Annotated in this window: 52 protein-coding genes and 3 tRNA genes (1 of these 55 running past the window's edge); 26 read left to right on the top strand and 29 right to left on the bottom strand. The window is 37.9% G+C overall.

The features are described 5' to 3' along the window. From dnaB to tgt, 4 genes are all read right to left on the bottom strand, one after another. Positions 1 to 986 carry the 5' portion of a replicative DNA helicase gene (gene dnaB, locus RM541_RS12310; RefSeq protein WP_311500442.1) on the bottom strand. The gene continues 574 nt to the left of window position 1, outside the view, so only the first 986 of its 1560 coding nucleotides appear in the window; it begins with the start codon at positions 984 to 986; the stop codon falls past the left edge of the window. Between the two features lie 167 nt (positions 987 to 1153). After that, complete coding sequence (locus RM541_RS12305) at positions 1154 to 2107, bottom strand: acetyl-CoA carboxylase carboxyltransferase subunit alpha (RefSeq protein ID WP_311500441.1); 954 nt, start codon at positions 2105 to 2107, stop codon at positions 1154 to 1156. 98 nt (positions 2108 to 2205) lie between these two features. Continuing rightward, positions 2206 to 3282 (bottom strand): LptF/LptG family permease, encoded by a 1077-nt coding sequence (locus tag RM541_RS12300; RefSeq protein WP_311500440.1) that lies wholly within the window; start codon positions 3280 to 3282, stop codon positions 2206 to 2208. Position 3283: 1 nt separating this feature from the next. Then, positions 3284 to 4414: a tRNA guanosine(34) transglycosylase Tgt gene (gene tgt / locus RM541_RS12295; protein WP_311500439.1), complete on the bottom strand. Its 1131-nt coding sequence runs from the start codon at positions 4412 to 4414 to the stop codon at positions 3284 to 3286. Between the two features lie 173 nt (positions 4415 to 4587). Here tgt and RM541_RS12290 point away from each other — a divergent pair, with 173 nt between their 5' ends. The 3 genes from RM541_RS12290 (at position 4588) to RM541_RS12280 (ending at position 7145) form a co-directional block, all read left to right on the top strand. Beyond that, positions 4588 to 5433, top strand: a complete 846-nt coding sequence (locus RM541_RS12290) for a transketolase (protein ID WP_311500438.1) — start codon at positions 4588 to 4590, stop codon at positions 5431 to 5433. 40 nt (positions 5434 to 5473) lie between these two features. Further along, positions 5474 to 6427: a transketolase family protein gene (locus RM541_RS12285; RefSeq protein ID WP_311500437.1), complete on the top strand. Its 954-nt coding sequence runs from the start codon at positions 5474 to 5476 to the stop codon at positions 6425 to 6427. A gap of 115 nt (positions 6428 to 6542) precedes the next feature. After that, the gene (locus RM541_RS12280; protein ID WP_311500436.1) at positions 6543 to 7145 is read left to right on the top strand and encodes an outer membrane beta-barrel protein; all 603 of its coding nucleotides are present in this window, start codon (positions 6543 to 6545) and stop codon (positions 7143 to 7145) included. 84 nt (positions 7146 to 7229) lie between these two features. Here the strand turns inward: RM541_RS12280 and RM541_RS12275 are convergent, their stop codons facing one another. Further along, positions 7230 to 8189 carry an FKBP-type peptidyl-prolyl cis-trans isomerase gene (locus RM541_RS12275; protein WP_311500435.1) on the bottom strand — a complete coding sequence of 320 codons (960 nt, stop codon included), beginning with the start codon at positions 8187 to 8189 and terminating at the stop codon, positions 7230 to 7232. A gap of 78 nt (positions 8190 to 8267) precedes the next feature. On the opposite strand from RM541_RS12275, the gene RM541_RS12270 reads away from it, so the two are divergent. From RM541_RS12270 to RM541_RS12260, 3 genes are read left to right on the top strand one after another with little or no spacing between them, the layout of a single operon-like run. After that, on the top strand, positions 8268 to 8666 hold the full coding sequence (locus RM541_RS12270; protein WP_311500434.1) for an RNA-binding S4 domain-containing protein: 399 nt from the start codon (positions 8268 to 8270) through the stop codon (positions 8664 to 8666). Next, on the top strand, positions 8650 to 9243 hold the full coding sequence (locus RM541_RS12265) for a class I SAM-dependent methyltransferase (protein ID WP_311500433.1): 594 nt from the start codon (positions 8650 to 8652) through the stop codon (positions 9241 to 9243). Before RM541_RS12270 ends, RM541_RS12265 begins: the two co-directional genes overlap by 17 nt. After that, positions 9243 to 9743, top strand: coding sequence for a phosphoribosyltransferase family protein (locus RM541_RS12260; RefSeq protein WP_311500432.1), 501 nt, complete (start codon positions 9243 to 9245; stop codon positions 9741 to 9743). Before RM541_RS12265 ends, RM541_RS12260 begins: the two co-directional genes overlap by 1 nt. Here RM541_RS12260 and RM541_RS12255 read toward each other — a convergent pair. Then, positions 9738 to 10256: a shikimate kinase gene (locus tag RM541_RS12255; protein WP_311500431.1), complete on the bottom strand. Its 519-nt coding sequence runs from the start codon at positions 10254 to 10256 to the stop codon at positions 9738 to 9740. The two genes, RM541_RS12260 and RM541_RS12255, sit on opposite strands and share 6 nt — an antisense overlap. Before the next feature lie 125 nt (positions 10257 to 10381). On the opposite strand from RM541_RS12255, the gene RM541_RS12250 reads away from it, so the two are divergent. The 8 genes from RM541_RS12250 to RM541_RS12215 all read left to right on the top strand — a co-directional run bounded on the left by RM541_RS12250 (position 10382) and on the right by RM541_RS12215 (position 16786). Further along, positions 10382 to 10454, top strand: a tRNA-Lys gene (locus RM541_RS12250). A gap of 117 nt (positions 10455 to 10571) precedes the next feature. After that, a tRNA-Lys gene (locus RM541_RS12245) sits at positions 10572 to 10644 on the top strand. A 246-nt stretch (positions 10645 to 10890) separates the two neighbouring features. Further along, a tRNA-Leu gene (locus RM541_RS12240) sits at positions 10891 to 10973 on the top strand. Positions 10974 to 11962: 989 nt separating this feature from the next. Beyond that, entirely contained in the window at positions 11963 to 12862 is a 900-nt protein-coding gene (locus RM541_RS12235) for a MerR family transcriptional regulator (RefSeq protein WP_311500430.1), read from the top strand. 8 nt (positions 12863 to 12870) lie between these two features. Further along, positions 12871 to 14334: a phytoene desaturase family protein gene (locus RM541_RS12230; RefSeq protein ID WP_311500429.1), complete on the top strand. Its 1464-nt coding sequence runs from the start codon at positions 12871 to 12873 to the stop codon at positions 14332 to 14334. Positions 14335 to 14338: 4 nt separating this feature from the next. Next, entirely contained in the window at positions 14339 to 15178 is an 840-nt protein-coding gene (locus RM541_RS12225; protein WP_311500428.1) for a phytoene/squalene synthase family protein, read from the top strand. 6 nt (positions 15179 to 15184) lie between these two features. Beyond that, the gene (locus RM541_RS12220; protein ID WP_311494564.1) at positions 15185 to 15634 is read left to right on the top strand and encodes a sterol desaturase family protein; all 450 of its coding nucleotides are present in this window, start codon (positions 15185 to 15187) and stop codon (positions 15632 to 15634) included. Positions 15635 to 15652: 18 nt separating this feature from the next. Then, positions 15653 to 16786 carry a lycopene cyclase family protein gene (locus RM541_RS12215; protein WP_311500427.1) on the top strand — a complete coding sequence of 378 codons (1134 nt, stop codon included), beginning with the start codon at positions 15653 to 15655 and terminating at the stop codon, positions 16784 to 16786. A 5-nt stretch (positions 16787 to 16791) separates the two neighbouring features. Here the strand turns inward: RM541_RS12215 and RM541_RS12210 are convergent, their stop codons facing one another. Together RM541_RS12210 and RM541_RS12205 are read right to left on the bottom strand one after the other, a co-directional pair. Continuing rightward, positions 16792 to 17352, bottom strand: coding sequence for a TlpA family protein disulfide reductase (locus RM541_RS12210; protein WP_311500426.1), 561 nt, complete (start codon positions 17350 to 17352; stop codon positions 16792 to 16794). A 159-nt stretch (positions 17353 to 17511) separates the two neighbouring features. Next, positions 17512 to 18276, bottom strand: a complete 765-nt coding sequence (locus tag RM541_RS12205; protein WP_311500425.1) for an XRE family transcriptional regulator — start codon at positions 18274 to 18276, stop codon at positions 17512 to 17514. Positions 18277 to 18561: 285 nt separating this feature from the next. Here RM541_RS12205 and RM541_RS12200 point away from each other — a divergent pair, with 285 nt between their 5' ends. Further along, entirely contained in the window at positions 18562 to 18918 is a 357-nt protein-coding gene (locus tag RM541_RS12200) for a hypothetical protein (protein WP_311500424.1), read from the top strand. A gap of 130 nt (positions 18919 to 19048) precedes the next feature. Here RM541_RS12200 and RM541_RS12195 read toward each other — a convergent pair whose 3' ends face one another. The 4 genes from RM541_RS12195 to RM541_RS12180 all read right to left on the bottom strand — a co-directional run bounded on the left by RM541_RS12195 (position 19049) and on the right by RM541_RS12180 (position 24844). Next, a complete protein-coding gene (locus RM541_RS12195; RefSeq protein WP_311500423.1) occupies positions 19049 to 21316 on the bottom strand; it encodes an aconitate hydratase in 2268 nt (755 codons plus the stop codon). A 296-nt stretch (positions 21317 to 21612) separates the two neighbouring features. After that, a complete protein-coding gene (locus tag RM541_RS12190; protein WP_311500422.1) occupies positions 21613 to 22566 on the bottom strand; it encodes an AAA family ATPase in 954 nt (317 codons plus the stop codon). 9 nt (positions 22567 to 22575) lie between these two features. Next, positions 22576 to 24006 (bottom strand): peptidylprolyl isomerase, encoded by a 1431-nt coding sequence (locus RM541_RS12185; RefSeq protein WP_311500421.1) that lies wholly within the window; start codon positions 24004 to 24006, stop codon positions 22576 to 22578. Then, on the bottom strand, positions 23984 to 24844 hold the full coding sequence (locus RM541_RS12180) for a peptidyl-prolyl cis-trans isomerase (protein ID WP_311500420.1): 861 nt from the start codon (positions 24842 to 24844) through the stop codon (positions 23984 to 23986). The genes RM541_RS12185 and RM541_RS12180 overlap by 23 nt, the downstream gene beginning before the upstream one ends. Before the next feature lie 321 nt (positions 24845 to 25165). Between RM541_RS12180 and RM541_RS12175 the strand changes: the two genes are divergently transcribed. After that, positions 25166 to 25687 (top strand): OmpH/Skp family outer membrane protein, encoded by a 522-nt coding sequence (locus RM541_RS12175; RefSeq protein WP_311500419.1) that lies wholly within the window; start codon positions 25166 to 25168, stop codon positions 25685 to 25687. Positions 25688 to 25760: 73 nt separating this feature from the next. Here the strand turns inward: RM541_RS12175 and guaB are convergent, their stop codons facing one another. The 9 genes from guaB to ggt form a co-directional block, all read right to left on the bottom strand. Next, entirely contained in the window at positions 25761 to 27233 is a 1473-nt protein-coding gene (guaB, locus tag RM541_RS12170) for an IMP dehydrogenase (protein ID WP_311500418.1), read from the bottom strand. Between the two features lie 126 nt (positions 27234 to 27359). Continuing rightward, positions 27360 to 29792 carry a TonB-dependent receptor domain-containing protein gene (locus RM541_RS12165; protein ID WP_311500453.1) on the bottom strand — a complete coding sequence of 811 codons (2433 nt, stop codon included), beginning with the start codon at positions 29790 to 29792 and terminating at the stop codon, positions 27360 to 27362. Continuing rightward, positions 29773 to 31137, bottom strand: a complete 1365-nt coding sequence (locus RM541_RS12160) for an HTTM domain-containing protein (protein ID WP_311500417.1) — start codon at positions 31135 to 31137, stop codon at positions 29773 to 29775. Before RM541_RS12160 ends, RM541_RS12165 begins: the two co-directional genes overlap by 20 nt. 6 nt (positions 31138 to 31143) lie before the next feature. After that, positions 31144 to 32250 (bottom strand): imelysin family protein, encoded by a 1107-nt coding sequence (locus tag RM541_RS12155; RefSeq protein WP_311500416.1) that lies wholly within the window; start codon positions 32248 to 32250, stop codon positions 31144 to 31146. A gap of 50 nt (positions 32251 to 32300) precedes the next feature. Beyond that, complete coding sequence (locus RM541_RS12150) at positions 32301 to 33515, bottom strand: DUF4856 domain-containing protein (RefSeq protein WP_311500415.1); 1215 nt, start codon at positions 33513 to 33515, stop codon at positions 32301 to 32303. A gap of 126 nt (positions 33516 to 33641) precedes the next feature. Next, positions 33642 to 34505: a hydroxymethylglutaryl-CoA lyase gene (locus RM541_RS12145; protein ID WP_311500414.1), complete on the bottom strand. Its 864-nt coding sequence runs from the start codon at positions 34503 to 34505 to the stop codon at positions 33642 to 33644. A gap of 116 nt (positions 34506 to 34621) precedes the next feature. Beyond that, positions 34622 to 35647 (bottom strand): quinone-dependent dihydroorotate dehydrogenase, encoded by a 1026-nt coding sequence (locus tag RM541_RS12140; RefSeq protein WP_311500413.1) that lies wholly within the window; start codon positions 35645 to 35647, stop codon positions 34622 to 34624. A gap of 238 nt (positions 35648 to 35885) precedes the next feature. After that, complete coding sequence (locus RM541_RS12135) at positions 35886 to 38759, bottom strand: TonB-dependent receptor (RefSeq protein WP_311500412.1); 2874 nt, start codon at positions 38757 to 38759, stop codon at positions 35886 to 35888. Positions 38760 to 38855: 96 nt separating this feature from the next. Next, positions 38856 to 40556, bottom strand: a complete 1701-nt coding sequence (gene ggt / locus RM541_RS12130; protein WP_311500411.1) for a gamma-glutamyltransferase — start codon at positions 40554 to 40556, stop codon at positions 38856 to 38858. A gap of 93 nt (positions 40557 to 40649) precedes the next feature. On the opposite strand from ggt, the gene pepT reads away from it, so the two are divergent. The 3 genes from pepT to RM541_RS12115 all read left to right on the top strand — a co-directional run bounded on the left by pepT (position 40650) and on the right by RM541_RS12115 (position 42506). Beyond that, positions 40650 to 41894, top strand: a complete 1245-nt coding sequence (gene pepT, locus RM541_RS12125) for a peptidase T (protein ID WP_311500410.1) — start codon at positions 40650 to 40652, stop codon at positions 41892 to 41894. Between the two features lie 124 nt (positions 41895 to 42018). Continuing rightward, on the top strand, positions 42019 to 42186 hold the full coding sequence (locus RM541_RS12120; protein WP_311500452.1) for a DUF1801 domain-containing protein: 168 nt from the start codon (positions 42019 to 42021) through the stop codon (positions 42184 to 42186). Between the two features lie 35 nt (positions 42187 to 42221). After that, positions 42222 to 42506: a YdeI/OmpD-associated family protein gene (locus tag RM541_RS12115; RefSeq protein ID WP_311500409.1), complete on the top strand. Its 285-nt coding sequence runs from the start codon at positions 42222 to 42224 to the stop codon at positions 42504 to 42506. Between the two features lie 118 nt (positions 42507 to 42624). On the opposite strand, the gene yajC is transcribed toward RM541_RS12115, so the two are convergent. The 3 genes from yajC to nusB are packed head-to-tail and all read right to left on the bottom strand — an operon-like array spanning position 42625 to position 44398. Continuing rightward, positions 42625 to 42933: a preprotein translocase subunit YajC gene (yajC, locus tag RM541_RS12110; protein WP_311494544.1), complete on the bottom strand. Its 309-nt coding sequence runs from the start codon at positions 42931 to 42933 to the stop codon at positions 42625 to 42627. Between the two features lie 11 nt (positions 42934 to 42944). Beyond that, on the bottom strand, positions 42945 to 43403 hold the full coding sequence (locus tag RM541_RS12105; protein WP_311494543.1) for a DUF1573 domain-containing protein: 459 nt from the start codon (positions 43401 to 43403) through the stop codon (positions 42945 to 42947). A 50-nt stretch (positions 43404 to 43453) separates the two neighbouring features. Further along, positions 43454 to 44398, bottom strand: coding sequence for a transcription antitermination factor NusB (gene nusB / locus RM541_RS12100; protein WP_311500408.1), 945 nt, complete (start codon positions 44396 to 44398; stop codon positions 43454 to 43456). Between the two features lie 398 nt (positions 44399 to 44796). Here nusB and RM541_RS12095 point away from each other — a divergent pair, with 398 nt between their 5' ends. Both RM541_RS12095 and RM541_RS12090 read left to right on the top strand, forming a co-directional pair. After that, positions 44797 to 46554 carry an ABC transporter ATP-binding protein gene (locus RM541_RS12095; RefSeq protein ID WP_311500407.1) on the top strand — a complete coding sequence of 586 codons (1758 nt, stop codon included), beginning with the start codon at positions 44797 to 44799 and terminating at the stop codon, positions 46552 to 46554. Positions 46555 to 46626: 72 nt separating this feature from the next. Next, positions 46627 to 47022, top strand: coding sequence for a PUR family DNA/RNA-binding protein (locus tag RM541_RS12090; protein WP_311500406.1), 396 nt, complete (start codon positions 46627 to 46629; stop codon positions 47020 to 47022). A gap of 90 nt (positions 47023 to 47112) precedes the next feature. Here the strand turns inward: RM541_RS12090 and RM541_RS12085 are convergent, their stop codons facing one another. Then, positions 47113 to 47448 carry a tRNA-binding protein gene (locus tag RM541_RS12085; protein WP_311500405.1) on the bottom strand — a complete coding sequence of 112 codons (336 nt, stop codon included), beginning with the start codon at positions 47446 to 47448 and terminating at the stop codon, positions 47113 to 47115. Between the two features lie 476 nt (positions 47449 to 47924). Here RM541_RS12085 and pheT point away from each other — a divergent pair, with 476 nt between their 5' ends. Further along, entirely contained in the window at positions 47925 to 50351 is a 2427-nt protein-coding gene (gene pheT, locus RM541_RS12080; protein ID WP_311500404.1) for a phenylalanine--tRNA ligase subunit beta, read from the top strand. A gap of 76 nt (positions 50352 to 50427) precedes the next feature. On the opposite strand, the gene RM541_RS12075 is transcribed toward pheT, so the two are convergent. After that, positions 50428 to 51009: a DUF4136 domain-containing protein gene (locus tag RM541_RS12075; RefSeq protein ID WP_311500403.1), complete on the bottom strand. Its 582-nt coding sequence runs from the start codon at positions 51007 to 51009 to the stop codon at positions 50428 to 50430. Positions 51010 to 51348: 339 nt separating this feature from the next. Between RM541_RS12075 and RM541_RS12070 the strand changes: the two genes are divergently transcribed. Next, positions 51349 to 52074, top strand: a complete 726-nt coding sequence (locus RM541_RS12070) for a hypothetical protein (RefSeq protein ID WP_311500402.1) — start codon at positions 51349 to 51351, stop codon at positions 52072 to 52074. 75 nt (positions 52075 to 52149) lie between these two features. Continuing rightward, positions 52150 to 52395, top strand: a complete 246-nt coding sequence (locus RM541_RS12065) for a putative signal transducing protein (RefSeq protein ID WP_311500401.1) — start codon at positions 52150 to 52152, stop codon at positions 52393 to 52395. 54 nt (positions 52396 to 52449) lie between these two features. Here the strand turns inward: RM541_RS12065 and RM541_RS12060 are convergent, their stop codons facing one another. Continuing rightward, on the bottom strand, positions 52450 to 53199 hold the full coding sequence (locus RM541_RS12060) for a DUF6503 family protein (protein ID WP_311500400.1): 750 nt from the start codon (positions 53197 to 53199) through the stop codon (positions 52450 to 52452). Positions 53200 to 53340: 141 nt separating this feature from the next. Here RM541_RS12060 and smpB point away from each other — a divergent pair, with 141 nt between their 5' ends. Together smpB and RM541_RS12050 are read left to right on the top strand one after the other, a co-directional pair. Further along, positions 53341 to 53805, top strand: a complete 465-nt coding sequence (gene smpB / locus RM541_RS12055) for an SsrA-binding protein SmpB (RefSeq protein ID WP_311500399.1) — start codon at positions 53341 to 53343, stop codon at positions 53803 to 53805. Between the two features lie 94 nt (positions 53806 to 53899). Continuing rightward, on the top strand, positions 53900 to 56365 hold the full coding sequence (locus RM541_RS12050; protein ID WP_311500398.1) for a DUF5686 and carboxypeptidase regulatory-like domain-containing protein: 2466 nt from the start codon (positions 53900 to 53902) through the stop codon (positions 56363 to 56365). Between the two features lie 114 nt (positions 56366 to 56479). Here RM541_RS12050 and RM541_RS12045 read toward each other — a convergent pair whose 3' ends face one another. Together RM541_RS12045 and def are read right to left on the bottom strand one after the other, a co-directional pair. Continuing rightward, positions 56480 to 56908, bottom strand: a complete 429-nt coding sequence (locus RM541_RS12045; RefSeq protein WP_311500397.1) for a DUF5606 family protein — start codon at positions 56906 to 56908, stop codon at positions 56480 to 56482. 57 nt (positions 56909 to 56965) lie between these two features. Then, positions 56966 to 57556: a peptide deformylase gene (gene def, locus RM541_RS12040; RefSeq protein WP_311500396.1), complete on the bottom strand. Its 591-nt coding sequence runs from the start codon at positions 57554 to 57556 to the stop codon at positions 56966 to 56968. Positions 57557 to 57671 lie beyond the last annotated feature (115 nt).

Raw genomic sequence — 57671 nt, 5'->3', positions numbered from 1 at the left:
ATACCGTGTTGTGAAGCGAGACGTCTCGCTTTGGCCCTGAGGTCGAAAATTGACAAAGAGGGGGTGTCATCTATAAATAGAGGTGCTTTTTCAAGATCCTTCACTTTTACGTTTAGCTGCTCCCACTCGTGTTTTTCCAGGTTTCCGGTTCTTAATTTTTCTGAAGATAAACCTGTTTCAGAAGAAATTAAACGGGTGATAAGCTGTACTGAAGACATCTCCAGGGAGAAGAAAGCAACGGGCATATTTTGTCCCACTGCAATATTTCTCGCCATCGATAAAGTCAGCGCGGTTTTACCCATACCAGGACGTGCTGCCACGATAATTAAATCACTGGGCTGCCAACCGGAAGTTAACCTGTCCAATCTTTCGAATCCTGAAGGAACACCACTAAGTCCTTCTTTGTTGGAAATCTCCTGAATCCTGTTCTTCGCCTGGATCACCAAACTTTGCGCAGTTTCTGTAGATTTTTTTATGTTACCCTGTGTGACTTCGTATAATTTAGCTTCAGCCTGGTCCAGCAAATCGAAAACATCTGTAGATTCGTCGTAAGAATCTTCAATAATTTCGTTTGAAATTTTTATCAGGCTTCGCTGTATATATTTCTGAAGAATAATACGCGCGTGAAATTCAATATGCGCTGAAGATGATACTCTTTGAGTCAACTGAATGAGATAATAATCGCCTCCAGCCTTGTCAAAATTGCCGTCTTTCTTAAGTTGGTTAGAAACGGTTAATAAGTCAATCGCCTCTGTATTTTCAAACAGCTTATGTATAGCCTCAAATATGAGCTTATGAGAGCTTTTGTAGAAGGCCTCTGCGGTTAAGATGTCGATAATTTCATCTACTCCCTTTTTATCAATCATCATCGCCCCAAGCACAACTTCTTCTAAATCAACAGCTTGAGGAGGTAATTTTCCTTTTTCTAAATTAACGACATTACTTTGTTTGTAACCAAAACTTTGCGGCGCAGTGATATTTTCCATATAACGAAAGTAAAAAAAATGTTAAGACAACCTTAAGAATTAACGGTCAACTTAATTAACCGGTAATAAACAATTGCCCTGTTGAAAACTTAATTATTTTGTTGAAAAGGACAAAAAAATCCGAAACTTTAGCTCCGGATTAAATTCGTGATGCGGTATAGAATGTATTAGCCTTTAAAAACACCCATCGCTAAATACTTGTCCATTCTTTTTTCAACCAAATCTGCTGGTGATAAGTTTTTAAACTCATCATAAGAGTCCGATATGGATTTTTTTACAGTTGCAAAAATTTCCTCCCGGTCACTATGTGCGCCACCAATTGGTTCTTTCACTATTTCATCGATAAGTTTCTGTTTCTTCATGTCTTTAGCAGTAAGTTTTAAAGCTTCTGCCGCAACTTCTTTGTATTCCCAGCTCCTCCAGAGAATGGACGAACAGGATTCCGGAGAGATTACAGAGTACCATGTGTTTTCCAACATCATAACCTTATCTCCTACTCCTATACCTAAAGCCCCACCGCTAGCTCCTTCTCCAATTATTACAACGATAATAGGAACTTTTAAACGCGTCATCTCCAGGATATTTCTTGCTATCGCTTCTCCCTGTCCTCTTTCTTCGGCTTCAAGCCCCGGATAAGCACCCGGTGTATCTACTAAACATACAACAGGAATACCAAATTTTTCAGCAGATTTCATAAGGCGAAGCGCCTTACGATAACCTTCCGGATTTGCCATTCCAAAATTACGATACTGCCTTGTTTTGGTATTATATCCTTTTTGCTGACCAATAAACATGTAGCTCTGATCATCAATTTTTCCAAAGCCCCCAATCATTGCTTTATCGTCCTTTACACTACGATCCCCATGAAGTTCAAGAAAAGTATCACCGCAAATGGCTTTTATATAATCTAACGTATACGGCCGGCTTGGATGTCGTGATAACTGGACACGTTGCCATGCAGTTAAATTCTTATATATGTCTTTTCTGGTTTCCCTGAGCTTCTTCTCAATTTGTTTACAGGTAGCAGTTACATCAACATTACTCTCCTCTCCTATATTACAGGCCTTCGCGTATTGTTCTTCTAACTCTTTAATGGGTAATTCAAAATCCAAATATTCCATAAGAATTATGGTGTTTTTTAATTAGCCCACAAATATAACAAACTTTAAAAGGAAGATTTCTATAGTTTCCGTTTAAATTTCAAGTGTACGATACGCCCTTATCTCTTAGACGTAAAAAGTAGGTAAATAGCCAAAACCCCAAAAACTATATTCGGAAACCACACTGCAAGTAGTGGTGAAAAGGTAGATTGCTCTGCCATTGTACCAAAAACTTTATCGAAAAAGATGAAAATAAAAGCCAGGGTTATCCCTACCGCAAGATTTACGCCCATTCCTCCCCTCCTTTTTTTAGAGGAAACTGCAACCGCAATCACAGTAAGGATAAAAGCTGACACCGGAAGACTCCATCTTTTATAAGCAACAACAAGATACCTGTTAATGTTACCGGCACCACGACGACGTTCTGTCTCAATAAAATCGTTTAATTCAGTATAATTTAGAGTCTCTGCGATATAGGATTCCGGAGTAAGTTCACCAAATTCAAATGGAAGAATAGTATCGACTTTTCTCTCGTGGATAATCTCATCTCCATTTTCCCCTACAATCCTTTTATCGAAGTTAGTAAGGCTATAAGTTGAATCTGCTTCATTAAATTCCAGATAAGAAGCACTTATTTTGAATTCCAGTTTATTACCATTAAAATGTTCTAGCGTAAAGTTTCTTGCAGTCTTTGTTTTTGGTTGAAAATTACTTGCGTAAATGTATTCATCATCATTGATCTGCCGGTAAACATCCCGTGTTTCCTGAACCTGGGCTCCCCTTTTGAGGTATTCATACTTAAATTCGTTAAAACCTTTACTTGCTCTTGGCGCAAGATACATCCCTAATACCAGCGCACCGACACATACTATGGAAGCTCCAATAAGATATGGACGCAAGAACCTCCAGAAGGAAACACCACTACTTAAAAAAGCAATAATTTCTGTATTATTTGCGAGTTTAGAAGTAAACCAGATTACCGATAAAAACAGGAAAAGCGGAAAAAGAAGATTGGCAAAATAAATTGTAAAATCCAGATAATACTTTGCCACCTCAATGAAGGGCACCTCATTTTCAAGTATCTTATCGATTTTTTCAGCCAGGTTTACTGTAATTCCAATAGGAATAAAAAGCAAGAGCATCAGAATAAAAGTGCCCAGATATCTCTTCAGTATGTACCAGTCTAATATTTTCAACTTATAAGCGTTTATCCATTTGCTTCACCATTTGATTCTTCCAGGTGGCAAAATCTCCGGCAATAATATGTTTCCTGGCTTCCCGCACCAACCACAGGTAGAAGCCCAGGTTATGTATGGTAGCAATTTGCTTGCCAAGCATTTCGTTTACGGTAAACAAATGGCGTAAATAGGCTTTTGAATATTCGGTATCAACATAGGTCATGGCCGTATCATCAATAGGAGAGAAATCTTCCTGCCACTTCTTATTCTTAATATTTATAGTTCCATGAGCCGTAAAAAGCATTCCGTTCCTTGCGTTTCGGGTCGGCATTACACAATCAAACATATCCACACCCAGCGCGATATTTTCAAGAATGTTTATCGGGGTACCTACACCCATTAAATATCTTGGTTTTTCTTTTGGAAGGATATCTGTTACAACTTCTGTCATTGCATACATTTCTTCTGCTGGTTCTCCAACAGAAAGCCCTCCAATAGCGTTACCTTCAGCTCCTACAGATGCAATGTATTCTGCAGATTGTTTTCTAAGGTCTTTATAAGTACTTCCCTGAACTATTGGAAAAAGCGTTTGATTAAAACCATACAGTGGCGGAGTTTTTTCAAAATGGGTGATACATCTGTCCAGCCACCGATGCGTCATATGCATAGAACGCTTGGCATATTTATAATCACAGGGATAAGGGGTACACTCATCGAAAGCCATTATAATATCGGCACCAATTACACGCTGGATTTCCATCACATTTTCCGGGGTAAAGGTATGGTAAGAGCCATCTATATGAGATTTGAATTTTACACCATCTTCCTTAATTTTTCTACGTGCAGAAAGCGAATATACCTGGTACCCTCCACTGTCCGTAAGAATATTTCGGTCCCAATTCATAAATTTATGAAGACCTCCGGCTTTTCTAAGCACTTCAGTCTGAGGTCTTAAATAGAGATGGTAGGTATTCCCAAGAATAATGTCAGGATTAATATCTTCTTTCAATTCCCTTTGGTGCACTCCTTTAACAGAAGCAACGGTGCCAACGGGCATAAAAATAGGTGTTTCAATTTTACCATGATCTGTTGTAATAGTACCAGCTCGGGCATTACTGCCGGGATCGACAGATAATAATTCAAAATCCATATATACATTTAAGTGCCGCAAAGATACTCAACATTTGTTGGAAAGAAAGAATTGTGACAATTGATAATTTATGTGTGCTTTTAACACTTAAGGTTATAACTCCTTCAATTAAACTTTGAAAAAGGGATATAATAACCTATTTTTGTTTCAATATCATAACAACAACAACCATAATGTCAGACTTTAAGAAATTAGAAGATTTTGCTACACAAGTGCGCAGGGATATTTTAAGGCAGGTTCATAAGGTGAATTCGGGACATCCCGGGGGCTCTTTAGGCTGTACTGAATTCTTTACAGCACTTTATCAGGAAATAATGGAGCACAATACAGATTTTGATATGGATGGAAAAAATGAAGATTTATTCTTTCTTTCCAACGGTCATATCTCTCCTGTATTCTACAGTGTACTTGCCAGGAGCGGGTATTTTCCGGTTGAAGAACTTGATACCTTCAGGCTTATCGATTCAAGACTGCAGGGACATCCAACTACACACGAGGGGTTGCCGGGGATACGTATTGCCTCAGGCTCACTGGGACAGGGAATGTCTGTAGCACTTGGTGCTGCACAGGCTAAAAAATTAAACGGGGATAAGCACCTAGTTTACACCCTCCATGGAGATGGCGAACTACAGGAAGGTCAGAACTGGGAAGCCATTATGTACGCTGCAGGAAATAAAGTGGACAATATTATTTCTACCGTAGATTTAAATGGACAACAGATAGACGGTAGTACCGAAACAGTGTTACCAATGGGAAATCTTAAAGCCAAGTTTGAAGCTTTTGGATGGGATGTTTTGGAAATAGAAAATGGAAATGATCTTAAACAGGTTATTGATGGCTTAAAAGAAGCTAAACAACGGACAGGAAAAGGAAAGCCAGTTTGTATCCTTATGACCACCGTAATGGGGCATGGTGTCGATTTTATGATGCACACTCACGCATGGCACGGAAAAGCTCCTAATGATGAGCAGCTGGAAAAAGCACTTTCTCAAAACCCTGCAACCCTGGGAGATTATTAAACCAAAGATTTCCTTATAAGGAAATGACAAAAAGCTAAAAATGAAGAAATATACAGATACAGGAAAAAAAGATACACGCTCAGGTTTTGGAGACGGACTTACAGAACTTGGACGCAGCAATCCTAACGTAGTTGCCCTATGTGCCGACTTGGTAGGATCTTTAAAAATGCAGGATTTTATAGATGAAAATCCGGAGCGCTTCTTCCAGGTAGGGATTGCCGAAGCCAATATGATTGGGATGTCTGCAGGACTTACAATAGGAGGTAAAATACCTTTTGCCGGAACTTTTGCAAACTTTGCTACGGGTAGAGTTTACGACCAGATTCGCCAGAGTGTGGCTTATTCAGATAAAAATGTGAAAATTTGTGCTTCACATTCCGGAGTTACACTTGGAGAAGATGGTGCAACACACCAGATCCTTGAGGATATCGGTCTTATGAAGATGTTACCTGGTATGACTGTAATTTGCACCTGCGATTACAATCAGACCAAAGCAGCTACAATTGCAGTAGCAGAACATAAGGGACCTGTTTACCTAAGATTCGGACGTCCAAAAGTGGCAAATTTCACTCCGGAAGATCAAAAATTCGAGATTGGAAAAGCAGTTCAACTATATGAAGGTAGCGATGTTACTATTATCGCTACAGGACATTTGGTATGGGAAGCTGTACAGGCTGCAGAACAACTTGCAGAAAAAGGAATTAGTGCTGAGGTTATAAACATACATACTATTAAGCCTCTTGATGCTGAAGCTATACTTAAGTCTGTAAAGAAGACAGGATGTGTAGTTACTGCTGAAGAGCACAACTTCCTTGGTGGATTAGGTGAAAGTGTCGCAAGAACATTATCTGAAAATCATCCGGCTCCCCAGGAATTTGTGGCCACACAAGACACTTTTGGTGAGAGTGGTACACCAGAGCAATTAATGGACAAGTACGGCCTGAATGCTGAAGCAATCATTAAAGCTACAGAGAAAGTCATCAAAAGAAAATAAATCTTTTTGATAATAATTATTAAGAAAAAGCCTTTCAAAAAAATTGAAAGGCTTTTTCTTTAAAAATAAAACCGAGTATTTCTTCGTTATCTTATCACAACCTAAAAATATTATTATGAAAAAACTAATGTTACTCGCCATTTTTATTTGCGGATCCACACTTATGGCACAAGAAGCGTCTTTTGGGATTAAAGGAGGTTTAAATTACGGAGCTACCGGAGAATACAACGGACCTCAGGATGCAGCAGATGACCTCTCTTCAAATTTCTCTGAAGACGGAGAGAACCGAAGAGGTTTCCACGTGGGCCTCTTTAGCAAATTCGAAATCCTGGGCATTTTCATTCAGCCGGAACTTTTATATACAAGGTTAAATACTGAGTATAGTGACTTCGATTATAAATTAGACAAAATAGATCTTCCGGTTCTGGCGGGAATAAATGTTCTGGGACCGTTAAACATCAAGGCTGGTCCTTCTTTTCAATATGTATTGAGCAATGAACTTGAAAATACCAGCCTTCAGATTGGCGATGTTGAGAATGAAATTAGTGTTGGTTATCAATTAGGAGCCGGATTGGAGCTGGGTCGCCTTGGAATTGACGTGCGCTACGAAGGAGCTTTTCAGGAAAATAATACTTTTGGAGAAATGGCTACAGAAAATAATTTCACCATCGATTCCCGCGCTTCACAATGGATTCTTAGCGCTTCCTATGCCTTCTAAAAATTATTAATCCCACATAACATCCTAAAAAAAAGAGCCCGAAATAGGGCTCTTTTTTGTTTATTTTCTTTTCTAGAATTAGAATTACTTAAAGAAATCCGGATCCAGGTAATCTGGAGTTCCGTCGTTGTTCGTATCTGTAAGTTCTAAAGTACCATCTTCCTGAATTACAATTTCATTGCGAGTAGGAGTACCATCTCCGTCATCATCTGCGTCAGAATGATTAGGGAAATTATCACCGTCAGTATTATCATTAAAAAGATTTCCATCGTTATCCAGGTCTTCCATCCAGGAAGGGACTCCATCTTTATCGTGATCTGCTTCTGCAGTTCGATAGAGGTTTATTTTAAAGATAAGCGGAGCATAACCAGGTATCCCAGATCCGGAAGGAGGAGAAGAGAAATAAGCAAGACCTGAAGGCACAAAAACAGCTCCTATTCCGTAGTCATTTTCCCACTCGATTGTATTATCTGGACTCACATCATACCCTGTAGAAGATTTAAACTCCACAAGACTTTCAGAAAAGCCGGGGAGAACTCCTCCCGCACGTCCAGGCCTCCCATTAGCATCCAAAATAATGTATCCCGGTAAATCAAACCACACCGGCGACACCATATTGTCGTTAAAGACAGTTTGGTTCATCAACTGTCCAGTATACGCAACAAGAGTAGAATCTGCCATAGTTGGACGGTCTCCCTCTCCTTCCCGTACTTTCAGAATATATAAATTGTACTCAACATCATCGCGGGTCACAGATTTTACCATTAAATCTTCAGATTCAAGCAGGGATGTTTTTTCAGAATTCTCTCCCGAGATAGTGTCAAATTCAATTTCGTAATCAAAACCTTCAGAAGGATTCTGAAACTCTTCATAATTATAAAAATGTGTAGACAGGAACTCCACTAATCTTTCATCATCTTCTATTGCCTGCTCTCCCCTATCCCTTTCTTCAAATGTAGGCGTCTCATCATCATCATCTTTGTTACAGGAGATAAATCCAATACTCATTGTTGCACAAATAAGAAATAACTTCTTTAACCGCATCGTCTATAATTTTAGGGCGCAAGATACAATATTCTTGTATTTTTGCTTAAGGAATAAGATGACATTTAAAGCTGATTTATGAGAGTTGATAAATATTTATGGTGCGTCCGGTATTTCAAAACCAGAAGCATTGCTACCAATGCATGTAAGCAGGGAAAGGTGAAGATGAATGGGGCCAATGTTAAGCCTTCTAAAGAAGTCTTTCCCGCAGATAAAATCCAGGTGAGGAAAAACCAGGTAAATTACGAAGTAGAAGTTCTCGATCTTCCTCCCAGCCGGATAGGCGCAAAGCTTGTAAATTTATATCTTCACGATATTACTCCAAAAGAGGAATTTGAAAAAAAAGATCTCCTGAAATATTCTCAGGACTATTATCGTAAAAAAGGAGCCGGCAGACCAACTAAGAAAGATCGCCGGGATATAGACGACTGGTTCGAAACTGCTCCTGAAGATAAAAAAGATGAAAAAGAAACTTAATCAAAGCTACTGGAGTGAAAGGTATTCATCAAATGATACCGGTTGGGATATAGGTGAAGTTTCAACTCCTCTTAAAGAATATATAGATCAGCTTCGGGACAGGGAGCTAAAAATCTTAATTCCCGGGGCTGGAAATTCTTATGAAGCTGAATATTTGTATAAAAACGGTTTCAAAAATGTTTGGGTGGCAGATATTGCAGAAATGCCTCTTCATAATTTAAAAAACAGATTACCGGATTTCCCTGAAAATCAGTTATTACATACCGACTTCTTCACGCTTGAGGGCACCTTCGATCTCATCCTAGAACAAACTTTTTTTTGCGCGCTGCCCGTAGTCCAAAGAAAAAATTATGCTGAAAAGGCTGCTCATCTCTTAGCCGAAAATGGTCAAATTTCAGGTCTCTTCTTCAACTTTGAATTAACAGAAAACGGCCCGCCGTTTGGTGGAAGCAAGAAGGAGTATCTCACGTATTTTAATCCTTATTTTGAAGTAGAAGTACTGGAAAAGTGCTATAATTCTATTCCGCCAAGACGGGGGAACGAGTTATTCTTTATATTTAGAAAAAAACAGAAGTAATGAAAGACAAGGTTCTTATTTTAAACAAAGCAGAAATAAAACACAAGATTAAAAGAATTGCCTATCAAATCCTGGAGAACAACATCGACGAAAATGATATTATTCTGGCGGGAATTGCCAAAAACGGATTTGAACTTGCAAAACGTTTAAAAGCCGAATTGGAAATAATCTCATCTATTAGACCACGGCTTTGCGAAGTGAAAATTGACAAAAAGAATCCCCTGGCTGAAATTACTACTTCCCTCACACCTGAAGAATACAGAGATCAATCGGTAATCCTGGTGGACGATGTACTAAATTCCGGAACAACCCTCATCTATGGTGTCCGGCATTTCCTTAATGTCCCTCTAAAGCAGTTTAAAACAGCTGTACTTGTAGACCGGAACCACAAGAAGTATCCTGTAAAGGCAGATTTTAAAGGTATTTCCCTTTCCACCTCCCTGAATGAAACTGTAAAATTAAGATTTGAAAAAGGAAATGACCGGGTAGAACTTTTATAACTTTTCTACGATATCCCTTGCAATTTGTTCCGGATCCCGATTATCTACATTTACAATTATATTTGACTGGTTATAATAGTAAGCCCTTTCAAATAAATGTTTTCTCAGGAACTCTTCCAATTCCGGTTTTGTCTGAAGGTGACTTATCACAGGCCGGTGTACCTTCTCCAGAAACAAACGATCTGTAAGAGTTTTTACCGTAGCCTTTAGATATACCGTTTTTGTTCCGGCAGTCTGCTGGATCCAATCAAGATTATTGCCGTAGCAGGGTGTTCCACCTCCTAAAGACACGACCATATCTTCTTCTTTCTCCAGGATATCCCGCAACACTTTATTTTCCAGGTTTCTAAAATAAAGCTCTCCTCTTTTTTTAAAAATACTCTGGATACTGGTCTGTTCTATAAGCTCTATCTGATCATCCAGGTCGACATAATTATAATTTAAAACTGCCGAAAGTTTATGTCCTATGAGGGATTTTCCTGCTCCCATATAGCCATTTAAAAAAATCTTCATACGCTACTTCGCTAATTTCTAGGTTAATTGAAAACATTTGCAAATTTATGTCATTTTAATCTTGAAAAGTAAATTATTGATATTATATTTGCACCCGCATTCTGGAAAAGCCGAATGTACATTTTGATCTGGTAGCTCAGTTGGTAGAGCATCTCCCTTTTAAGGAGAGGGTCCTGGGTTCGAGCCCCAGCCAGATCACATTTTTAAGTTCTGATCAAGTTGGGCGAGAAGTTTATCCTGAGTGAAGTGAAACGAAGTGGAGCTGAACCGAAGGAAGTCGCAAACAGATCATTTAGCTCATTAAAATATTGTTTAGATCTGGTAGCTCAGTTGGTAGAGCATCTCCCTTTTAAGGAGAGGGTCCTGGGTTCGAGCCCCAGCCAGATCACATTTTTAAGTTCTGATCAAGTTGGGCGAGAAGTTTATCCGGAGTGAAGTGAAACGAAGTGTAGCTGAATCGAAGGGAGCCCCAGCCAGATCACATTTTTAAGTTCTGATCAAATTGGGCGAGAAGTTTATCCTGAGTGAAGTGAAACGAAGTGTAGCTGAATCGAAGGGAACTCCAGCCAGATCACTCTAGTTTAGTTAATTTACTAAGCTACTTTAACAGCCTTTAATTGAGACTTTCAATTACACCCGGGTGCTGGAATTGGTAGACAGGCATGGTTGAGGGCCATGTGTCCTTAGGGCGTGCGGGTTCAAGTCCCGCTCCGGGTACTTTAAAGAATTACTTCTACTTTCTACAATAAACTTCCTGAAGAAAAGCCAGGAATTCACTGATAAGTTTTTACTCCTGTAGATAAAGCTCGTTGTCGCAAATTTTAAAGGGGTATGTTGAAAACACCAATTATCGACCAATAGTAGCATTTCTGAACAAAAGCTACAAATTTACTGATAGGTTTTCCCTTCCGTAGATAAAGCTCGTTGTCGCAAATTCTAAAGAGGCATGCTGAAAACACCAATTATCGACCAATAGAAGCATTTCTGAACAAAAGCTACAGATTTACTGATAAGTTTTTCGCTTCCGTAGATAAAGCTCGTTGTCGCAAATTCTAAAGAGGCATGCTGAAAACACCAATTATCGACCTGTATTGGCATTTCTGAAGAAAAGCCACGAAATTCACTGATAAATTTTTGCTTCCGTAGATAAAACTTATTGTCGTAAATTCTAAAAGAGACATGCGAAAAATACCAATTATTGACCGGTAGTAGCATTTCTGAAGAAAGGCCAGGAATTCACTGATAAGATTTTGCTTTCACAGATAAAGCTCGTTGTCGCAGTTTCGAAAGAGGTATGCGAAAAACACCAATTATCGACCGATAGTAGCATTTCTAAAAAAATTTACGGATTCACTGATAAATTTTCACTTCCGTAGAAAAAATAAATTTCGCAGATTCTAAATAGTTATGCTGAAAACACCAATTATCGACCGATAGTAGCATTTTTAAGGAAAATTTACGAATTCACTGATAAATTTTCACTCCGTAGAAAAAACTCATTATCGAAAATTCTAAAGAGGTATGCTGAAAACGATCATTATTGATCTTCAGAAATTTCACAACATCAGATGAGTTATTTTCTATTTCAGTATTCCAATTTAAGAAAGAACTGTTTAAGTAATCTTTATTTTTATTAAACATTTAACTTTCTGAACGTTTTCAGAAGCCACAAATTACGTAGTTTTACTTCTCTTGTTAAACAAAATATGGAACTCGTAAAACAAAATTTCAGCATTAAGGACCTGGAGCATCTTAGCGGAATTAAAGCTCACACCATCAGGATTTGGGAAAAACGGTATAACATCCTCAATCCAGATCGCACTTCAACAAACATTAGAACCTACGATAGCTCCAATCTTCAGAAAATTCTGAATATTGCTTTTCTTAACGAACATGGATATAAAATTTCCAGGATATCCAAACTTTCTGAAGAAGAAATAGGAAAAATGGTAAAGAGGATTTCAGCCTCCTCCAGTGTGGAAAACCGGGCGATCAACGCGTTTAAGATGGCGATGATAGATTTTGATGAGGAACTCTTCAATAGGACTTATGAAAGCCTTCAGGAAGAGAAAACATTTCAGGAAATATTTCAGCAAATCTTTATTCCTCTTTTAGGTGAGATAGGTACTCTTTGGCAAACCGATACTATTAAACCCATACACGAGCACTATATTGTAGAACTTATAAGAGAAAAGATATACCTAAACATTGCTGCTCTAAAGCAAGAGAGGAAACCAACTTCAGACAGGCTTTTTGTTCTCTTTCTACCAGAGAACGAAATCCACGATGTAGGCCTGCTATATCTTAATTATCAGTTACTTTTAAATAAGAAGTCGAGTATTTTTTTAGGTTCAAATCTCCCCATTTCAGACATAAAATATCTCCTCGATAAAAGTGATAATATTACATTTATGAGTTACTTTACTATTGCACCACAGGATATTATTGAATTCGTAAGAGAATTTCAGGAAGAGATTTGTTCAGAAAAACCAAGGGAGCTTTTCCTTTTTGGAAATCGGGTAAAACAGTTTGAAGAACAAAAAAAGAATTTTTCGGCAAACATTAAATTCTTTCCTTCAATCCAGGATTTTATCAAAACCCTTTAATTCCGTACATGAAAAAAAAGATTTCAATAATAGGCTCGGGTTTTGCATCTCTTGCGGCGTCCTGTTATCTGGCAAAAGAAGGGAATGATGTTCATATTTATGAAAAGAATTCTGAAGTTGGCGGAAGGGCGAGACAGTTAAAAAGGGAAGGTTTTACTTTTGACATTGGCCCCACGTGGTACTGGATGCCAGATGTATTTGAAAGATTTTTTGCCGACTTTAATAAAACTCCTGAAGACTACTATCATCTTGAAAAATTAAATCCTGCATATCAGGTGTATTTTGAAGATGGTGAGAAAATTACAATTGGTGATACTTTAGAAAAAATTTACCATGCCTTTGAAGCTGAAGAACCGGGAAGTTCTAAAAAGCTTAAAAAATTTATAGGTCAGGCTGAAGAAAATTATAACATTGCCATTAAAGACATGGTGTACCGTCCCGGTGTTTCTCCGCTGGAGCTGGTTTCCATAGAAACTGCAAAAAAACTCGGACAATTTTTTAGTACCATCTCCCGCGAAGTTCAAAAGGAATTTGAAAATGTAAAGCTTGTTCAAATCCTGGAGTTCCCTGTTCTCTTTCTTGGCGCTAAGGCAAGCAACACACCTGCTTTTTACAGTTTTATGAATTATGCCGATTTTGCTTTGGGCACCTGGCATCCAAAAGGAGGAATGTACGAGGTCATTAAAGGCATTAAGGAACTTGCAGAATCACTGGGAGTCCAAATACATACAAATTCACCTGTAGACAAAATAAATCTCAATGGGGACACCGCAACAAGTATCATGATTAATGGGGAGCATATTAAATCTGATATAATCCTGAGCGGTGCAGATTATCACCACACCGAGTCTTTACTCCCTGAACATAAAAGGCAGTATCCTGAAAAATACTGGGAGAAGAAAACTTTCGCTCCCTCTTCCCTACTCTTTTATATTGGTTTTGATAAAAAGCTACAAAATGTTTCTCATCACACCTTATTTTTTGATACCGATTTTAAAAAACATGCAGATGCTATTTACGATAATCCGCGGTGGCCGGAAAATCCCCTTTTCTATGCCAGTTTTCCTTCAGTCACTGACGCTGGTTGCGCTCCGGAAGGCAAAGAGTGTGGAATATTTTTAATCCCTCTAGCACCGGGTATAGAAGATACTCCGGAATTACGAGAAGAATTTTTTCAGAAAATTATAAAACGATTTGAAAAATTGACGAAGCAAGAAGTGAAAAATAATATTATTTTTAAGGAGTCCTTTTGTATCAACGATTTTAAAAGTGAGTACAACTCATACAAAGGAAATGCTTACGGACTCGCGAATACGCTTTTTCAAACTGCTTTCCTGAGGCCAAAATTAAAAAGCAAAAAAGTTCATCACCTGTTTTTTACAGGACAGTTAACCGTTCCGGGTCCTGGTGTTCCGCCTTCATTAATCTCGGGAAAATTAGCAGCAGAGCTTATTCAGAACTCAAAATTTTAATGCTATGAAATCCATTTTTGATGTCGTATCCCACGCCTGTAGTAAAACTGTCACAAATTCCTACAGCACATCTTTTTCTACAGCTACAAAGATGCTGGCTCCCGGTATTCGCCAGGATATTTACAATATTTATGGATTTGTTCGGTTTGCAGATGAGATTGTAGACACCTTTCATGATTACAACAAAAAAGAACTTTTTGATGATTTTGAGAAGGATCTTTACAAAGCAATTGAAGCAAAAATTAGCTTGAATCCAATTTTAAATTCTTTCCAGGAGACTGTTCACAAATATGATATAGAAGAACCATTATATCGTTCTTTTATGAAAAGCATGCGTCAGGATTTAGTAAAATCTGAGTATCTTACCGTAGAAGAATACAAAGAGTACATTTACGGTAGCGCAGATGTTGTGGGTTTAATGTGCCTAAAGGTCTTTGTAAAAGGTGATCAAAAACAGTATGACGCCCTTAAGGAGTCGGCAATGAGCCTTGGATCGGCATTTCAGAAAGTGAATTTTCTGCGGGATTTAAAAGCAGATTATGAGGATCTTCAGAGAAGTTATTTTCCAGATGTTAATCTCTCGCAGCTGGATGAATTAAGTAAATCTAAAATTATAGAAGATATAGAAGAGGATTTTAACAGAGGTCTGCACGGCATTGCAAAACTTCCTGTAGAAGCAAAATTTGGAGTTTATACAGCGTATGTTTACTATAGAAAGTTATTACACAAACTTAAAAAAGTACCGTCGCTGGAAATCAGAAACCAAAGAATTCGTGTTCCAGATTATCAAAAGGCGGGACTCTTGGCAAAATCATATATTTCTTATAGATTTAACCTTATTTAAATAATTATGGATACTTTGCTTTGGATCTTAATTTTTCTCGGGACTTTTGTGGCCATGGAAGGTATGGCGTGGTTTACCCACAAGTACATTATGCATGGGATTTTGTGGAAACTTCATAAAGATCACCATCATAAAGACCACAGCAGCTGGTGGGAACGGAACGATTTATTCTTTGTTTTCTATGCGGCGGTAAGTATTACATTTTTTTTACTGTGGCAATACAATGGATTTTGGGCCGGTCTACCGTTGGGTCTCGGCATTCTCGCTTATGGAATCACTTATTTTACGGTGCATGATATCTTTATCCATCAGCGCTTTAAAATTTTTAGAAATGCAAATCACTGGTATGCAAAGGGCGTAAGACGGGCTCATAAGATGCATCATAAACACCTGGGGAAAAACCACGGGGAATGCTTCGGAATGCTTTTTGTTCCATTCAGGTATTTCAAAAAATAAAATATTTGACATTTCTTTATGGGGATAACCTATTTTTATGTGATCGTGGGAAGCGGACTTGCCGGACTGCAGCTCGCTCATCAACTTAGTAAAGAAATATTCTTCAAGGGTAAGAAAATTGCAATTATCGATCCTTCAGAAAAAAATACCAATGATAAAACCTGGTGTTTCTGGGAAAAAGGACAGGGTAAATGGGATAAAATCGTTAGCAAAACCTGGAATTCTACAAATTTTCTTTCTGCCGAAAAAGACCTGACGCTTGATCTTACCCCATATAAATACAAAAGAATAAAATCTCTCGATTTTTACAATTTTGTAAAGAAAGAGCTAAATTCTTCTCCTGACATTGTCTTTCTAAGAGACAAGATTTCCAGAATAGATCCTGTTACCATGCAGGCGATTGGTGAAAAAGAAAATTATTCAGCAACCCATTTTTTTGACAGTAGATTACCCTCTTCATATCTTGATGACGATAACTACACGAAGATCTACCAGCAGTTCAGGGGTTGGTATATTGAGACCGAAAATAGCCATTTTGACCCCTCCACTTTTACGATGATGGATTACCGGCTTAAACACAAGAACTCCACCAGTTTTACCTACGTTTTACCAGAAACCAGCACAAAAGCACTTATAGAGTTCACTTTTTTCACCCCATTCCTGGCGGAAGAACATGTTTATGACAAAATGCTGAAGAGATATCTTTCAGAAATCCTGAAAATTGAAGATTACAAGGTAACATCAGTTGAAGCGGGGGTAATACCTATGACTGATTTCCCTTTTGAAAAAATAAACACTAAAAAAATCACCAAAATTGGCACAGGAGGAGGTTGGGTAAAGCCCAGTACAGGCTATTCTTTTAAAAGCACAGAGAAAAAAGTAGACAAGATCATAGATAATATTAAAAGAGGATTAATTCCGGGGAAAAATCTTATAAAAAAGAAATTCCGACGTTATGATGCTATTTTTTTAGATGTTCTGGCAAGACATAATGAAAAAGGAGATGTCATTTTCAGTAAGCTTTATTCCAAAAATTCCATGGAAGAAATCTTTAAATATCTTGACGAAGAAACTTCATTTTCAGAAGAAATGAAAATTATGTTTTCCCTTTTCGGTACCGAATTTATAGAATCCTTCTTCAGAAAAATATAGAAATATCAGGATTTCAGGAGCTGATCCAGCGTGTTTCTCATACTATTGCTATTCCAGTCTGCCGCACCCACTTTTCTGATGATAATATTGCCTTCTTTGTCTATGACAAAGGTTGTAGGAAGCGTAAAACCGTCCAGTGGTTTAGGGTCTGTTGTAAGCATCCTGTACGTAGGAAAACTATAGCGGTTCCGCTTCAGAAAATTGGTTGTGGTTTCATGGTCCTCACCAGAGATGAAAAAGAAGGCCACTTTATCTCCATAATCTTCATAAAGCTCCTGGAAACTGGGCATTTCTGCTATACAGGGAGGACACCAGGTCGCCCAGTAATTCACAATTACTACTTCATCTTTATATTCTGAAAAGTCTACACGTTCTTCATTATTCTTTTCCAACACCCAGTCGTAACTGGCAATTTGCTCCCTGTCCTCTTCATCTGTAACTGATGGGCTAAAGGCGAAAGCTTTGTTTGCGAAAATTTGCAGTGGTTTTCTGATTTGCGGAATAAGAAGAGCCAAAAGAATCACAATTAAAATAATATTGAGCCACTGGTTCTTGAATAGTTTCATTATTTTTTAATTAAAAACCGCCCGCTACACAGGAATTATTAGATTTAGTTGTTTTTGTAAAGAAACAAAACAGCCGCTAATCTTCAAGGGAAATGTAATAGAATTTACATGCGCTCGTTTGCCAAAGTGTAAAATCAGGCTATTAAAGAATGAAAATTGTTAGTGTGAAATTGCAGCTATTTTCTTATTGAGTTTATAGACTTCTTTCTTGAGCATCTCTAAGGCGTCTTCCAAAGCTTTTATTTTTCCCTTGGAAGCTATTTCATGGTGAGGCACCAGGACACCACTTATTTTACCCCTTATCATCATTAACTCCCGGATATCCTGCTTCTTTATTTCCATTTTTTCCCTCTCATTTTCATCTTCAACATTATCGTTTTCTAAAGTCAGAAAAGTAGTATCGTCGTTTTTGCGAATACGCTTTACTAAGATGGAATTTTTAGTAATAATCAATACCAGCGAGCCATCTAATATGTTCTCCAGCTTTTTTTGAGTCTGGCAGATCACCACATCTCCAGAAAGTATTGTTGGGGCCATACTGTTTCCCTCCACTTCAAAAAGTTTTTGATTTTGCGTGGGGTTAAAACCGGGAATACGGTACCAGTCATAGTTATCCAAAGGTGCTTCACCATCATAATTTTCTATAAAACCTGCATGTGCTGAAACGCCTATATATGGTACGAATCCATTTGATATTGACATTTTTATTACAAATTTATCTCCCTTCAATAAGTAATCTGTAGTTACATCATACAATTTACTAAGGTTAACAATGTGTTCTGCGACAATCCCGTTTTGTGAACTTTCGATAAGTGAATAGGCGGCCTGGGAAATGAAGAGCCTTTCGGCAACAAATTTTTGTGAAAACTTGTGTTCCCGCCTCAGTTCCTTAATTCTTTTACCTATCTCCTGTCTTCCTTTCATATGGTCTGGTTCTCGGCCCTAATTACATAGGGAAATTCAATTTTAACAAAGATCGTGCATTAATTAAAGACTGTAAATCTTTATAATTAATAATGATAATCTAACTGTTTATTCTTCAGAAATGGGTTAAACACGTGTTAAAATATTTAACTGCTTTCAATAAAACTAGCCTTTCCGTAATTTTATAACAAAGTTGCAAATATGAATAAAGCGCTGTAAATGAATTATATTATACTATGCCACAATACCTTAAGATTAAGCAATTCCAATTTAAATTTACTCAATATGTATTATGGTATACTTGGGGATGGTAAAAATGAAGAATATGTGGAAATAGAAAATTTAATACAAGAGCGCATAAAAATAAGAGAAAAAATAAAACTTGAGTTGAAGGATTATCTGGAAAATTTAAAGGAAAACAATGGACACTTTGTATTTGCCCTGTCTCCTTTTATCAAAATGGAATATGTATTAGCAGGAGCCTTGCGAAAAACTACCTGGAAAAATTGTGAAGATTGTGAATTATCCAATGTAGGCCTTTACTACAATTGCCTATATAAGAGCACACGTTGCAAAGAATTTACAGATTTACTACTCAGGCAAAAAGGAAGAATAGAGAACTTTTTAATAGCACAAATGTAACAGATTGGTTATTTTAACTGGGGAGTAAAATAACTGATTAAAAAGCCCGGCGTTCGCCGGGCTTTTTTTATAAAAAAAACTCCCGAAAGACTTACTTTCGGGAGTTTTGTAATTGATAACAAAACAAAAATTAAGCTGCGTTTTGTTCTTTTATAAGATTTAAGGCTGAACCTTTTCTATACCACGCAATTTGCGGCTCATTATAGGTATGATTTGCCTTAATAGTATCTTTACTGCCATCGGCATGTACTACTTCTATAGTCAGCTGCTTGTCGGGAGCAAAGTCTTTAAGATCAATAAAGTTGAAAGTATCATCCTCCTGGATAAGATCGTAATCTGCTTCATTATCGAAAGTGATCCCTAACATTCCCTGTTTCTTAAGATTTGTTTCGTGAATACGTGCAAAAGACTTCACCAATACAACCTTTACTCCCAGGTGACGTGGCTCCATTGCCGCATGCTCTCTGGAAGAACCTTCCCCGTAGTTGTGATCTCCAACAACTATTGTAGGAACACCTGCTTTTTTGTATTCTCTTTGTACTGCCGGAACTCCGTCAAATTCTCCAGTAAGCTGGTTCTTAACAAAATTTGTTTTCTTATTGTAGGCATTAATAGCTCCAATAAGACAATTATTGGAAATATTGTCCAGGTGACCTCTGTAGCGCAACCATGGTCCCGCCATAGAAATATGGTCTGTTGTACATTTTCCTAGAGCTTTAATAAGGAGTTTTACACCTGTAAGATTCTCACCATCCCAGGGCTCAAAAGGAGTCAGTAATTGAAGACGTTCACTGTCTTCGGCTACTTTTACTTCTACAGAACTTCCATCTTCTTTTGGCGCAACATATCCTGCATCTTCCACAGCAAAACCTTTTGTGGGTAATTCTATTCCCTTAGGTTCGTCCAACATCACTTCTTCTCCGTCTTCATTAATCAATTTATCACGGGTAGGATCAAAATCCAATCGTCCTGAAATTGCAATTGCAGCAACCATTTCTGGAGAACCTACAAAAGCATGTGTATTCGGGTTACCATCTGCCCGCTTCGAAAAGTTTCGGTTAAAGGAGTGAACAATAGTATTCTTCTCGTCACCTTTACGATCACTTCTATCCCACTGCCCAATACATGGTCCACACGCATTTGTAAAGACAGTGGCATCAAGATCTTCAAAAATCTGAAGTAGCCCGTCTCTTTCTGCGGTAAACCTGATTTGTTCTGATCCCGGATTAATACCAAAATCTGATTTAGCTTTAATTTTCTTGTCAACCGCCTGTTTCGCAATGGAAGCAGCACGTGTTAAATCTTCATAAGACGAGTTGGTACAGGAACCAATAAGTCCCCAATCCACATTAATAGGCCAGTCTTCCTGTTTTGCTTTTACTGCCATTTCTGAAATTGGAGTAGCAAGATCTGGAGTAAAAGGTCCGTTAAGGTGAGGCCTTAATTCTGAAAGATTAATTTCAATTACCTCGTCAAAATATTGTTCAGGATTAGCGTAAACCTCATCATCTCCTGTTAAATGCTCCCGAACTGCATTTGCAGCCTCGGCAACATCTGTACGGTTTGTGGCTTTCAGGTAGCGTTCCATTGAATCGTCATAACCAAAAGTTGAAGTGGTTGCACCAACTTCAGCTCCCATATTACAAATTGTACCTTTACCGGTACAGGACATAGCTGTCGCGCCTTCGCCAAAATATTCTATAATCGCACCGGTTCCCCCTTTTACAGTAAGAATCCCGGCAACTTTTAAAATCACATCTTTGGGAGCAGTCCAACCAGAAAGTTTTCCGGTTAATTTTACTCCAATTAATTTAGGGAATTTAAGTTCCCAGGCCATACCGGCCATAACATCTACAGCATCTGCACCACCAACACCAATGGCAACCATTCCCAATCCACCTGCGTTAACAGTGTGAGAATCGGTACCAATCATCATTCCACCGGGAAATGCATAGTTTTCAAGAACAACCTGGTGAATAATACCTGCACCTGGCTTCCAGAATCCAATTCCGTACTTATTTGATACTGATTCCAGAAAATCGAAAACTTCGCTGCTTGATTTATTTGCACTCTGAAGGTCAATTGCAGCACCCATTTTAGCCTGGATAAGGTGATCACAATGTACCGTAGTAGGCACCGCCACCTGTTTTTTACCAGCCTGCATAAATTGCAGCAGAGCCATTTGTGCAGTCGCATCCTGGCAGGCAATCCTATCCGGAGCAAACTCAACATAATCTTTACCCCTTTCGTAAGCCTTAGAAGTTTCGCCGTCCCACAGGTGAGAATAAAGAATTTTTTCTGAAAGTGTCAAAGGTTTTCCAACAACTTCACGTGCTTTATTTACACGATCTGCCATTTGGCTATACACCTTTTTGATCATATCAATATCGTATGCCATGTTCTAAAAAGTTTTTTGTTCTAAAAAGTCCTGCAAATTTACGAATTTCAGCCGGATTTTGAAAGTTATAAGCAATATTCAGAAATTAATAGAAATAATATACCACTTGTTGCTGTTTATAGATAATAATTTCCTGAATATAAAAATATCATCTATAAATTATGAATTTATTAGTTTGAGTGGAAATACTCTGGATATTCTAATTTATTTCTACCAAAAAAGAAGTCAACGAAAAATTAGTTCTGGAAAAGATTTAAATGGTATCGCTAAGGCAAGGATGTGCTACCTAAATTCTTTTAGAGCAGTTCCTTAATTATCTTCTCTTCAGAAATACCTTCTGCCTCTGCTTTATAGTTTTTTATTATCCTGTGCCGAAGGATTCCAGTGGCAACTGCCTGCACATCTTCAATATCTGGAGAGAATTTCCCGCTGACAGCTGCATTTGCCTTTGCTGCCAAAATAAGATTCTGAGAAGCTCTTGGTCCTGCACCCCAATCTACATAACTTTTAACAAGTTCAGGTGCTGTTTCTCCAAGGGGACGTGTTTTTCCCACCAGACCTACAGCATATTCTATAACATTATCTGCTACTGGGATCCTCCTGATGACGTGCTGAATATCGGATATTTCATTTGCATTAAAAAGTGCCTGTACCTGCGGCTTGTTATCTGTAGTTGTACTTTTTACCACATCTACCTCTTCCTGATATGTGGGATACTCCAGATTAATAGCGAACATAAACCGGTCAAGTTGTGCTTCGGGTAAAGGATAGGTTCCCTCCTGCTCAATCGGGTTCTGCGTAGCCAGAACAAAATAAGGAAGATCAAGTTTATAATGATGGCCCGCAACAGTAACTGCACGTTCCTGCATTGCCTCAAGTAAGGCGGCCTGGGTTTTTGGCGGAGTACGATTAATCTCATCTGCCAAAACAATATTGGCAAATATGGGTCCTTTAATAAATTTAAACTGACGGTTTTCATCCAGAATTTCTGATCCCAAAATATCACTTGGCATTAAATCTGGCGTGAATTGTATTCTTTTAAAATTCAATCCCAACGCCTGTGCAATAGTGTTTACCATAAGTGTTTTTGCCAGACCGGGAACACCTATTAACAAAGAATGCCCCCCAGAAAATATGGAGAGCAAAATTTGATGTATAACTTTATCCTGACCTACGATTACCTTGGCAATTTCCTTTTTTAACTGCCGGTTTTTTTCAACCAGCTTTTCTACAAGTGCAACGTCAGACATTAAGTATAATTATTTCTTTAACCAGTTACCGGCATAAGTGCAGTCCCTGAATTTGCTGTTAACTTTAATATAAGTATCTGCAATTTTTTCTGTTTGCCATTCTTCTATAGCTTCCAGCTGTTTTGCCTGCAATGCCAAATCTTTAATTTTAAGGTAATCTGTCGCATAGTTTGCTTTATGTTCAGGAATACGTCTTACCACTTTAATAAGCTTAAAGAAAGGCTTTCCTGTGTCATCACTATCAGTTATTCTTAAAGACATCTCCCCTTCTTTAAGGTTTACAATCTGATTATAAATCTTTGGGTCCAAATCTGTCTGCTCAAATTTAGTATCTCCCGTTTTTGGATTTCTTAACTTCCCTCCGTCATTCCGGGTCTCCTTCTCATCAGAAAATTCTTTAGCAGCCTCACCAAATTCTAGTTTCCCTTCATTAACACGTTTTCTAATACTGTCGATTTTTGCCTTTGCCTCATCTACAGTTGCATTAGTAACTCCCGGGATTAAAAGAATATGCCTAAGGTCTACCTGCTGTCCTCGTATTTTGTCAATTTCAATAATATGATAACCAAATTCTGTCTCAAAGGGTTCGCTTACTTCTCCTTCCTGAAGACTAAACGCAACATCTTTAAATTCTTTTACAAAGTTGTCTTTTCGTCCTAAAGAAAGAATGGTGCCGCCGGTATTTGTATCATCAGAATAAAGTATCGCTTTAGTTCTGAAACTGGCATCATTATCCTCTACATCTGCCTTAAATTCACTTAAGCGGTCTATCACCTTCTGTTTTTCACTTTCAGGAATTTCGGGACGCACAACAATCTGGGCAATTTCTACCTCATCTCCAAAAATCGGAAGTTCATCCTTCTTCATCTCTTCAAAATAGGCTCTGACTTCTTCAGGAGTAACTTCTACGCTCTCCACTATTTTTTGCTGCATCCTGGAAGAAAGCTGCCTTTCCTTATTGATCTCGAAAAGCTCCTGCCGCAGTTCAGCTTCAGACTCTTTATTGTAATATTCAACAACTTTTTCAACAGATCCAAGCTGTCTGCTCATTTCAGCAATTTGTTGATCAATATAACTTCTTATATCTGCATCTAATACTATAATACTATCCTGAACAGCATGATGTGCATAAAGCTTATTCTCCATTAAAGAACCTGCCAGCTTACATTCGGTTACATCTGCAGTAGACATGTTCTGGCTTTGCATTTGCTTGTACATAAGATCGATATCACTATCTAGGATGATATAATCTCCAATAACAGCAGCAATTCCCTCTACTCTTCTTCGCTCATTGCTGCTCTTGGTGATGCTCTCTGCCACCTCTTCTTTAGGCTGGATGGCTGTGCTATCTGTAACAACAACCTCCTGAGCCTGCATGTCTACTACAAAAAGCATAAGGATTAGACCTGTAGTAATTCTAGTTATATATTTCAAATTCATTGTTTTTAATTGCATCTTTTGTAATATCTTTTTCCAATTCTTTTACTAAATCTTGTTTCCGCTTATTCAGCAGTATTTGTTCTATGGTTGCTGAAGCGTATTCCAGAGGAGCCTGCTCGTTACGATTAAGCACATCATTTACATAAATCAAATATACGCTTAGCGAATCTTCAAGCTGCAGATAATTCGATTTTTTTAATAACCGCGAACGATCATCTGCAGAAAGAGGTCCAATTTTATCATAAACCGCTTTCGTCCTTACCCAAATAGAATCATTCATCGAGTAATTTTTAAACTGAAGAGCAAGTTTTTCCAACTCCGCTTGATCCTCATCATTAAAACGGGTAATCCAACTTTTAATTTTATCCAGATTGGTATAATTTTTATCCAGGTTGATATACCGGAGTTTCACCAAATCCTCATTAAGCTTAAAATTCTCTTTATTCTGTTCGTAATATTCTTCAATTTCCTCCTCTTGAAAAGCAGTGTCCAGTTGTTTGGATACTATAGCCTCGGTATAAGCATTGGTATAAATCTCGTTTCTATAATTCTCTACCAGGTTGTTGAATTCTTCCTGCTGTTTATCGGGAAGGTTAAGCAGCGCCCGGTCTATAAGCAGTTGTTGCGTGGCCCAGCGGGTTATATAATTTGAAACAATAAGGCTGCTGTCCTCAGGAGAAGTATTCTCGTCTATAAGGGCTTCAATATCTTCTTCATAAAGATAGGAATCATTTACCCGAACAATAATCTTCCTTTCCTCTGCCGCACTAAAGTAGTCACAACCTGTTAGTGGAAGTAAAACCAGTATAATGAGAAGCTTACTTAAAACTTTATTCAAATTAATGCTTTTTAGGCTTATAATTTAACTACCAAATACATGCCATAAATTTCTACCCATAAGTATGGAGCTAAAATAAGAATAAGATTAGGTTCTGCAAGCTAAGCTTCTATTGAAAATTCAGGAGTGTATAAAGACAGCTTTTCCTATCTCTTTATGTAATGCCGAAAACTGGCATTTTTAGGCACTGTCTTAATTTAGAACTTTTAAGCATTAGAACAATTAATATTTTTTCTTCGGAAGGGTTCATAAAAACTATTTTGGTTTTTCTATATGTTTAATTGTTTGTGCCTCTTATATTTGCCAAAAACTTATAATAAAATGAAAAAATTTGGTTTAATTATTACACTTCTATTCGTTAGTGTAATATCAAATGCACAAACAAAGACAGGTACAATTGATCCGGAATTTATTCTTTCCAAAATGCCGGAAATCACAGAAGTTAACACCGGACTGGAAGGTTATAATACTGAATTACAGGCAAACCTACAGGAAAGCATCAGCAGTTATGAAACTCTTATCGCAGATTACCAGGAAAATAATTCTGCATTAACTGAAGAAGAAAGAAAAGAGAAAGAAACCGAAATTATCGGACTTGAAAATGAAATAAAAGGCTTCAGACAGAAAGCTTCTGTTATGTTACAGATGAAAAGAAATGAACTGACTGAGCCGCTTTACCAAAAGATTGATGCTGCCATGCAAAAGGTTATCCAGGCAGAAGGTTACACGCATATTATCAATGCCGGTGGAAATAGTCTTGCTTTTGCCGCCGAACAATATGATATCACTATGTTGGTAATGGAAGAACTTGGAATCCCGACAGAAAATATCGAAGGACAATAAAAAATACCGATAATTGCCAAAAAAAGCCTCAGCTAAAAACTGAGGCTTTTTTGTTGTTCTATGAAATTTATTTCTATCTGCTGTAGTTTGGAGATTCTTTGGTAATTGTCACATCGTGAGGATGACTTTCATGTATTCCTGAAGACGTAATTTTAATAAATCTACCATTTTCCTTCAGGGTTTCAATATCCTTCGCACCGCAATAACCCATTCCGGCTTTTAAACCTCCAACGAACTGGTGTATGCTCTCTTCAAGCTCTCCTTTATAAGGAACCCTACCCACAATACCTTCAGGAACAAGCTTTTTGATATCATCTTCCACATCCTGAAAATAACGATCTTTTGAGCCTTTCTGCATAGCTTCTACAGACCCCATTCCGCGGTAAGATTTAAATTTTCTTCCTTCGTAAATAATAGTTTCCCCTGGAGATTCTTTAGTCCCTGCAAGCAGAGATCCAAGCATTACCGTATCTGCCCCGGCAGCAATTGCTTTTGGAATATCTCCTGTGTACCTTATACCACCATCTGCAATTACGGGGACACCACTACCTTTAATAGCTGCAGCAACTTCCAGTACTGCCGAAAATTGAGGGAATCCAACCCCGGCTACAATTCTTGTAGTACAAATAGATCCCGGCCCAATTCCTACCTTTACAGCATCTGCTCCTGCATCTACTAAAAATTTCGCCGCCTCGCCTGTGGCAATATTTCCGACCACTACTTCAAGATCTTTAAATTTCTTCTTAACTGCTTTCAGTATTTCCACCACTCCTTTTGTATGGCCATGGGCGGTATCAATAATTACGGCATCCACACCGGCTGCAACAAGAGCTTCCACTCTGTCCACAGCATCCAGGGTAACTCCAACTGCCGCTGCCACACGAAGTCTTCCGTAGTTATCCTTATTGGCCATTGGCTTTTGCGTAAGCTTAGTAATATCCCGAAAAGTTATTAGACCTACGAGCTTTTTGTCCTCATTTACTACCGGTAGTTTCTCAATTTTATTCTCCTGAAGAATATCTTCTGCCTGGTCCAGTGAAGTTCCTTCAGCAACTGTCACTAAATTTTCAGAAGTCATAACTTCAGAAATTGGACGGTCATTATTTTTTTCAAAACGTAAATCCCGATTGGTAACAATCCCCAGCAATTTGCCTTCTCCATCTACAATAGGAATCCCGCCAATGCTAAATTCTTTCATATGAGCTTTGGCGTCTTTTACTTTTGCCGAAATTGGTAAAGTAACAGGATCTATGATCATACCGCTCTCTGCCCTTTTTACTTTCCGAACTTTCAGTGCCTGTTGCTCAATAGTCATATTCTTGTGAAGCACTCCAATACCTCCTTCTCTGGCCATAGCTATAGCCATACGGGATTCTGTAACAGTATCCATAGCAGCGGATACAATAGGTACATTAATGGAAATATTTCTGGTAAATTTTGTACGGATACTAACTTCGCGTGGTAAAACTTCAGAAAATGCGGGAACCAGGAGTACGTCGTCGTAAGTAAGACCTTCTCCAAGGATTTTAGATTCGTGTGCGGTCATAGCAATTAAGGATTTAATTGCGTGCAAATATAAGAGAAATAAGTGAGAAAACAGACTTTATTAATTTTAACTCACCAGAATTCCAGTAAAGGAAATAATTACTGTATTTTAAATTCCCTTATAGATTTAGAGCTTGACCTGTAAAGTGGTATACCAGGTTATGGGTTGCGCAGGAATAATGCCGGGACCGGGATAACCGGTGGCGCGCCTTGTAAAATAAGAATTATCAAGCAGGTTGTTTATTCCCGCTTCAAGTTTAAACCTTCCAAGACTATAAGACGCTGAAAAATCCAGAATACCATATGCCGGAATACTCCCTTCAATTCCCCGCTGATTATCATTCACATCCTGTGGTGCATTGGTCGCATCTGTATATTGTTTGGATAAATAAGTGTACTGTAGGCCTGCAAGAAAGTTATTATAACCGAAATTAAGACCTGATTTCAAATTCAGGTATGGTATAAACTCAACCTGGTTTCCTTCTACATTCGTTTCAGGAGAAGAGGTATATTCAGAATTGGTAAATGCAGCATTTATAAAAAGGTTCAAACGTAAATTTTTATTCTGTCCAAAAAAGGTGTTTTTCAGATCCCAATCACCAAAAGTTTCCAGACCATATATAAAAGCATCTCCTATATTAGCTCTTTTACGCACAATAAAACCATCATTAACTTCCAAAACTTCGCCAATCCTATCATTGTACCATAACCCGAAGATGCTTGCATCATAGGAAAGATATTTTTTAAATCTTCCCCTCATCCCAATATCTGAAGTAAACCCTGTTTCTTCAGAAATATTTGGATCTACCGCAAAACTCGGATTAACAATCCTGATATCACTAAAGGTCACCGATCTGTAATTCTGTGATAAATTTGCATAAAGCTCATTCGAAGCATCAAGGTTGTAACTCGCGCCAACCCCAAATAAGGCAAAACTTCTTTCCAGATCTTTAGTCTCTTCTACGGTTTCATTAATTAAGGGATTACCGGCGAGATCGAGAATAATCCTTTTGTAATAGCCATTTGCTTTTGTATTAATATACTCTACTCTAAAACCGGGAGTAATGCTGAAATTATTGGTCAGGTTGAAAATATTTTCCCCAAAGAATGCCAGGTTCCTGTTCGGAAAACTATATGCCGACTGCCTTGGGTAATTTGGATATTCATCTTCCGTAAAACGAAAATCGGGTTTGGCAGATCTAGTTCCTGAACCTTGTTTTTGAAAATTATCCGCATCGTAATATTTACTCCCCAGTAATATTACTGACTCTTCATCAAAAAGATCATATTTAGTTAGTATCCGGGCCTCTGCTCCCCAGTTGGAGAAGTCGTCTACAAGCAATTCTCTCGGGGAAGCGGGATCATCAGCCTGAGAAACCCGGTTTTCCCGAAATCCAACAGCCTTTCTTGAAGCATCAAGACCAAAAACATTTAAACTAAAATCTGTTTTTTCCGAGAGCTGGTGTTTAAGCTTTAGTGCATATAAATTCCAGTTGACATCAAACCAGTTTCGTTCCCTATTACTGAAGTCGGGATTTTCGTAAAACTGAGCATCAGTTAAACCTCCTGGCTGCTGTGCCAAATAATCCAGATAAGTATATTCAAAACTTATTTGGGTGCGATCGCTAAAATTCCAGCCCAAATGCGCATACGCGTTATGAGAATCAAAACCTGAATTTGGCCTGAAACCTTCCCCTGTTTTATAATTGTAATAAGTATAATAATTAAATTTCCCTATTGTACCACTTATACTATTGAAGCTTGTATACAAATTGTAAGATCCCACAGATTGTCTTGATATAAGTTCAATCTTTTTATCTGGAACCGGTTCTTTAAACTTAAAATTTATGAGTCCTCCAAATTGAGTTCCATATTGTAATGAAGCTGCACCACGAATCACCTGAATTTCTCTTAGTGCTTCCGGTGGCGGAGTATAATAGCTCTCAGGATACCCTAAAACATCTGCTGATATATCATAGCCATTTTGCCGCGTATTGAAGTTTTGAGTTCTGTTAGGATCCAGACCACGGCCTCCAATATTCAGTTGTAAGCCGGCATCTCCATTATCGTAGATATTCAATCCAACCACCTGACTATAGATCTGCCGTGCATTATTAGCCGCCATATTTCCCACGACCTTATCCATCAAGACTACTTCACTTTTTTTACCGGCATAGATCGCCGTACCTTCAACTTTCCTTAATTTTCTTAAAGCAAACAGCTGTTCTCTTCTGTTTGTGATCATCACTTCACTTAAACTTTCTGCGAGCGGAGAAAGTTTAAAATCCATTTTAAGGTCTCCGTTAATAGAAATCTCTCTTTCTACAATGCCATATTCATAACTAAAAACTGCAAAATCGTAAGTACCTGATTTGAGGTGCTCCATTTCAAATTCTCCGTTTACATCTGCCACTGCAACTTCAGATTCTGTTTTGTTCCAAACCTCTGCATTAGGAATAGGTTCTCCTGTTTCAGCAGAAATCACTTTTCCGCTAAAGGTATGCTGAGCCTGAGCAGAGAGAATTGAAAATAATAATATGCTAAAGACCTTTAATTTCATCGTTGAATGGTAAAATAAATGTTTTGCGTTTGAATGAATCTTCATATTCCAGAAGATTTATATCGGGATCTATATATGTCGTGCTTTTTCTTCCGTTTAATGCCGCATAACTTTCAACATATACTTCTATATTCTCGTGGCCGTCTTTCCTGAAATGATCCGCAAGAAAATGAGCATACTCCAAAATAAAGTCTGACTGAAAGGACATTTGTTTCTCCTGAAAAGGTGTGAGGAAATCTGAATTATCCACGTAAAATCTCTTTCCTGTCTCGCTGTTAACTACTTTAAACTGTGCATAACCGGCTTTTTCCAAAAGCATTACTCTCCAGGAAAAACGAAAACCTTCTTCAGTCCAAAATAACTCCCCCGGGTAAAGAAGATATCTCCATGGAAGTAGTAACTGAATGATAAAGAAGACTGAAACAATCCCAACACTTACCTTTTTAGTAACCCCTGAAAATTTGAAGGTTCTGGAATTATCAAATGTTCTTTTTGTTATTCTAAACCATTTAGAAATGTATTCCAGAATCCTGTGATGAACTTTTGGACTAAAGAATACAAGTGCGCTTACGATCATTATATAAGGGAACATCCCAATAGGAAATAAAACACGTGTGAAAATATGAAAAATGATTACCAGTAGAAAGGCGAAGAGCCGGGTGCGTTTCCACAGTAGAAGAAAGGGAATAAAAAGATCATAAAGCATTCCGCTCCAGCTAAAAGCATAATGAAGCCATTCCTGCTGCATAAGATCACCAAGGACCGGCAGATCATACTTAGAAGGCAACCAAATCTTTAACGGCATTGCCCTGAAGAGCCAGTCAGAGTTTAACTTGGCTAAACCTGCATAGAAATAAACAATCCCGAGGAGTAGTTTAATGGCATCGATACACCAGCGAGGAACTCTTTGAAATCTTTTTCCAGGATTTTTTAGTGCATCTACAGAGTAATAGACATTAGCAGGAAGAAAAATCATTAGAAAACTAAGGATACTAATGAAGTAGTAATGATTAAGATAAGTGGTTTTGTCCATCAATTCGATATAGGTAAAACTGAGGAAAAACAAAATAATGGCAACTCGATATTTATATCCTGCTGCAACCATTATAGCTGCAACACCGCAAAGTATAAAAAGTAAATAGGTGAAATCGCCCAGCGGTTTTATCCATTCAAAACCGTAATATGAAAAGAAAAATTTAGGAGTTATATATAATTTCTCAATCCAGCCATTGAACCAAAATCTGACTATACTGGCAAACATCATAATTCCAAAAAACAAACGAAAAACTGCCAAAGGGGCAGCTTCCGTAGTCTTTTTGAGATATTCACCAATGGAATAGTGCATTAGATACTAATCTCCGTCTGAGTCCACGTAATCAACACTTATAGAAAGCGCCTGCATCATATCGACTTTGAGGAGAATAACCTCTTTTTGCAATTCATCAAATGCTGACAGCATTTTTGAATTATTGGTTTTAACCTGTGTATTAAAGTCGTTCTCCAGATTAGAACTCTGGGTCTTTATAGCCTGGAATTGTTGACTTATTAAATCATCAAGATTCTCTCCATCCTTTAAGCTATCCAAAAATTTAAGATATTGGGAATAACCGGGGCCATTTCCGTTAGATCCAAAATGGGACCCTGAATAAAAATCCTGAAAACTTTTGATCGCCTGAAGGTAAAGTTCTTTAGAATTACCCGCATAAAGAGCTTCAACATTCCCGGGAGAAGGTGTGCCTGTAAAGGCTCCGGCGGGGTATCCAATTTTACCAGATCTCAGGATCTTTTCAAAATACATCACATAATCGTTTGTAAATCTATCTACAGAACCTGTACTTGAAGAACTGGTGTTATTTACAAAGGTATTTCTAAAATCTCCCTGCCATGACGCAGTAACCTCAGAAGTTAGTGCATTTACTCTTTCAGTAATTGCTACGATATATGGAATATATTCCTGGTTATCTGAAAATACTGCCAGGGTTTCCTCAGCATTACCATACCCATACAACAAATAATCCAGTGCAGGAAAACCTTGTTCTGCAAAGCTCGATGGCAATTCAAGATTATAACTTCCTGACGCAATTTTAGATTCTATATTTTCTTTGTTGGCCGGATAGGTATTTAGAAAACTACGGTAGTTGAGCTCTTCAGCTTTTCCAATTTCAAACATAGAAACCGTTTGAAAATCGACGTAGGCTTCTTTGTATTGCGTCCTGAGAAGGCTTAGTTCAGTAGCATCTGGGTTTTCAGCAAAACTCTTTGCAGCTTCTTCCAGTTGTTGGGTCTCTTCCTGAAATGCTTCAAAAGAAGGAACTATAATATTATCGGCCCAATTAGCCAGCATTGCCCCCCTGTCAAAACTATCAGTATCGCCACCGCTTTCGGTCTCCTTATCTTCCGTAGAACAGGCTGTGAAGAATAAAGTAGCTATAAGTAAAAATCTTAAAATCGCATTCATAGTTTTAGAAAAATAAAAACCGAAACAGATATCCTGCTCCGGTTTATTTATTATTCAGCAGCCTCAGCCACTGTGAAGTCAAAGGCTGTAGCAATGTCTTCAGAAATCATATCCAATGTTTCAGGAGTAACGTCCCAAAAACCGTTTCCGTCAAGCAATTGCTCTTTGAATTCGTTAATTTTTTCCTTTGAAAGGTATGGCATATCGGTAGCCGGATTATGAGTAAATCTTAAGCTATAGATAAATCCAAACCCTTCTGACAGCTCATGGAAAGCCGCACCGAAATTCTCTTCACTTAAAGCGTTTTTACCTCCCTGAAGGTAATGAACAGCTCTTACCGCAATAACTTTTGAAATGTTTTCTCTTATTATTTCAACCTGCTCATCACGAACTTCGTAATTCCCGGCTACGATCGCAGCACGACCTTCTTTAAAAGCATCAAAAGTGCTTTCTGCAAGACCGGCAAAATCTTCATCGGCATCCACCTGTCCCAGATAGCTGAAAAGCAAATTGTCTTCACTTTCGTTTAATACTGAGTTTGGATTGGAGGTTGGAATAGAGGGATCTCCATAAAGGTATCCGTAAGCTTCATCCCATTTGTGCTCCATAGTCGTATAAGCTTCTCCTTCTTCGGTAATACCGTTATTATTATTTTCACGATTATCAGCTTCATCAAGTACCGATTGAGACAAATAGTTATTTAAAATCTGATCTGCCAAAAGCCCGCCGATTAAGCCCTTTGCAAAAGCCTGGTTAAGTTCAAGACCTTTTTCATTTACATACCTTACTCTTGTCCCCTGGGCTATCTGTCCCGACTGGCCGGCTTCAGCAAGTTCATCCTTATTCATCTTTACTGTAGTCATCTGCTCACTGATCCAGGAGGCAAAATCATTTTTAATTTCCGAACTTTCTACTGTATTAGCTGAAAAGTAAAGATTAGAAGCAGCAACTTTAGATTTTACACTTTTTCCGGATTCATTTAAAGCAGCACTTTCAAAAGGAGAATTCTCATTTGCGAACATATTCAGAAGCATTTCTTCTGAAGCACTTTCAAAGTTTGTGAAATTTGAAAGTATTTCCTTAGTCATTTGAAGTCTCGCAGTTTGACCACCATAACTCACTGTAGAATTATTTCTTTCAAAAGTATAATTAGCAGGAGCTTCTACCTCGTTTCCTCCGGAAATAGGTTCATTTGCATCATCACCTGAACAAGATGCAAGAGTAAGTCCTGCAAAAATCATTGCTGGGTATAACAGCTTTTTCATATTGGTTTATTTAGACTGGTTTAAAACAACATGGCAAATATAGCAATGGACGTGCAGCCACCAAATTTATTTAGATTAATTTTAAATAAAATAAAATGATGAAAAATACCTAAACCATAATTTTAATTAATTATAAGCATCAAAAAGTTTTGTAGCTTCATTGTAAGAAGATTCGAAGCTCCCCATCCTGATATTTGTATCTGCTTTTTTTGAATTAAAATAAGACACCATTTTTTCTGTAGGCATATTTCCAGTCAACTCGTCTTTAGCCATAGGACAACCGCCGAAACCCTGGATTGCCCCATCAAAGCGATAGCAGCCGGCTCTATATGCGGCATCTATTTTCTCGTGCCAGCTGGAAGGCGTGGTATGCAAATGTGCACCGAATTCAATATTTTTAAATTTTGGAATAAGATTGGAAAACAGGTACGCTATAATATCTGGTGTGGAACTTCCAATAGTATCTGATAATGATAAAATTTTAACCCCCATTGCTGAAAGCTTTTCTGTCCACTCCCCGACAATTTCTACATTCCAGGGGTCACCATATGGATTTCCAAAACCCATTGAAAGGTAGGCGACAACTTCTTTATTATTGGCTCCGGCAATCTGAATAATTTCTTTTAGAACCTCTACAGATTCTGAAATTGTTTTATGGGTATTCCGCATCTGAAAATTTTCAGAAATTGAAAAAGGATAGCCTAAATACTGGATTTCCTCATGAGCTGAAGCATCTTGCGCACCGCGCACATTGGCAACAATCGCCAGAAGCTTGCTTTTTGTTCTGGAAAGATCAAGCTGCTTTAAAACTTCTGAAGTATCTGCCATTTGCGGAATAGCTTTGGGAGAAACAAAACTTCCAAAGTCTATAGTGTCAAATCCACACCTTAATAAGGACTGGATATACTGCACTTTCTTCTCTGTAGGAATAAAGGATTTAATCCCCTGCATTGCATCCCGCGGACACTCAATAAGCTTTATTTCTCGCATAAAACCAAAGATAGTATTTTAGGATTTATAAAGAAGAAACAGAAGTTTGGCATGTCCTAAAATTTGTCGATAATTGCCATTTCTACTACCTCTCCCTGCCTATTTATCTTCAGAATTTATTTTATCGAGCGCTCAAGAATCTTCTTATTTATCGCTTTCACAAGCGACGGACCTTCATAAATAAATCCAGTATACAATTGTACAAGACTTGCCCCGGCATCAAGTTTCTCCAGCGCATCTTCAGGAGAGTGAATTCCACCCACGCCAATAATCGGAAAGGCTTTATTGCTTTTTTCAGATAAAAACCTAATTACCTCGGTAGAACGGTTTTTTAATGGTTTCCCGCTCATCCCGCCCATTTCCTGCATATTTTCAGATTTTAAACCTTCCCGGGAAATAGTGGTATTTGTAGCAATAATACCGGCGATTCCGGTGGCCTGCACAATTTCAATGATATCGAGCAATTGTGAATCCGAAAGATCTGGTGCTATTTTTAACAATATCGGCTTTTGCTTCGGCTTTGCAAGGTTTAATTTTTGAAGCGTATTCAGTAAATTTGTTAAAGGCTCTTTATCCTGAAGCTCCCTTAAATTTGGCGTATTTGGTGAGCTCACATTGACCACAAAATAATTTACATGAGCATAAAGTGCTTCAAAACAAATTTTGTAATCCTCCACTGCTTCTGCATTAGGAGTAACTTTATTTTTACCAATGTTACCTCCAATAAGCACATTTTCATTCTTCTTTAGCCGTTCCACCATAGCCTCTACCCCACCATTATTGAAACCCATCCTATTAATGATTGCCTCATCCTCCCGAAGGCGGAAGAGCCGCTTTTTTTCATTGCCCGGCTGTGGTTTGGGAGTCACAGTGCCTACTTCTATAAATCCAAAACCGAAATTAGAAAGCTCCTCAAATAAGTTGGCATCCTTGTCAAAACCAGCAGCAAGACCTACCGGGTTTTTAAATTTTAATCCGAAGACTTCACGTTCGAGCCTGCTGTCATTTACATGGTATTTTTTCTTCAGAAGAGAAGAAATTCCGGGAATACTGTTTATTTTTTTTAGAACATTAAAGGTGAAATAATGGACTTTTTCGGGGTCATATCTAAAAAGTGCAGATCTTATTATTGATGTATACATAGTAGCGGGTTTGTACAAAAGTAGACTAAATTCTATATTCTGAAAACTACACTGTAAAGACTTCTACATATTCTACAGTTACAAAACCGAAACCTGAAGTTGAGTCTTCCTTTATTACACAGATAATTATGCAATGAATTATTTGTAACTGAAGAAAATTGTTTTGATCTAACAACAAAAAACCCCGAAGCACAGCTGTCGGGGGTAATAATTAATTGGAAATAAATATCAAAAACTTTTACAAAGTAAGGCTGAGCCTGGCGAATAAAAACCTTCCACCAATTCCAAATTGCTGCGCTCTTCTTGACCAATCAAACCTTCCCTCACTTCTATTTCCAAACTCCGGTGCGGCCCTATCCGGATACACGTCAAACAGGTTGTTTGCTCCTAGGGTAAATCTTACAGCATCGGAAAATGAGTAGCCCGCAGAAAGATCGGTCACCACTTTAGAACCAAAAACCTGCTGATTCGCCTGGGTTGTGACAGCTTCGGTCACTTCACCAAAAAAGACATTTCTAAGAAATACATTAAACCTGTTAATCGTAAGATTATTGGTAAGGTTGATCTTCGTTCTTGGCACGGCTTCTTCAAGATAAATCCGGCTATCTTCAGGAAAATAAGTGCCTACCAAACCTGCCCGTTCGAGCTGAGGGGAAGCATTTATTCCTCCAACCTGATTGGTTTTTGAAAGCGTAGCCGCAAGATCAGATTTTAACTGAAATTCTTCTGAAAAATAGGCATTATGGGTAAGTACAATATCTAACCCTTTAGATTCGGTATCTATTGCATTTGCAAAAAACGAAGCAGCAGTAGCATTGGCCTGGGCCAATAAATTGTCCAGCTCGGTTCCTGTTCCTGGTCCCTGGAACTGTCCTGTATATACGATCCTGTCATCAATAGCAACAAAATATCCATCTACCGTAAGGGTGAGATTTGCATCAGGAATTGTTGCCGTAAAACCAACACTTATACTTTCTGAAGTCTCCTCTTTCAATTGCGGGATACCTAACAATTGTGCTGGTCTGCTATCATTGGAAAAAGTCCCGACTTCCTGAGGATCACCATTATTATCGAAAATGGTAGAAGTGGAATTGAAGTATAACTGGTGCAATGATGGCGCTCTAAAGCCTGTATTTACAGCCCCTCTTATATTTATATTATCAGTTAATTTATAGCGGGATGAGACCTTAAAGTTTATAGTAGAACCAAAATCGGAATAATCTTCGAACCTGGTTGCGAAGGTCAGCAGAAACGCCTCTGTAATATCGGCTTCAATATCCAAATATCCAGCTATACTGCTACGTTGGCGCGAAAGCTCATTTTTTGGACTAAATCCAGGAAAGACCTGCGACCCTCCTGGCCGGGCATTTCCGAAGAAATCTGTTGCCGGCATCTGATCTGCCCTTGTCACCACATCTCCATTTTGAGTATATTGTTCGTAAGAAGCACGTTCTCCCGCAACAATCTCGTAAGTTTCCAGTCGATACTCGGCTCCAAAAGCTACATTCAAAGCTTCAAAAGTATCCTCGTATAACTGCGAAACATCAAGATTTACAGTGTTCTGAGCAAAAGAAAATCCTCCGGCATCAAAAGTAGTTGGACTCGCTCTTAGCAAGGAGGCATTGGAAGTATTGGAAATTAAGTAAAGAAACTCATTCTCCCCCCAGGTATTACTAAAGTCTACGTCCCATTCACCCACCATTCCACGAATTCCCACGGCTAAAGATTTATCACTTATTTTAGAGTTTATCTCTGGAAGAAATCCATCAATATAAATTGGAGTGTAAGTCCTGCTTTGGTTTGGCAACCTGTAAAATCCTGCCGAATTTCCTTTCCTGGAACTCATTCCGGCAAAAGAATATAACTCGGTTCCCTCATCATCTATTGGCAAAGACATATTAGCAAACAATCTTCCACCACGAAGCGCAGATTGGCCCACTCTCATATTGAAATCGCTCCTCATCATGCCTCTCGCGTCAAGTTCATTTTCTGTAACATCTACATTGAGCAAAGACTGTAAAGTAGATCTGTCTTCTGCATTTGCTATATTTCCCTGTAAAGCAGCATCAAAATAAGATACATTTTGAGCATATTGCTGAATTTGCTCATTAGATAGATTAGCAATGTCTATCCCGGCATTAGATGCCTGTCTTTCGATTGCATTATAAGCATTGAATATACTGCCTTCCCATTCCTTCATTCGATTATAATCTTCCCTATAATCAAAATCACCGGCAAAAGTGATAAAACCTCCGTTATTTCCTAATTCTATACCATAACTTGCTGCAACATTTACAGTTTCTCCATCTACCCCTCCCGTCTGCTCGTTAGCGTTTTCCGTAAAGTTTGCACCGGTAGTGACATCCAGCCTTAATTCATTTACGACATCTTTAAGCACGATATTTATAACCCCGGCAATAGCATCAGAACCATATTGCGCTGCCGCTCCATCCCGTAATACCTCAATTCTTCCTATAGCAGCAGCCGGAATAGCATTTAAATCTGTTCCCACACTACCACGACCAAAAGTACCATTGACGTTTATTAAGGAAGAATTATGTCTTCTTTTCCCATTGATAAGCACCAGTACCTGATCTGGCCCCAGACCTCTAAGTGATGCGGGATCAATATGGTCTGTTCCATCTGAAATAGTTTGCGTGTTCGAAGAAAAGGATGGAGCTACATAATTTAACATCTGATTAAGATTGACCTGTGGTACTGAAACAGAAATTTGCTCCAGATCTAATACATCCACAGGAACCGATGATTCTGTAACGGTACGTGCACGATTGCGCGATCCCACTAATACTACCTCATCAAGTGCCATTCCTGAAACCAAAGTCACATCAATAACATCTTGATCTACTTCTACCTCTCGTGCGTCAAAACCTACAAAAGTAAAAACCAGTGTCTGCCCAAGAGATGCCGCTATTCTATATTTACCATCAAAATCAGTTGCTGTTCCCTGATTGGTTCCTTTAATAGCCACAGATACTCCAGGTAGCGGTTGTGACTGCTCATCTACTACTGTACCTGTAACTTCCTGAATTTGTCCCTGCATTAAAGTGCAAATAAGCAGCATGCAAAAACTTAAAAAGTAATTATTTTTCATATTTTTCCTGCTTTAGTTAATAAGTTAAATATAACTTAATGATTTAACAAAAACTATTAAAATATAAACATAATTATGAACTAGTTTAAGAAATAATTAAAAGCCCACTGCAACATCATCCCCTCTTCGGTCAGCTCCTCCTTCCAGAGTTCCATCTGGCAGAACTCGTATGGCATCTACTTTTCCTATTATAGTAGACTCTCCTTCATCTATATGATATCCTTTATTTTGTAGACTCTCCAGAACATTTGAGCTAAAAGCATTTGGTTCGAATAATATTTCATCTGGTAGCCATTGGTGATGGAATCGTGGTGCATCTACAGCTTCCTGCATCGTCATCTTATATTCTTCCACATTAAGTATCGTCTGCAAAACTGAAGTAATTATGGTAGAGCCACCCGGGGAGCCCAATGTTAGCCATAAATCATCATTTTTTTCTACAATTGTAGGGGTCATAGAACTCAACATCCTTTTTCCAGGGGCTATAGAATTTGCTTCGGCACCAATCAAACCGAACATATTAGGTACACCAGGCTTGGCACTGAAATCATCCATTTCATTGTTCAAAAAAAATCCCAGTTCCTGAATATAAAGCTTAGAACCGTACGCCCCGTTTAAAGTGGTAGTAGCAGCAATGGCATTACCAAATTGATCTACAATAGAATAATGCGTAGTCTCCATACTTTCATATCCCGAAATTTCTCCATAATCCATTTGAGAGGAAGGAGTGGCCCGTGAAAAACTAAAATTTTCCATTCTCCTTTCTGCATAAGTACCACTAAGTAAAGAATCTACTGGAATTTTTACAAAGTCTGGATCTCCCAGGTAAAAACTTCTGTCTGCATATGCCCTTCTTTCGGCTTCTGTTAATACCTGAATAGCTTTAACCGAATTATGTCCATATTCATCAATAGGATAATTCTCGATCATTTTGAGAATCTGCCCCAAAACAATGCCCCCGCTGGATGGTGGAGGCATAGAAATTATATTTAAATCATTGTATTTAATATTTATAGGCTCCCTCCATTTCGCTTCGTAGCTTTCCAGGTCTTCCATCTTCATTATACCATTATAATCCTGCAAAAAAGCTATTACCTTTTTACCTGTGGTGCCGTTATAAAACTCCTTTCTTCCATTTTCTGAAATTCTTTGAAGTGTATTGGACAGTGCCAGGTTCTTAATAGTATCACCTTCAGCAAAATCTTTAGAAAAAAGAATACTATCATTGTTAACTTTAGCAAACATCTCGCTATATCGTTGCAGCGTTTCTGCCTGCTTCGCGGTTACCACAAAACCATTTTTAGCCAGCGCAATTACAGGTTTCAAAATTTCTGCCACAGGCATAGAACCGAACTTCTCATGTACAGCGAACATACCGGCTATCGTTCCGGGAACTCCTACTGCCATTGCCCCCACCTTGCTTTTTTCAGAAATAACTGCTCCGCTTTCATCCTGATACATGGTTTTACTGGCTTCTAAAGGAGCTTTTTCCCTGTAATCCAGTGCACCGGTTTCTCCATCGGCAAGACGATACACCATAAATCCGCCGCCTCCGAGATTTCCGGCAAAAGGATAACAAACCGCCAGAGACATTTCGGTAGCAACCATAGCATCAAATGCATTTCCACCTTTATTTAAAATTTCAACACCTATTGCTGAAGCTTCTTTTCTTGCAGAAACAACCATTGCCTTTTCAGAAGTTACTCCCAGCCTTTCCCGGGTATTCTCATTGGATTTAATCTTTGTTTTACAGGAGGTAAATATGGTTATAATCAGAAGAAAGATTAGTTTTTTCATAAGTTTAAGGTAAAAGGATTCCTGATCATTTATCTTTGTTAGGCGAAAAGATTGATTACAATTTAGTCCAAATTCTTTAAAAAAATTATCGTAATGGTTAACAAAGATAGGCTCATTAATAAATTTATAAAATACATAAAGATTGACACCCAAAGCGATCCCTCCAGTAATTCCACCCCCAGCACGGCAAAACAATGGGATTTGGCAAATTTACTCGTAGACGAGCTAAAGGAAATGGGGATGCAGAATGTAAGCATAGATGAGCATGCGTATGTAATGGCCACTTTGCCAGCAAACGTTGCTCATAAAGTACCTGTGATTGGCTTTGTCTCTCATTTTGATACTACGCCAGATTTTAGCGGAAAAAATGTGAATCCGCAGATTATAGAAGATTATGACGGCAATGATATTATTCTAAACCAGGAAAAAAATATAATTCTCTCTCCCGATTATTTTGAGGATCTGGCTCAATATAAAGGTCAGACGATTATTACCACCGACGGTACAACACTTCTGGGGGCAGACGACAAAGCTGGAATTACAGAAATTATGACAGCCATGCAGTACCTTCTTGATAACCCTCAAATAGAGCATGGCGAAATAAAAGTTTGCTTCACGCCAGATGAGGAAATTGGCAGAGGTGCTCATAAATTTGACGTTCAGAAGTTTGGCGCTGAATGGGCTTACACGATGGATGGTAGCCAGATTGGTGAACTTGAATATGAAAATTTTAATGCAGCTTCTGCAGTAGTGAAAGTAATTGGGAAAAGCGTGCATCCCGGATATGCAAAAGACAAAATGATCAACAGTCTTTATATTGCCCAGGATTTTATAAGCTCTTTACCAAGGCTTGAAACTCCCGAACATACTGAGGGGAGACAGGGATTTTTTCATTTAAGCAACATGAAAGGAGATGTTGAAGAGACAGAACTTCATTACATAATTAGGGATCATGATAGAAAACACTTCGAAGCCCGTAAAAAAATGATTCTTGATCTGGGCCAGGATCTTTGTACACAGTATGAGCGGGATTGTATAAATATAGAGATTAAAGATCAGTACTTCAACATGAAGGAAAAAATAGAACCGGTAAAACATATCGTTGACCTTGCCGAAAAAGCCATGAACGCTGTAGGAGTGAAACCCATCTTAAAACCTATAAGAGGCGGAACAGATGGTTCCCAACTAAGCTACATGGGGCTTCCCTGCCCTAACATTTTTGCCGGCGGACATAACTTTCACGGAAAGTACGAATATGTACCTGTAGAAAGTATGCAAAAAGCCGTTGAAGTGATTGTGAAATTAGCAGAATTGACTTCAGAAAAGTATAAAAAATAAATTAATAACCCCTACAGCTATGCCCATACAATCAGCAGATCAATATGTGGAGATACATACAAAATGGCAGGAAGAGCTCTTAACCTTAAGGAAAATGCTTCTTAGCACCGAGCTGTAAGAAGGAATAAAATGGGGCGCACCAGTTTATACCCTGGAAGGCAAGAATGTAATAGGATTGGCTGCTTTTAAAAATCACTGTGCCATGTGGTTCTTTAATGGTGCTTCTCTTAAAGAAATACGGCTTTACTGGAAAATGCTCAGGAAGGAAAAACCAAAACATTACGGCAAATAAAATTCAGAAAAGAAAGTAAAATTAATACTGAAGTTTTGCTGAAATACGTAGCCGAAGCTACAGCCAACCAGAAACTGGGGGCCATAGTAAAACCTGAAATAAGTAAGCAATTAATCTTACCCCCTGAACTAAAAGATCTTTTTAAAAAAGACGAAGAATTAAAAAAAGATTTTGCAAAACTTCCGGATTGTAAGCAAAGGGAATATGGCGAGTATATTATTGAAGCAAAAAAGGAAAGTACAAAACAAAGAAGACTGGAAAAAATCATTCCGCTAATCAAAAAAGGGGTCGGTCTAAACGATCATTATAGAAAAACATGATAATTGGCATTTTGAGCGCCTCTCTTAGTTAAAATCTAAATTAAAAAAAACCCGTGAAAGAATTTCACGGGTTTTCTTATATATTCCTGTCACCATTTTCTTAAGGTGACAAACAGTATTATTTCTTTTCCTTTACTGCCGGTTGTTTTACAGGCTCATTCATCTTCTTACTCATTTCCATAGATATGGAAGAACGATCAAAAGTAATTTTCCCTGCCCCGGTTTCAATAATTACTGCATTATTTTTCTCACTGAAATCTAAAATCTTGCCGTGCATCCCGCTTTTGGTAACAATTCTGTCACCTCTCTTAAGATCTTCGACAAAGGTTTTTTCCTGCTTTGCCTTTTTCATTTGAGGTCGTATCATAAAGAAATACACCACAACGAACATTAAGATTATAGGGGCAAACTGCGCTAAATTATCCATATACTTTTCTTCTAGCTAGTTGTTTCTCCAGCTTCTACAAAAGCTTTAATTTTCACTTGCTCTTTTCCTTTTTCAGTATTTGCAGATACGGTAACGGTTTTAGTTACCTGTCCATTACCCGATCCATTGTACTTTACAGTCATCTCAGCAGTTTCTCCAGGTGCAATTGGCTCTTTCGGCGCATCTGGCACTGTACAACCACAAGAACTTGTAGCATTGGTAATAACAAGAGGCGCTCTACCAGTGTTAGTGAATTTAAAAATGTGCTCTACGTTTTCCCCTTTTTGGATAGTTCCAAAATCAAATTCCTCTTCTTCAAAAGAAATTTCTGGATACACGGTTTCCTGAGCGTCACGTTCTGCAGCTGTTTCTACATTTTCTGCTCTCACTTTGTCTGAAGCATTGTTATCCTTACAAGAAGAAAAAAGCAGCGCTCCTACTGCTGCTATCATTAAAAGTCCTTTTTTCATCGTAATTTATTTTAAAATATTCAAGGGGTAAAATTAATAAAAATTCTTTACTACATAAGGCCGCGACCCATTTTATTTAATTTCCCTTCGGTTTTATACTCCCGGGATAATTTATCCAGGACCCCATTAATAAAAATACTACTCTTAGGGGTACTATATTCCTTCGCAATCTCAAGATATTCATTGATGGTTACTTTAACCGGAATTGACGGGAACTTCATAAATTCACAGATGGCCATTTTAATAAGAACCATATCCACTTCAGCAATTCTATCCTTATCCCAGTTAGGTGTTTTTCCCAGCATTTCTGCGGAAAGAACCTCATCGTTAAGATATGTTTTTCTAAATAACTCAATAGCAAATTCCTTGTCCTCCGGGCTTTTAAACAGCTTGGTAAGCTTTAGTGAATCGCCTGAAGTTTCTTTTAGCTTCTGAAGCATTTTTAAAATAGCCGTATTAATTAAGGGAAGGTCATCAAGCCAGGTTAATTTTTTATCCTCCAGATATTCGTAAAGTTTTTCGTTGGGAGCTATAATTTGTTTAAAAATCTCAATTACAAAATCCTTATCTTCTTTAAAAGAGGAATTTCTTGTTTGCATATATTCCTCATAAAGCTCACTTTTTTTGATTTCTTCCCAAACGATCGTCACATACTCGTCATCTCTTTTCCAATGCGTAATTTTATGATCTTCTATAGCCTGACGCAAATGTTCGTTCTCATCCAAAATCTGGATAACCTTATTGTCAAGAAATTTTTTGTTGGGATCTATATCTTCCTGGGTAGCCAGGTGCTTTTGCTGGGATTTTTCAAGAAATTTTTCTGCCTTGCCTCTTATTTCAGCAAAGAGGTTTAGCTGCAGCAGGTAAAGATCATACATCTCTTCCATACTTTTCTTTAGAAATTTTTCTTCAGTGGCAAGCCTGTCATTTTGGCTTTGATTAAAGGCGTATAACGACTGCATAACCTTAACGCGAATATGTCTTCTTGTCAACATAAGTGTAAAAGAACTTTTATAATTAAAATGGGCGGGAATTAATTCCGCCCTGCAAAAATACCAATAATTTAAAACTGACTACTGCAAAATAGATTTTTTCTTATTCAAACTTATTGGCACTGCAAATTTCATTTAATCCCCCCTTAATATTTTTTTATAACTTAAGTCGTGATTAGCGTAGATCGGTGGCAGTAAAACACGAACGCATATACCCATATCTACTTATAATCCCTTATCTTTGCACCCGAAAATTGCAAACACCTTAAAATATGTTGTCCCTATAACCGGATGCATCTTTTTCATGTTCTTTTCCGGTAAGGCAAACACATATAAACCGACTGGTTCTGAAATAGAAGGAGTAAATTTTAATAAATTGGATCACTGAACCTCCAGGCTTAATGAAGCATTTAAAACATCTTAATAAATATTTCTATAAATATAAATGGAAACTTCTTAGCGGACTTATTATCACTATAGCCGCACGAATATTTGCCATTTATTATATTCCTTTAATTGGTGATTCTACCAATGTTATTGAGGATTATATAAAAGGAAATATAACTGATATTTCTGTGGTTCGCAGTGAACTTGCCTATAATATCATGATCATCGTAGGTGCTACTCTTATTTCTGCATTTTTCACCTTCCTGATGAGACAAACATTTATCGTAGTGTCCCGTCACATGGAGTTTGATCTTAAAAACGAAGTGTACCGTCACTATCAGGATCTTTCACTTAATTTCTATAAGAAAAACCGTACCGGCGATTTGATGAACAGGATTAGTGAGGATGTTTCCAAAGTGCGGATGTATCTGGGCCCGGCTATGATGTACAGTGTAACTACTTTTACCTCTACTGTGGTGGTTTTAATTTATATGATAGATGCTGCGCCAGAACTTACGCTCTATACCGTTATTCCTCTACCGGTGCTATCCTTTGCCATTTATAAATTAAGTGTTGCTATTCATAAACGTAGTACTGTGGTACAACAGTATTTATCCAGGTTAAATACCTTTACTCAGGAAAGTTTTAGCGGAATTGCGGTGATAAAATCTTACGGAATGGAGCAACATACCAACCGTAACTTTGAAGAACTTTCCAACGGGAACCGGGATAAAAACCTTGATCTTGTAAAGGTTCAGGCATTCTTCTTTCCGCTTATGGTCTTGCTTATCGGGATAAGTAATATCCTCGTAATTTATATAGGCGGAAGAAAATATCTTAACGGTGAAATTGAAAATCTTGGAGTAATTGTAGAATTCCTGCTTTATGTGAATATGCTTACGTGGCCTGTAGCTTCTATAGGATGGGTAACTTCCCTGGTGCAACAGGCCTCGGCTTCCCAGGAAAGAATCAATGAATTCCTGGACCAAAAACCGGAAATCACAAATCAGAAAAGCGCTCCCGATAATATAAAAGGAGCTATTGCATTTAAAAATGTAAGTTTTACTTACGACGATACAAACATTACAGCTTTAAAGAATATCTCGTTTGAAGTTGAAAATGGAGAAACTTTGGCCATTATTGGAAAAACCGGTGCCGGAAAATCAACAATTTTGGAACTTATCGGCCGTCTTTATGATGTGGAGGAAGGCGAAATAGTTATTGATGGAGAAAGTATTCAGGATTTAAATTTGGAGAGCCTAAGAAAAAGTATAGGTTATGTTCCCCAGGATGCTTTTCTCTTTAGTGACTCTATTCGCAACAATATAAAATTTGGTAAAACGGATGCCAGCGATGATGAAATATATGAAGCTGCCAGAAATGCTTCAGTCCATAAAAACATCAAGAACTTCAGCAAAGGTTATGACACCGTACTTGGAGAACGGGGAATAACCCTTTCCGGTGGACAAAAACAGCGGGTTTCCATTGCAAGGGCGATAATTCATGACCCCGAAATTTTGCTTTTTGACGACTGTCTTTCAGCTGTAGATACAGAAACTGAAGAAGAAATCCTGAATAACCTTTTCAAAATTTCCAAAGAGAAAACCACGATTATTATTAGCCACAGGATCTCTTCAGCTAAGAATGCAGACAAGATAATCATCCTGGAAGATGGGCGAATAGTACAACAAGGCACTCATTCCCAATTAATAAACCAATCAGGATATTATAAAGAGCTCTATGCAAAACAGTTAAATGAAAAAGAAATGTGAAAATTCTTTGCTAAATGTTAATAATTTTTAGATTTTTGAAGAGCAAATAAAAACCAACTAAAGCATTTATTTATGAGCGACAAGGGAACGATGGAGAAAGAGGAAATATTCTCTAAAGTGCTAAGAGCCGGAAGAAGAACTTACTTTTTTGATGTAAGGGCTACCAGGGCTGATGATTACTACCTAACCATTACAGAAAGTAAAAAATTTACTAACGATGATGGTTCTTTTTATTACAAGAAACATAAGATTTACTTGTACAAAGAAGATTTCGCAGGATTTAATGAAATTCTTCAGGAAATGACAGATTACATTCTTGATGAAAAAGGTGAAGAGGTAATTAGTGAGCGCCATCAGAAAAATTTCAAGCCTGAAGAAGAGCAGGAAGAAACCAATGGTGTGCCGGCAGCAGCAGCTACAGCTACCTCTGCAAAGGCTTTTACAGATGTAAGTTTTGACGACATCTAGAAAACTACATTTTTTAAGATCTTAACCGTCCTTTCCTTTAGGGCGGTTTTTTTTTGCTCTCTTGTCAGGGGGACTTCCCTCAACTTTTTGTTATCCCACTCTCAATCCGTTTGCTACTTCAAAACCAGGCTGTAAAAGAACAATATCGTTCTGCTCTCCCACCGCTCCCAGCACCAGGCATTCACTCATAAAGTTTGCAATCTGTTTCTTCGGAAAATTAACCACAGCAACAACCTGTTTTCCTTTGAGTTCATCAATGTTATAGCGTGCGGTTATTTGCGCAGAAGATTTTCTAAATCCTATTTGTTCTCCAAAATCTATTTTTAACTGATAAGCGGGTTTTCTGGCTTTCGGAAAGTCATTAACTTCCACGATTGTTCCCACACGCATTTCCACTTTTTCGAAATCTTTCCAGGACAGCTCCATATATATTACTTTTACAACCTGAAATTACTGAAAACTGCCAAATTTCGGTATCAATTTTAAATTTAAATGAGAAGTGTCACAACCACCTTTCAAATATGTTGCCTTAGTACTTCGCCACCGTCTTTTCGTCTTCAATATAGCATCACATTACCTTGAATGACATGAAGGCAAAAAGGAACCGGATTATGATTATGTAAACGTCCCTGATATCCTTAAAATTTATGAAATTCATTTGTCGCAGACTTTGAAAGCGACCAGGGCTCTCCAAACTACATAGAGTAGCTTATCAGGTGATTTACCCTTGTAGTTATATCTTTCTACTTCTAACGTTTTTTGATAAACAGATTTATATTTAAAACCGTTTAATACTAATTAGGAAAGTTCAAGCTCTAATTTTTTGAACCCTTCAAAAATCCCTTTTAATTTATGCTAAAATCAATCGTAGTACTATCTTTGCTGCCTGAAAACAGAACCCGATGAAAATTTCTTACAACTGGCTAAAGCAATTCATTAAACTCCCTGAAAATCCGATCGAAACCGGAGATTTGCTAACAGACCTTGGGCTTGAAGTAGAAGGAATCAATTCCTTCCAAAGCATTAAAGGCGGACTGCAAGGAGTCTTGGTTGGCCACGTGTTAACCTGTAATCCACATCCCAATGCAGACCGGTTAAATTTAACGACTGTAGATTTTGGTAATGGTGAAAATGTGCAAATAGTTTGTGGTGCTCCCAATATTGCAGCCGGACAAAAAGTGCCAGTGGCAACAATTGGGACTACACTCTATGATGAAAACGGGGAAGAATGGACTATCAAAAAGGGAAAAATTCGTGGTGAAGTAAGCCACGGGATGATCTGTTCAGAAAAAGAAATTGGCCTGGGCGGCAGCCACGAAGGGATTATGGTAATGGATAACGAATTGATTCCCGGAACGCCCGTTGCTGAAATCTTTGAGATTGAAAATGATCATGTTTTTGAAATCGGCCTTACCCCAAACCGTGCAGATGCGATGAGCCACTGGGGTGTAGCCAGGGATTTAAAGGCAGGCTACAAGCAACAAGGCAAAAATCTCGAGTTGATCACCCCTTCGGTTAGTAGTTTTCATGTAGATAACCGAAGCCTCAAAATTCCGATACATATAGAGGATTCCAGCCTAGCGCCAAGATATTGCGGAGTAACCGTTTCCGGAGTAAAAATTGAACCGTCACCATCCTGGTTACAAAATCGTTTAAAAGCTATTGGAATTACCCCTAAAAATAATGTGGTTGATATTACCAATTATGTAATGCACGAATTGGGGCAACCGCTGCACGCTTTTGATGCGGATAAAATTGCAGGAAGAGAAATAAAAGTACGTACACTGGAAAAAGGCACCAAATTTATCACTTTAGACGAAGTGGAAAGAGAGCTTCATGAAGAGGATCTAATGATTTGCGACGCCGAAAAACCTCTTGCCATTGCCGGTGTATTTGGTGGACTGGGCAGTGGTGTATCAGCTAATACCAATAAGATTTTCCTGGAGAGCGCCTACTTCAACTCAGTTAGCGTGAGGAAAACAGCAAAAAGACACGCACTAAATACCGATGCATCTTTCAGGTACGAACGTGGTATTGATCCCAGCATTGCTGAATATGCAATTAAACGTGCAGCCTTGCTTATAAAAGAAATCACCGGCGGGGAAATTACCAGCGATATTGACGATATCTACCCGAAAAAAATTGAGGATTTTCAGGTGTTCCTCACTTTTGAAAAGGTGAATAAACTGATTGGTGAAAACCTTCAGGAAGAGACAATAAAATCTATTCTGGCTTCCCTGGAAATTAGAGTAAATAATGTTACCGAGACTGGAATGGGACTTACTATTCCTTCATATAGGGTAGATGTGCAAAGGGAATCTGATGTTATCGAAGAAATTCTCAGGGTTTACGGTTATAACAACATTAAATTTGGTGAGAAATTAAAAATTTCTGTTGCCAATTCTTCAAAATATGAAGATTATAAGTTGCAGAACATTATCGCCAACCAATTAACAGGCCAGGGATTTCACGAAACTATGGCGAACTCTCTTACCAGTCCTGCTTATATTAAGCTAAGTGAACAATTAAAAGAGGAACATAGCGTGAACATGCTTAATCCGCTTAGCCAGGATCTTAGCGTGATGCGTCAGTCTTTGTTATTTTCCGGACTGGAAACAGTAAGTTACAATATTAATCGCCGCCACGGTGATTTAAAGCTTTTTGAATTCGGAAAGACGTACCACAATTACGTAAGCGGTCGCGTGGAAAATAAACATCTGTCTGTTTTTATATCTGGAAATAGAAATCCGGAAGGATGGAACTCACAGGAGAATAGAGGGAATTTCTTCTATCTGAAAGGGGTTGTGGAATCGATCCTGAACCGCCTGGGAATTACAAATCTTAAAGCCGGATCAGCTAAATCTGATGTTTTTTCTGAAGGGGTTGCTATGAGTTCCAAAAAAGCCACTCTGGTAGAATTCGGGGTGGTTAGAAAATCGATTTTAAAACATTTTGATATCGATCAGGAAGTACTTTTTGCCGATTTTAACTGGGATGCTGTTATTGAATTGGTAAAAACACAAAAAATCAACTTCACTGCAATTCCAAGGTTTCCGGCGGTAAGAAGGGATTTCGCGCTGTTATTGGACGAGTCGGTTAAGTATGAAGATATTCAATCCATTGCAATACAAACAGAAAAGAAATTCCTGAAAACTGTAAATTTATTTGATGTATACCAGGGAAGTAACCTTCCTGAAGGCAAAAAAAGTTATGCAGTAAGCTTTATGTTTCAGGATGAAAATAAGACGCTTACAGATAAGCAGGTTGACAAAATTATGAGTAAACTTCAGCAAAGATTTGAAAAAGATCTTCAAGCTGAATTGAGATAAAATAGTAATAGCTTAAAGCAAAAAACCGTGTAAAGCATTTTACACGGTTTTTCTGTTTTTAAAATTTAATTTCCTACTATGGGAAATCTTTAAAAATTTCGTCTATATATTCCTGGATATCACTTTCCATTCTACGCGTTCCAATTTCTTCAGGACTTGTAGCACGCCATAAGATTTCATTAGTTCTCCTGTCTATAAAATCAATTACAATAGACCTTTCCACATAAGGAATCTGCTTTGCATCACTTCCGGTTATTCTCTGTATCGTATAATAGTTTTCATAAGTGTAAGGTTCGTAATAAGAACCAATGAAATGTCCCGGACGGTAATAAGAATAGCTGGTATATACCGGGTTTGAGATGCCTGCTATATCTTCATCAAACATAGAATGAACATAGATGAGAACGTCAGGCTGGCCTATATCCAAAACATACCCTTCTTCCTGCATATGCATGTTTATGGTCTCTATAATGTTCTCCTGAATTTCCTCATTATCAAGCTTACGGCTTTTGATTGTATCTTTATTTGGCAGATATGCATAAGAATCATATGCTTTTAACTTCTTTGCATTATCCTTTGAAGGTCCACTTCCAGAACCACATGCTGCAAGCGTTAAAGTTGCCAGCAATATTAAAAAATAAGAGTTTAAATTTTTCATAGTTACTATTTTTCTTTTTAAAAATTTTAAATTAGTTCTTATGTCCTGAAAAATAAAGGCTTTCAGGCACTTTTAATTAAGTTTAACAAGGTAAGTACCGAAAGGATAAACAATTCCTAATTCACTTTAAAAGCTATCGTAGTATTTATTGATCAGGTTCAGGCAGGTGCTAAATATGGCAATTATCGTCGTTCTATGATGACCCGATGTACCTTCACCTTTATTATGTTTTATAAGTTCTATTACTCTGAAAAGATTATTAACGTTTGTCTTAAAAAATTTGTTGGGATTTTAGGAGTTAAATACTTAATTTAGTGCTGGATGCTAAAGAATCGATTAATGAAGCTGAACCTCTCACCCACTGATATTCAAAAAAAACTTTTACGTTCCCGCAACAAAAGAATTTCTGAAGAAAAGATTCTGCAACAGGTTCAGGATATTTTAAAAGCTACTGAAAACCACAATGATGTTATCCTGGAGTCGCTGAAGGATGGATCTTCAATAGACAGAAATAGCTTTAATTTTGATCATCTGGAAAGCAACAGGATATTCCATATTTCAGATATTGAAAAAATTTGTGTGATATACCGCCTACGCTTTTTAAGTACAAAATATTTTAAGGGTAATATCCCGCACGAGGCGATTTCCGAAATAAGACGTTTGGAGCAACAGCATGACACCTCCTTAAAAGGTTTTAAAATACTTGCTCCTTCTAAACTTTTTAAGCTTAAAAATGCAGATGACCCTTTACTTATGGCGCCAATGGGAAATGATTATTACTATTTGATCCATAAATGGGGAAATGATCTAAGTCCGTTTCGCAAAATCTTTATGTGGCCCTTCAGAACATTTGAAAATTTTGCTATAGTCCTGATTATTGGAAGCTTCTTGCTTGCTTTACTGGTGCCGGATGGGATGTTTTCCCCCCGCCAGACTACAGCCGAATTTTTTATCATCTTCTTTTTTATGTTTAAATGGGTTGCAGGCCTTGCTATTTTCTTCGGAATTAAAAAAGGAAAGAATTTTAGCAGCGAAATCTGGAACAGCAAGTACTATAATGCCTAGAACGTTAAACTCTGCATAAAGCCCCTGTTTACAAGCGTTGATATTTGTATTTTAGTTCTTCAAAACAATAAATTTATGGATACCGACCAAAGCTATAAACACGTCTATACAGGTGCTGAAACCAATATTCAATACTTACAGGAACTGTTTGAAAAAGAAGGAATATCTTCCCGGGTAAGAAACGACTTTGATTCAGGTTTAAGGGCAGGTTTTGGTGGAGGATTACCGGGCCAGGTTCTTCTTTTTGTTGTTAAAGATCACTACGACGAAGCCTTGAAAATAGCCAGGGAAACATTTCCGAAGGATTTTAAAGATGAATAGCAACCAGCCGGAAAGAAAACGTAACACCTGGCAACTAGCATAAAGAATTAGAAGCTACTCCCTAAGTTCTACTTCAATATTTCTGTTAACAATTTTTGAAATATAATCTAGCTCCCCAGCAGTATAAAGACTGTCTAGCTTTTCCAATTTAACATCAGCATCAGGGTATTTAAAATTTTCGTAATCAACGAAACGAATACCGTTGATAACCCTCGGATTTATTGCTTTTCTAAACCTTACGCCCCCTTCATTTACTTCAAAATTATAGGCCAGATAATCCACCGTAAAGGTATTGTCATTAATCCAGTATAAATAGACATCTTCATGGTCACTACCACCAGCTTCAGCATTAAAAGTCACCTTAATTTCATAATATCCCTGACTGTTTATGGTATCACGACCAACCAGTTCTTTATTGGCTGCCGGAGCGTTAAGACCATAAGGTAACTGCACAAAATAATGCACCGAATTCACACTGTTGCTCACGGAATTCATAAGGGAATCTGCAATCTTAACAGCAGAATCATTTCTAAACCTTACCAGGCCATTATTAGTTAACACGTCACGCGTTTTAAATCCTGCGGAATCTACCACTAACCGCTCCAACTCAAATTCTCCATTATTACGGCTACTCCTATAGGTACTATTTCTGAAATCGAATTTAATGCTGGCTCTTTCATAATTCTCCCCACCTGCAATCTCAATCGCTCTATTTACAACTTCCTGTGCATCCAGCTCTCCATCTGATTGCTTACAGGAAATAAAAATTGATAAGACAATTAAAATAAAAAATCTGTATTTCATAAAATTTATAAATTACTACAAAGATAGACTTTTATAAGGGATTGAATTATCTTTAAAGCAATTGGAGCAAGTAATTGTCTCTTCAATTTTAAAGAAACATTATAAGCTTTTCTGAATAAAGCTTCCTATTTTTGTAGGTCTATGAAGAATTCAAATACCATCAACATAAAAAACCGAAAAGCGAAATTTGAATACGAATTTCTCGACAAATACGTGGCGGGAATTCAGCTTGCAGGGACTGAGATTAAGGCAATTCGCCAGGGAAAAGCCTCTATTGCCGAAAGCTTTTGCGAATTTCAAAATCACGAGCTTTTTGTAATTAATATGCATGTTGAGGAATATTCCCATGCCACTCATTTTAATCATAATCCCAAAAGTGAGCGGAAGTTACTTCTTCAGAAAAGAGAACTGCGGAAATTGGAAAAAGAAGTAAAGAATTCGGGTTTAACAATCATTCCGTTACGATTGTTTATTAACGACCGCGGACTGGCAAAGATCCAGATCACCCTTGCTAAAGGTAAAAAGATATACGACAAGAGGGAGACCATCAAAAACCGTGAGAGCAAGAGAAAACTGGACCGTATCAAAAAAGAATTCAATTCATAAAATATTTACAGGTACAGTCTGAAGCTCCAATCAACAAATTTACTCACCTAAACTGTAAACTTTTTTCTTATTTTGCCGCCTCAAATCACACTACATGTACAGGCTGCTTTTACTTTTTTTTCTTTTAATTTCTTCGTCTTCAGTTTTAGCACAAATTACCGGAAAAGTTACCGATAACAACGGTGAAGCTTTGCCCTATGTAAATGTATATACCGATAATGGGCATTTTGGGACCACCACCAATGAGAACGGAATTTATAGTCTAAAGACTTCCAATCCCGGAACTTATCATCTTGTTTTTCAGTTTCTGGGCTTTAAAAGTCTAAAAAAGGAGGTAAATGTTCAAAAATTTCCCTTTGAACTGAATATTTCAATGGAAGAAGAGACCACAAGTCTTTCTGAAGTTACCGTAGATGCCAATGAGAATCCGGCAAATGCCATTATTCAGAATGCAATCAATTTTCGAAAGGAAAATGCGGCAAAAGTTGAAGAATATACTGCAGATTTCTATTCCCGCGGACTCTGGAGAATTAAAAATGCCCCTGAAAAGATTTTGGGACAGGAAATTGGCGATTTAGGCGGTGGTCTAGATTCTACCCGTAGCGGAATTGTGTATTTGAGCGAAACGATTTCCGAAATTTCATATAGAAAACCAGATGATTTTAAAGAAAAGATCATTGCTTCAAAAGTAAGTGGCAACGACAATGGTTTCAGCCTAAACTCTGCCCAGGAAGCTTATTTTTCCTTCTACAAAAATACTATTGAGATTAATAGCGATATCGTTTCCCCAATTGCAGATTATGCATTTAATTACTATAATTATAAGCTGGAAGGCACATTTTATGACGATAATGGGCATTTAATCAATAAGATCAAAGTTACTCCCAAACGGCCGGAAGATCGTGTATTTTCAGGATATATTTATATTGCAGAGGACTTTTGGCAAATTTTTGGTGTAGAGCTTAAGACCACGGGAAAAGCCATCCAGGTTCAACCAATAGAAACCCTTCAGTTTAAGCAGAATTATAAATTTTCTGAAGAAAACGGGTTCTATATTCAGATTTCCCAAACGGTGGACTTTGAATTTGCCATGTTCGGGATTGCAGGTGACGGAAGGTTTACTGCAGTTTACAGTAATTACAATTTTGAACCCGAGTTTAACAAACGGAGTTTTGGCAAAGAAGTACTCGCTTTTGCCCCGTCAGCAAATAAAAAGGATTCTTTGTTCTGGAAAAACCTGAGGCCGGTCCCGCTTACTTCCGAAGAAAAGAATGACTACATAAAGAAAGACAGTATTCAGGAGAAAAAGCAGTCCCGGCAATACCTTGATTCTATTGATGCCGAAAGGAACAAATTTCAGTTTACAGATCCTTTAATGGGTTATACTTACCGCAATTCGTATAAGAAAAGGATGTTCAGTATTAGTTCTCCCTTATTTGGTGTTAAATTCAATACCGTACAGGGCTGGAATACTTCAGTAGATGTGGAATTTCAGCAAAACCACATTGATAATGACACCAAATACTGGCGTGTCTTTTCTGAACTAAACTATGGCCTGGCCGAAGAGCGATTCAGAATAAATGGAGGTTTTCAGAAAAAATTTAATGACATCAACAATGCTACCCTCACCATTTCGGGAGGTGTTGAAACTGCTCAAATTAATACCCGCGAACCTATTACGAGATTAATAAACAGCATTGCCACGCTTTACTTTGAAAGAAATTATATGAAGTTATACGAACGCTCGTTTGCGGAAATAGAATATGAGCAGGAGATAGTTAACGGATTTGATTTCTCCGGAAATTTATCTTTTGAAGAGCGCACACCCTTAACCAATACTACAGACTATGTTCTTATAGCGCGCGATGATGTGGAATATACTTCCAACAATCCCTTAGCGCCCGATGATTTTGGTTCTGTTCCATTTGAAAAACACCAGATTTTCAAGTTGAATATTCTTGGTGAAATAAATTTTGGACAAAAATATATGAGTTATCCGGACAGGAAATACAACATCCCGAGTGATAAATATCCAAAGTTGTACCTCGCTTATGAAAAAGGATTTAATTCTGATGCCAAAAATTACAATTTTGACCAATTTAAAGCGCTTGTGACGCAGCAAATAAGCCTTGGAAATAAAGGAGAATTTGGATACAGCGCCAGCGGAGGTACTTTTTTAAGTGCTGAAGATATTGCGTTTGTAGATTACCAGCATTTTAAAGGAAACCAGACCAGGATTGGCTTTGGAAATTATTTACAGACTTTTAACCTGCTGCCGTACTACGCACTGAGTACCAACCAGACTTATGCAGAAGGACACCTGGAACATAATTTCCAGGGCTGGGTTTTGGGTAAAATCCCTTTTTTAAACAAGCTAAATTATAACCTTATTTTGGGTGCTCACGCCCTTTACACTCAGGAAAATAAACCTTATTCAGAATATTCTGTGGGTATAAATAACCTCGGATTTGGCAAATATCGGTTTTTAAGGCTGGATTACGTTGTCTCTAACCAGGATGGAAACCGGGACGGGGCATTTATCTTCGGATTAAAATTTTGATGCACTACCCTAACCAATGCCGAAAAATGGAAAAAAAAGAGCCGGACAAAAGTTTTGAATTCATTCAGGGAAATTCAAAATTAGGTCCGGCCAGTAAAATATTTTAAGTAATATCTATTCTTCTTCGTCCTTAGTTTTGTTTTCGGCGGCAGATTCTTTAGAAAAATCTGTAAATCCGTTTTTGATCAACAGGTTGTACCACTGGATGATCTTCTTTATATCACTGGCATAAACCCTGTCCACATCATATTCCGGAAGAACTTCAGCAAAATAATCTTCCAGTTGTGCTTTGGAAGATTTATGGTCTATTGCCTCTCCCCCATCTTCCTTTTCCTTCATCTTCTGAAGGACCTCTCCTAGCGGAACTTCTTCAGTATAAGTATAAATAGCAATTTCGCTTAGCACACTTACATTGTGGCGCAAATTCACAGATATCTTTTTCCCGTCCACGATAGAAGTTGCGATAAACCCTCCGCGGGTCTGTGCATTCATTTCGTATAATCCCGGTTTACCTGAGATTGCCAGTATTTTTTCTAAACCCATAGTTCTTTTTCAATTTCGGTGGCAAATATGATATTACTGCCCCAATTATCAAAATGATTATCTGCCTTTTTTCATCTCCGGAAAACGCATCTTATACTCAATCTTGATTTTTCCTTTTGAAATATTGCTGAGCTTGCTTTTTATAAGTCGTTTTTTGAGACTGGAAAGCTTATCTGTAAACAATATTCCTTCAATGTGATCGTATTCATGCTGAATCACTCTCGCCGCTAACCCGGAATAGCTTTCCTTGTGTGTATTGAAATTTTCGTCCTGGTATTCGATCACAATATCCGGTTTTCTAAAAACATCTTCTCTTACTTCCGGAATACTCAAACAACCTTCATTAAAACCCCATTCCTCACCTTCTTCCTCTATAATCCTTGGATTTATAAAAAGTTTCCGAAGATTTAGAAGTTGCTCCTTTTCGGCTTCATCCAATTCTTCATCTTCTGCAAATGGTGCAGGATCTATCACAAACATCCTAACAGGAATCCCCACCTGCGGCGCGGCCAATCCCACTCCATAAGCGTTATACATGGTGTCCCACATATTATTCATTAACTCGTCCAACTTAGGATAATCTTCAGGAATTTCTTTTGCTTTTTTCCTTAAAACCGGATCTCCATAAGCTACTATTGGTAAAATCATTTATATAAATGTTTATTGCTAAAGGTTTAATGTTAAATGAACCTTCTGCACTATTATCTTTTATCTGTTTTTTCTGCTGTTCTTCTTGAAGAAACAAAAATAGCTGTTAATTCTC

It is taken from the genome of Autumnicola psychrophila (assembly GCF_031846645.1).
Taxonomy (GTDB): Bacteria; Bacteroidota; Bacteroidia; order Flavobacteriales; family Flavobacteriaceae; genus Autumnicola; species Autumnicola psychrophila.
Note: the sequence above shows the minus strand (reverse complement) of the source record. Positions and strands in the feature narration are given on the sequence as shown.

Coding starts and splice junctions, on each gene's coding strand:
- RM541_RS12275 (WP_311500435.1), bottom strand. CDS start 8,189: ATGCGGTTAAAGAAGTTATTTCTTATTTGTGCAACAATGAGTATTGGA.
- RM541_RS12135 (WP_311500412.1), bottom strand. CDS start 38,759: ATGAAAAATAATTACTTTTTAAGTTTTTGCATGCTGCTTATTTGCACT.
- RM541_RS12290 (WP_311500438.1), top strand. CDS start 4,588: ATGTCAGACTTTAAGAAATTAGAAGATTTTGCTACACAAGTGCGCAGG.
- RM541_RS12050 (WP_311500398.1), top strand. CDS start 53,900: ATGTACAGGCTGCTTTTACTTTTTTTTCTTTTAATTTCTTCGTCTTCA.
- RM541_RS12185 (WP_311500421.1), bottom strand. CDS start 24,006: ATGAATTTGAAATATATAACTAGAATTACTACAGGTCTAATCCTTATG.
- RM541_RS12175 (WP_311500419.1), top strand. CDS start 25,166: ATGAAAAAATTTGGTTTAATTATTACACTTCTATTCGTTAGTGTAATA.
- RM541_RS12280 (WP_311500436.1), top strand. CDS start 6,543: ATGAAAAAACTAATGTTACTCGCCATTTTTATTTGCGGATCCACACTT.
- RM541_RS12205 (WP_311500425.1), bottom strand. CDS start 18,276: ATGAAAGGAAGACAGGAGATAGGTAAAAGAATTAAGGAACTGAGGCGG.
- RM541_RS12195 (WP_311500423.1), bottom strand. CDS start 21,316: ATGGCATACGATATTGATATGATCAAAAAGGTGTATAGCCAAATGGCA.
- guaB (WP_311500418.1), bottom strand. CDS start 27,233: ATGACCGCACACGAATCTAAAATCCTTGGAGAAGGTCTTACTTACGAC.
- pepT (WP_311500410.1), top strand. CDS start 40,650: ATGGTTAACAAAGATAGGCTCATTAATAAATTTATAAAATACATAAAG.
- smpB (WP_311500399.1), top strand. CDS start 53,341: ATGAAGAATTCAAATACCATCAACATAAAAAACCGAAAAGCGAAATTT.
- RM541_RS12095 (WP_311500407.1), top strand. CDS start 44,797: ATGAAGCATTTAAAACATCTTAATAAATATTTCTATAAATATAAATGG.
- RM541_RS12165 (WP_311500453.1), bottom strand. CDS start 29,792: ATGAAATTAAAGGTCTTTAGCATATTATTATTTTCAATTCTCTCTGCT.
- def (WP_311500396.1), bottom strand. CDS start 57,556: ATGATTTTACCAATAGTAGCTTATGGAGATCCGGTTTTAAGGAAAAAA.
- RM541_RS12190 (WP_311500422.1), bottom strand. CDS start 22,566: ATGTCTGACGTTGCACTTGTAGAAAAGCTGGTTGAAAAAAACCGGCAG.
- RM541_RS12255 (WP_311500431.1), bottom strand. CDS start 10,256: ATGAAGATTTTTTTAAATGGCTATATGGGAGCAGGAAAATCCCTCATA.
- RM541_RS12145 (WP_311500414.1), bottom strand. CDS start 34,505: ATGCGAGAAATAAAGCTTATTGAGTGTCCGCGGGATGCAATGCAGGGG.
- RM541_RS12070 (WP_311500402.1), top strand. CDS start 51,349: ATGAAGCTGAACCTCTCACCCACTGATATTCAAAAAAAACTTTTACGT.
- RM541_RS12305 (WP_311500441.1), bottom strand. CDS start 2,107: ATGGAATATTTGGATTTTGAATTACCCATTAAAGAGTTAGAAGAACAA.
- RM541_RS12270 (WP_311500434.1), top strand. CDS start 8,268: ATGAGAGTTGATAAATATTTATGGTGCGTCCGGTATTTCAAAACCAGA.
- RM541_RS12105 (WP_311494543.1), bottom strand. CDS start 43,403: ATGAAAAAAGGACTTTTAATGATAGCAGCAGTAGGAGCGCTGCTTTTT.
- yajC (WP_311494544.1), bottom strand. CDS start 42,933: ATGGATAATTTAGCGCAGTTTGCCCCTATAATCTTAATGTTCGTTGTG.
- RM541_RS12285 (WP_311500437.1), top strand. CDS start 5,474: ATGAAGAAATATACAGATACAGGAAAAAAAGATACACGCTCAGGTTTT.
- RM541_RS12220 (WP_311494564.1), top strand. CDS start 15,185: ATGGATACTTTGCTTTGGATCTTAATTTTTCTCGGGACTTTTGTGGCC.
- RM541_RS12065 (WP_311500401.1), top strand. CDS start 52,150: ATGGATACCGACCAAAGCTATAAACACGTCTATACAGGTGCTGAAACC.
- RM541_RS12215 (WP_311500427.1), top strand. CDS start 15,653: ATGGGGATAACCTATTTTTATGTGATCGTGGGAAGCGGACTTGCCGGA.
- RM541_RS12075 (WP_311500403.1), bottom strand. CDS start 51,009: ATGAAAAATTTAAACTCTTATTTTTTAATATTGCTGGCAACTTTAACG.
- RM541_RS12200 (WP_311500424.1), top strand. CDS start 18,562: ATGTATTATGGTATACTTGGGGATGGTAAAAATGAAGAATATGTGGAA.
- pheT (WP_311500404.1), top strand. CDS start 47,925: ATGAAAATTTCTTACAACTGGCTAAAGCAATTCATTAAACTCCCTGAA.
- RM541_RS12085 (WP_311500405.1), bottom strand. CDS start 47,448: ATGGAGCTGTCCTGGAAAGATTTCGAAAAAGTGGAAATGCGTGTGGGA.
- RM541_RS12225 (WP_311500428.1), top strand. CDS start 14,339: ATGAAATCCATTTTTGATGTCGTATCCCACGCCTGTAGTAAAACTGTC.
- tgt (WP_311500439.1), bottom strand. CDS start 4,414: ATGGATTTTGAATTATTATCTGTCGATCCCGGCAGTAATGCCCGAGCT.
- nusB (WP_311500408.1), bottom strand. CDS start 44,398: ATGTTGACAAGAAGACATATTCGCGTTAAGGTTATGCAGTCGTTATAC.
- RM541_RS12230 (WP_311500429.1), top strand. CDS start 12,871: ATGAAAAAAAAGATTTCAATAATAGGCTCGGGTTTTGCATCTCTTGCG.
- RM541_RS12045 (WP_311500397.1), bottom strand. CDS start 56,908: ATGGGTTTAGAAAAAATACTGGCAATCTCAGGTAAACCGGGATTATAC.
- RM541_RS12260 (WP_311500432.1), top strand. CDS start 9,243: ATGAAAGACAAGGTTCTTATTTTAAACAAAGCAGAAATAAAACACAAG.
- RM541_RS12155 (WP_311500416.1), bottom strand. CDS start 32,250: ATGAATGCGATTTTAAGATTTTTACTTATAGCTACTTTATTCTTCACA.
- RM541_RS12140 (WP_311500413.1), bottom strand. CDS start 35,647: ATGTATACATCAATAATAAGATCTGCACTTTTTAGATATGACCCCGAA.
- ggt (WP_311500411.1), bottom strand. CDS start 40,556: ATGAAAAAACTAATCTTTCTTCTGATTATAACCATATTTACCTCCTGT.
- RM541_RS12160 (WP_311500417.1), bottom strand. CDS start 31,137: ATGCACTATTCCATTGGTGAATATCTCAAAAAGACTACGGAAGCTGCC.
- RM541_RS12210 (WP_311500426.1), bottom strand. CDS start 17,352: ATGAAACTATTCAAGAACCAGTGGCTCAATATTATTTTAATTGTGATT.
- RM541_RS12060 (WP_311500400.1), bottom strand. CDS start 53,199: ATGAAATACAGATTTTTTATTTTAATTGTCTTATCAATTTTTATTTCC.
- RM541_RS12150 (WP_311500415.1), bottom strand. CDS start 33,515: ATGAAAAAGCTGTTATACCCAGCAATGATTTTTGCAGGACTTACTCTT.
- RM541_RS12090 (WP_311500406.1), top strand. CDS start 46,627: ATGAGCGACAAGGGAACGATGGAGAAAGAGGAAATATTCTCTAAAGTG.
- RM541_RS12265 (WP_311500433.1), top strand. CDS start 8,650: ATGAAAAAGAAACTTAATCAAAGCTACTGGAGTGAAAGGTATTCATCA.
- RM541_RS12235 (WP_311500430.1), top strand. CDS start 11,963: ATGGAACTCGTAAAACAAAATTTCAGCATTAAGGACCTGGAGCATCTT.